42 protein-coding genes, 1 tRNA gene and 3 pseudogenes (1 of these 46 running past the window's edge) are annotated in these 48,214 nt (G+C 43.9%); 29 read left to right on the top strand and 17 right to left on the bottom strand.

Going from position 1 to position 48,214, the window contains the following annotated elements:
* The first annotated feature begins 12 nt into the window (after nt 1-12).
* From HMPREF0650_RS02755 to imm40, 3 genes are read left to right on the top strand one after another with little or no spacing between them, the layout of a single operon-like run.
* On the top strand, nt 13-444 hold the full coding sequence (locus tag HMPREF0650_RS02755; protein ID WP_040562201.1) for a T9SS type A sorting domain-containing protein: 432 nt from the start codon (nt 13-15) through the stop codon (nt 442-444).
* Nucleotides 441-6,782: an FG-GAP-like repeat-containing protein gene (locus tag HMPREF0650_RS12625; RefSeq protein WP_004348202.1), complete on the top strand. Its 6,342-nt coding sequence runs from the start codon at nt 441-443 to the stop codon at nt 6,780-6,782. Before HMPREF0650_RS02755 ends, HMPREF0650_RS12625 begins: the two co-directional genes overlap by 4 nt.
* Entirely contained in the window at nt 6,779-7,132 is a 354-nt protein-coding gene (gene imm40, locus HMPREF0650_RS02745; RefSeq protein ID WP_040562200.1) for an Imm40 family immunity protein, read from the top strand. Before HMPREF0650_RS12625 ends, imm40 begins: the two co-directional genes overlap by 4 nt.
* Nucleotides 7,133-7,454: 322 nt before the next feature.
* On the opposite strand, the pseudogene HMPREF0650_RS13675 reads toward imm40, so the two are convergent.
* Both HMPREF0650_RS13675 and HMPREF0650_RS13780 read right to left on the bottom strand, forming a co-directional pair.
* Nucleotides 7,455-8,234 (bottom strand): annotated as a pseudogene (locus tag HMPREF0650_RS13675) (IS256 family transposase, variant Zn-binding type).
* A 6-nt stretch (nt 8,235-8,240) separates the two neighbouring features.
* Nucleotides 8,241-8,288 (bottom strand): annotated as a pseudogene (locus tag HMPREF0650_RS13780) (hypothetical protein); the annotation flags it as partial.
* Between the two features lie 141 nt (nt 8,289-8,429).
* Here HMPREF0650_RS13780 and HMPREF0650_RS12985 point away from each other — a divergent pair.
* Nucleotides 8,430-8,969 (top strand): hypothetical protein, encoded by a 540-nt coding sequence (locus HMPREF0650_RS12985; RefSeq protein WP_040562199.1) that lies wholly within the window; start codon nt 8,430-8,432, stop codon nt 8,967-8,969.
* Between the two features lie 16 nt (nt 8,970-8,985).
* Entirely contained in the window at nt 8,986-9,309 is a 324-nt protein-coding gene (locus tag HMPREF0650_RS02725; protein ID WP_040562217.1) for a hypothetical protein, read from the top strand.
* A gap of 598 nt (nt 9,310-9,907) precedes the next feature.
* On the opposite strand, the pseudogene mobC reads toward HMPREF0650_RS02725, so the two are convergent.
* The 3 genes and pseudogenes from mobC to HMPREF0650_RS02710 form a co-directional block, all read right to left on the bottom strand.
* Nucleotides 9,908-11,862 (bottom strand): annotated as a pseudogene (mobC, locus tag HMPREF0650_RS02720) (conjugal transfer protein MobC).
* A 132-nt stretch (nt 11,863-11,994) separates the two neighbouring features.
* A complete protein-coding gene (gene mobB / locus HMPREF0650_RS02715; protein WP_004348198.1) occupies nt 11,995-13,275 on the bottom strand; it encodes a conjugal transfer protein MobB in 1,281 nt (426 codons plus the stop codon).
* Nucleotides 13,272-13,685, bottom strand: coding sequence for a plasmid mobilization protein (locus HMPREF0650_RS02710; RefSeq protein WP_040562198.1), 414 nt, complete (start codon nt 13,683-13,685; stop codon nt 13,272-13,274). Before HMPREF0650_RS02710 ends, mobB begins: the two co-directional genes overlap by 4 nt.
* Before the next feature lie 592 nt (nt 13,686-14,277).
* On the opposite strand from HMPREF0650_RS02710, the gene HMPREF0650_RS02705 reads away from it, so the two are divergent.
* The 16 genes from HMPREF0650_RS02705 (at nt 14,278) to HMPREF0650_RS02630 (ending at nt 26,733) form a co-directional block, all read left to right on the top strand.
* Nucleotides 14,278-15,081, top strand: coding sequence for a division plane positioning ATPase MipZ (locus HMPREF0650_RS02705; protein ID WP_004348195.1), 804 nt, complete (start codon nt 14,278-14,280; stop codon nt 15,079-15,081).
* Entirely contained in the window at nt 15,068-15,586 is a 519-nt protein-coding gene (locus tag HMPREF0650_RS02700) for a DUF3408 domain-containing protein (protein WP_004348194.1), read from the top strand. The genes HMPREF0650_RS02705 and HMPREF0650_RS02700 overlap by 14 nt, the downstream gene beginning before the upstream one ends.
* Nucleotides 15,583-16,356 (top strand): hypothetical protein, encoded by a 774-nt coding sequence (locus HMPREF0650_RS02695; RefSeq protein ID WP_040562196.1) that lies wholly within the window; start codon nt 15,583-15,585, stop codon nt 16,354-16,356. Before HMPREF0650_RS02700 ends, HMPREF0650_RS02695 begins: the two co-directional genes overlap by 4 nt.
* A gap of 163 nt (nt 16,357-16,519) precedes the next feature.
* A complete protein-coding gene (locus HMPREF0650_RS02690; protein ID WP_004348190.1) occupies nt 16,520-16,822 on the top strand; it encodes a DUF4134 domain-containing protein in 303 nt (100 codons plus the stop codon).
* A 2-nt stretch (nt 16,823-16,824) separates the two neighbouring features.
* Nucleotides 16,825-17,160: a DUF4133 domain-containing protein gene (locus tag HMPREF0650_RS02685; RefSeq protein ID WP_004348189.1), complete on the top strand. Its 336-nt coding sequence runs from the start codon at nt 16,825-16,827 to the stop codon at nt 17,158-17,160.
* Nucleotides 17,157-19,670, top strand: coding sequence for a TraG family conjugative transposon ATPase (locus tag HMPREF0650_RS02680; RefSeq protein ID WP_004348188.1), 2,514 nt, complete (start codon nt 17,157-17,159; stop codon nt 19,668-19,670). Before HMPREF0650_RS02685 ends, HMPREF0650_RS02680 begins: the two co-directional genes overlap by 4 nt.
* Before the next feature lie 27 nt (nt 19,671-19,697).
* On the top strand, nt 19,698-20,327 hold the full coding sequence (locus HMPREF0650_RS02675; RefSeq protein WP_004348187.1) for a DUF4141 domain-containing protein: 630 nt from the start codon (nt 19,698-19,700) through the stop codon (nt 20,325-20,327).
* A gap of 36 nt (nt 20,328-20,363) precedes the next feature.
* On the top strand, nt 20,364-21,401 hold the full coding sequence (gene traJ / locus HMPREF0650_RS02670; RefSeq protein ID WP_004348184.1) for a conjugative transposon protein TraJ: 1,038 nt from the start codon (nt 20,364-20,366) through the stop codon (nt 21,399-21,401).
* A gap of 48 nt (nt 21,402-21,449) precedes the next feature.
* The gene (gene traK / locus HMPREF0650_RS02665) at nt 21,450-22,073 is read left to right on the top strand and encodes a conjugative transposon protein TraK (RefSeq protein WP_004348183.1); all 624 of its coding nucleotides are present in this window, start codon (nt 21,450-21,452) and stop codon (nt 22,071-22,073) included.
* 4 nt (nt 22,074-22,077) lie between these two features.
* Nucleotides 22,078-22,380, top strand: a complete 303-nt coding sequence (locus HMPREF0650_RS02660) for a hypothetical protein (RefSeq protein WP_004348182.1) — start codon at nt 22,078-22,080, stop codon at nt 22,378-22,380.
* The gene (gene traM, locus HMPREF0650_RS02655) at nt 22,373-23,641 is read left to right on the top strand and encodes a conjugative transposon protein TraM (RefSeq protein ID WP_004348181.1); all 1,269 of its coding nucleotides are present in this window, start codon (nt 22,373-22,375) and stop codon (nt 23,639-23,641) included. The genes HMPREF0650_RS02660 and traM overlap by 8 nt, the downstream gene beginning before the upstream one ends.
* A 48-nt stretch (nt 23,642-23,689) precedes the next feature.
* Complete coding sequence (traN, locus tag HMPREF0650_RS02650; protein ID WP_004348180.1) at nt 23,690-24,640, top strand: conjugative transposon protein TraN; 951 nt, start codon at nt 23,690-23,692, stop codon at nt 24,638-24,640.
* Nucleotides 24,634-25,227 carry a conjugal transfer protein TraO gene (locus HMPREF0650_RS02645; protein ID WP_040562193.1) on the top strand — a complete coding sequence of 198 codons (594 nt, stop codon included), beginning with the start codon at nt 24,634-24,636 and terminating at the stop codon, nt 25,225-25,227. Before traN ends, HMPREF0650_RS02645 begins: the two co-directional genes overlap by 7 nt.
* A gap of 12 nt (nt 25,228-25,239) precedes the next feature.
* Entirely contained in the window at nt 25,240-25,722 is a 483-nt protein-coding gene (locus HMPREF0650_RS02640) for a DUF3872 domain-containing protein (protein ID WP_040562191.1), read from the top strand.
* Nucleotides 25,709-26,215 (top strand): glycoside hydrolase family protein, encoded by a 507-nt coding sequence (locus HMPREF0650_RS02635; RefSeq protein WP_004348175.1) that lies wholly within the window; start codon nt 25,709-25,711, stop codon nt 26,213-26,215. The genes HMPREF0650_RS02640 and HMPREF0650_RS02635 overlap by 14 nt, the downstream gene beginning before the upstream one ends.
* Before the next feature lie 134 nt (nt 26,216-26,349).
* Nucleotides 26,350-26,733 carry a hypothetical protein gene (locus HMPREF0650_RS02630; RefSeq protein WP_040562189.1) on the top strand — a complete coding sequence of 128 codons (384 nt, stop codon included), beginning with the start codon at nt 26,350-26,352 and terminating at the stop codon, nt 26,731-26,733.
* 419 nt (nt 26,734-27,152) lie between these two features.
* Here HMPREF0650_RS02630 and HMPREF0650_RS12605 read toward each other — a convergent pair whose 3' ends face one another.
* The 10 genes from HMPREF0650_RS12605 to HMPREF0650_RS02580 all read right to left on the bottom strand — a co-directional run bounded on the left by HMPREF0650_RS12605 (nt 27,153) and on the right by HMPREF0650_RS02580 (nt 37,648).
* Complete coding sequence (locus HMPREF0650_RS12605) at nt 27,153-27,371, bottom strand: hypothetical protein (RefSeq protein ID WP_004348174.1); 219 nt, start codon at nt 27,369-27,371, stop codon at nt 27,153-27,155.
* Nucleotides 27,372-27,379: 8 nt separating this feature from the next.
* A complete protein-coding gene (locus HMPREF0650_RS02620) occupies nt 27,380-27,634 on the bottom strand; it encodes a DUF8466 domain-containing protein (protein WP_004348173.1) in 255 nt (84 codons plus the stop codon).
* A gap of 25 nt (nt 27,635-27,659) precedes the next feature.
* Entirely contained in the window at nt 27,660-28,934 is a 1,275-nt protein-coding gene (locus tag HMPREF0650_RS02615) for a PcfJ domain-containing protein (RefSeq protein WP_004348171.1), read from the bottom strand.
* A 4-nt stretch (nt 28,935-28,938) separates the two neighbouring features.
* Nucleotides 28,939-29,358 (bottom strand): PcfK-like family protein, encoded by a 420-nt coding sequence (locus tag HMPREF0650_RS02610; RefSeq protein ID WP_004348170.1) that lies wholly within the window; start codon nt 29,356-29,358, stop codon nt 28,939-28,941.
* A gap of 22 nt (nt 29,359-29,380) precedes the next feature.
* Entirely contained in the window at nt 29,381-29,812 is a 432-nt protein-coding gene (locus HMPREF0650_RS02605; RefSeq protein ID WP_004348168.1) for a hypothetical protein, read from the bottom strand.
* A gap of 360 nt (nt 29,813-30,172) precedes the next feature.
* Nucleotides 30,173-30,592 (bottom strand): hypothetical protein, encoded by a 420-nt coding sequence (locus tag HMPREF0650_RS02600; protein ID WP_004348165.1) that lies wholly within the window; start codon nt 30,590-30,592, stop codon nt 30,173-30,175.
* 140 nt (nt 30,593-30,732) lie between these two features.
* Nucleotides 30,733-31,197, bottom strand: a complete 465-nt coding sequence (locus tag HMPREF0650_RS02595) for a DUF1896 domain-containing protein (protein ID WP_004348163.1) — start codon at nt 31,195-31,197, stop codon at nt 30,733-30,735.
* 38 nt (nt 31,198-31,235) lie between these two features.
* Entirely contained in the window at nt 31,236-32,459 is a 1,224-nt protein-coding gene (locus tag HMPREF0650_RS02590; protein ID WP_004348162.1) for a site-specific integrase, read from the bottom strand.
* A 312-nt stretch (nt 32,460-32,771) separates the two neighbouring features.
* Nucleotides 32,772-32,859: transfer RNA gene (locus HMPREF0650_RS02585), tRNA-Ser, on the bottom strand.
* Between the two features lie 433 nt (nt 32,860-33,292).
* Nucleotides 33,293-37,648 carry a translocation/assembly module TamB domain-containing protein gene (locus tag HMPREF0650_RS02580; protein WP_004348161.1) on the bottom strand — a complete coding sequence of 1,452 codons (4,356 nt, stop codon included), beginning with the start codon at nt 37,646-37,648 and terminating at the stop codon, nt 33,293-33,295.
* 245 nt (nt 37,649-37,893) lie between these two features.
* On the opposite strand from HMPREF0650_RS02580, the gene HMPREF0650_RS02575 reads away from it, so the two are divergent.
* The 7 genes from HMPREF0650_RS02575 to HMPREF0650_RS02545 all read left to right on the top strand — a co-directional run bounded on the left by HMPREF0650_RS02575 (nt 37,894) and on the right by HMPREF0650_RS02545 (nt 44,552).
* Entirely contained in the window at nt 37,894-39,255 is a 1,362-nt protein-coding gene (locus tag HMPREF0650_RS02575) for a Na(+)-translocating NADH-quinone reductase subunit A (RefSeq protein ID WP_040562212.1), read from the top strand.
* Between the two features lie 4 nt (nt 39,256-39,259).
* Nucleotides 39,260-40,423, top strand: a complete 1,164-nt coding sequence (locus HMPREF0650_RS02570) for an NADH:ubiquinone reductase (Na(+)-transporting) subunit B (protein ID WP_004348159.1) — start codon at nt 39,260-39,262, stop codon at nt 40,421-40,423.
* A gap of 4 nt (nt 40,424-40,427) precedes the next feature.
* Nucleotides 40,428-41,150 carry an NADH:ubiquinone reductase (Na(+)-transporting) subunit C gene (nqrC, locus tag HMPREF0650_RS02565; protein WP_004348158.1) on the top strand — a complete coding sequence of 241 codons (723 nt, stop codon included), beginning with the start codon at nt 40,428-40,430 and terminating at the stop codon, nt 41,148-41,150.
* A 14-nt stretch (nt 41,151-41,164) separates the two neighbouring features.
* Entirely contained in the window at nt 41,165-41,791 is a 627-nt protein-coding gene (locus HMPREF0650_RS02560) for an NADH:ubiquinone reductase (Na(+)-transporting) subunit D (protein WP_004348157.1), read from the top strand.
* A gap of 30 nt (nt 41,792-41,821) precedes the next feature.
* On the top strand, nt 41,822-42,430 hold the full coding sequence (gene nqrE, locus HMPREF0650_RS02555) for an NADH:ubiquinone reductase (Na(+)-transporting) subunit E (protein WP_004348156.1): 609 nt from the start codon (nt 41,822-41,824) through the stop codon (nt 42,428-42,430).
* Between the two features lie 9 nt (nt 42,431-42,439).
* Nucleotides 42,440-43,711, top strand: a complete 1,272-nt coding sequence (gene nqrF / locus HMPREF0650_RS02550) for an NADH:ubiquinone reductase (Na(+)-transporting) subunit F (protein ID WP_004348154.1) — start codon at nt 42,440-42,442, stop codon at nt 43,709-43,711.
* A 232-nt stretch (nt 43,712-43,943) separates the two neighbouring features.
* On the top strand, nt 43,944-44,552 hold the full coding sequence (locus tag HMPREF0650_RS02545) for a porin family protein (protein ID WP_040562183.1): 609 nt from the start codon (nt 43,944-43,946) through the stop codon (nt 44,550-44,552).
* Between the two features lie 313 nt (nt 44,553-44,865).
* Here the strand turns inward: HMPREF0650_RS02545 and aroC are convergent, their stop codons facing one another.
* Both aroC and HMPREF0650_RS02535 read right to left on the bottom strand, forming a co-directional pair.
* A complete protein-coding gene (gene aroC / locus HMPREF0650_RS02540; RefSeq protein ID WP_040562211.1) occupies nt 44,866-45,951 on the bottom strand; it encodes a chorismate synthase in 1,086 nt (361 codons plus the stop codon).
* A 63-nt stretch (nt 45,952-46,014) separates the two neighbouring features.
* Nucleotides 46,015-46,599 carry an FKBP-type peptidyl-prolyl cis-trans isomerase gene (locus tag HMPREF0650_RS02535; RefSeq protein ID WP_004348148.1) on the bottom strand — a complete coding sequence of 195 codons (585 nt, stop codon included), beginning with the start codon at nt 46,597-46,599 and terminating at the stop codon, nt 46,015-46,017.
* Between the two features lie 274 nt (nt 46,600-46,873).
* Between HMPREF0650_RS02535 and HMPREF0650_RS02530 the strand changes: the two genes are divergently transcribed.
* On the top strand, nt 46,874-48,214 hold the 5' portion of the coding sequence (locus HMPREF0650_RS02530; RefSeq protein WP_004348145.1) for a S8 family serine peptidase. Its footprint extends 882 nt past the window's final position; only the first 1,341 of its 2,223 coding nucleotides appear in the window; it begins with the start codon at nt 46,874-46,876; its stop codon lies off the right edge, out of view.

Here is a 48,214-nt window from a genome sequence, read left to right as displayed (position 1 = left end):
TAAAATAAAATTATGAGGAAAATCTTTCTTTATTTTTGCTTAATGTTATTCCCGGCTTTTACATTTGCCCAATCCAAGATTGGGTATGCCTACGATATGGCAGGGAATCGTATAAAACGAGAAATTGTCATGTCAGCTTCACAAGCAATGGCGAAGAAGCAGTCTTTTGAAAGCCAGGACTTCTATTCCGAAAGGTTGAGAGAACATTCGGTTAAAATCTACCCGAATCCAACTCAGGGCAATCTAAAAGTTAGTATCTCAGACTTAGAGACTAGTGACAAATGTCACTTGGGTGTTTATTCTATACAAGGCACACAGATTTTTGCATTCGATGTAAGCTCCGACAATGCCGATGTGGATATAAGCAATCAGCCTAATGGAGTCTATTTACTTCAAATCACAATTAACGGACAATCAACTACCTGGAAAATTGTAAAGCAATGAAAAAGAATTTACTTCAAGCACTACTTTTTACTGTAGTAACAGGTTTGGCGAGTACAATTTCTGCGAATGCTAGCAATGATTCAATCAGAACAATAACTAAGCAAAAAGCAATTACTGCTACGGCTAATAAATTTGATAGACTCTATCCAAATCCAGATAAGCCATGGTGGGAGCCGTTAGATCCTATCGGTCCTATTCATCCTATTGATCCTATTGATCCAGGAGACCCTATACTACCAATTGACCCAGGAGATCCTATCTTACCTTTTCATCCTGACAAGCCATTGGTACCAACTCCACCAACATCTATGTCCAGTACCTATGATGTTGGTAGTCCTAAGGGAGCACTTAGTGTAAATAATTCAGGAGCTGCAGTTTATAGTATTGATATATCTGCACCTAATGGTGGTAGCCTTACCCCTTCTATCGGTGTAAGTTATAATAGTCAGTCGGGTAACGGTTTGGCCGGTTTTGGTTTTAACATTACTGGTTTATCATGCATTACACGTGGCTGCAAGGATTTGTATCATGATAAGCAAATTGCTGGAACTTCGTATGGTATAGGTGATGCCCTATTTCTCAATGGACAACGCTTGATATTGAAAACAGGAACTTATGGTTATAATGGCTCTACGTATACTCCTGAAGGTGATCCTTACACAATAGTAACCCTCCATAATAATATCAATACGAGTGCATGTTGGTTTTCTGTTGTTTGTGCTGATGGCAAGACTTATCAGTTAGGTAACACAAGCGATTCACGTTTGTCTTTTGTAAATAGAAAGAGTGTAACATGTATTGCTGCATGGTATATCAATCAAACTACTGATGTACATAGTAATTTGGTAAAATATCATTATACGACAACGAATTACAACCTTCGACCTGTTAGTATTGAGTATGGTCTTAATACAGCTAAGAGTCGTGGTATTACCAATTTAATTCTCTTTACGTACAGTTCTTTGACAGGTTCATACGCTCGTCCGTTTGCTATTGGTGATAGACAAGGTAAAATGGATGTTTATTTGTCTAAGATAACAACGCAGACGAATGGTTCAGTTTTTCGCACTTATACATTTACCTATAATAGTACGTCTGACGAAACCAAAGATAAGTACTATCGCCTTACTCAAGTAGATTTGGCTAATGGGGCAGGACGTGAGGTAGCTCCAATTAAAATTGATTGGGATCATTTGTCTTCATTGTATATTTCTAATACGAATCTAAACGTACAGACAAGTTCTCCTTCTAGCATGATCGAAGAGAGTGCCAAGACGTTTATTGCTGTAGATGTTAACAATGATGGTATAAGTGATATTATCCGTTTATCTCCAGGTGCTTATGTATGGCGTTATAATGGTGGTGAGAGCAGACAGGGGAAAACCTTCCTTTTTGTCAGTTTAAGCAAGAAAGATGCTAATGGTAATGTGACTTATCAGACACCAAAACAATTTGATTTGAATCCGTCATTCTCGATGGATGATTTGAATAATGTTATTGGCGGTATTCAAGCTATGGACTTCGATGGTGACGGTTATAATGACCTGATTATTCCATATTATTGTGGTTATAAGAGTAATTATGGTGAAAGGTATACCATCGTATGGGGCAAGAGTATTGTGAATGGTGGTGGTTTCAGTGAGATTACCGGTAGGTTGGTTAATTGTGACCATACTCCACTGTTTACCACTTATGACTCAAATGGTGATGGTCGCGATGATTTATTCTATTTGGAGGATCGTGCTAAGGATGGCTATTACAATGGTGCCATTCTTCGTTATAAAGATAGTAACAGTTTAGATGCTACAAAATTTCAATTCAAATTAGTTCGTGAACCAAAGAAGCTTTTTGTAGGTGATTACAACCATGATGGTCTTACTGATATCATTGTCTTCTACGATGGAGGTTATAAGATTTACTATAATAATGGTGGTGAATTATCTTCTACGAAATATACGGAATATAATTCAAAGGAGGGAACCAATCTTGGTGATAAGCATCGTATTGTACAGGGTGACTTCGATGGTGATGGCATGATTGATTTTGCCTTCCTTCAGGGCGACTGGAAATATGGTCTGGCCATCAATAATGGGGATGGTACGTTTACGGTCAACAATGAGGCTGTTACTCTAAGTGAAACCGATCAGAAGACGAATAAAGACAATGATCGTTTCAACATGGTGGCCTACGATTTTGATCATGATGGCAAATGTGACTTTGTGATAACCAAGGCTCATTACGTATTCCATGGTGGATTCCGTTCTAAGTATTATTATGACTTTACCAAAACTCTTTTTGTTAGATCTACAGGTACTGGATTTGAATTACACAAGGAATATGTTACACATCAGGAAAAAGATGCTGAACCTAATAATATATTCTTAGGCGACTTTACTGGTGATGGTGACGTACAATATGCTTCATTCGGCAAAAACCTTCTTGTAGATAATGACAAGTCTGATGATAAGATTCATACTTATCGTAGTGGCTATAATTTAGTTAGCAAGGGCAAAATTTCTTCTATTACAGATGGTTTTGGTCTGCAGACCTATATTTATTATAAGAGTGCAACAGATCCATCTGTCTATACTCAGACTTATTCTTCTGCTTATCCTGTAAATAGCTATACTATTCCTGTACCTTTGGTTTCTAAAGTCATTAAGGATAATGGTGCTGCCGGTTCACAAACCATACAATATCAATATGGCGATTTGAAGCTACATGTTGCTGGTAAAGGTACAGTAGGTTTTTCTTCTATGACCACAGAGAACCTTACCTTAGGCACTAGGGAAACAACAACTGTAGATAAGTGGGATACTGACAAGTGGATACCTATTCAGACAACTACCATGTCAACCGTTGGTAGCAATTCTTCAAAGATTGTTTCATATACAACTATTGCTAACAACATAAGTGGTCAAAATTATTATGCATATACTTCCCGAAAATCATTGACCGATTTGGATGGAAATACATCAGAAACATATACTACTTATGATACTGCAAAGGGAGTACCTACGGTTGAAATCGTCAAAAATGATGGCGATAATATGTATAAGAAAGTAGTTTATAATAGCTATATACAGAAGATGAACCAGTGGATGCCTCTGAATGTTGTTAAATCACAAAAACATGAAGATGATTCTGAAGTAAACTCTTCTACAACTACATATACTTATAATGATAAGGGTGAGGTAATTAAAGTAGTTGCTAATGATGGGTCAACATTACCTCTCACAGTTAATACTACGTATGACGTTTATGGTAATGTCTTGACATCAACTCAGACTGGTAAGGGTATTGTTGCCAATACCGAGACGAATGTATACGATGCTTCCGGTCGATTTGTCGTTAAGGCATATGATAGTGTCAGTCCTCGAGTAACTACCTATACCTATGACTTGTTTGGTAATGTTCTTACAGAGAATGATGAGACGAATAAGTCTCATATCCTGACATCTAAGCATGTTTATGATGGATGGGGAACAGAAATTAGTGAGACGAATTCTTTTGGCATTACTACTACCAAAGAAATGGGATGGGGTTCTAACTATGACAAGAAGTACTTCATCACAACTTCTTCTACCGGAAAGCCATGGGTTGCTGTATGGTTTGATAATGCAGGGCATGAAGTGCTCCGGGAGTCTGTTATGCAGAATGCTAATGCTTACTCTCTGGCTACTACCTACAATTCTAAGGGACAGAAGACTAAGATTGAAGAAAAGACGGGTAAACTTACGCTTTCAGAAACATTTAACTATGATGAAAGAGGCCGTGTTACCAGTGATGTTAAAAGCTCTGGAAAATCCTCTACGTTTAGCTATGGCAATCGTAGTGTAACTGAAACAACCGCTGGTAGAAGTTATACTAAAATTACCGATGCATGGGGTAATCTTGTCAAATCAGTAGATCCTGTTACACAAGTTGACTATGTCTACTCTTCAATAGGCAAGCCTGCTGAGATTACAACCAATGGTGCCACAACCTATATCCAATATGATGAAGTAGGAAATAAGATTGCAGTTCAATCGCCAGATGCCGGCAATATCAACTATGAGTATGCTGCCGATGGTAAGGTGATGAAATTTACAGATGCTCGTAATATCACAACCATCTATACGTATGATGCTGAAGGACGACTTGCGTCAACTATGGCTGGTAATACATTAATTACGAATACCTATGGTACATCGGGTAATTCTATCAACCATCTAGTAAAAACTAGTGTAAACGGTAATAGCGTAGAATATACCCATGACGAATTGGGCCGGATAATTACCGAAACACGAACAGTCAGTGGTGATGGAACGTATCAGTTTAAGTATGCATATAATGCAAACAATCAATTGGTACAGACTACTTATCCTGGTAACCTTATTGTAAAATATACATACGACAAGTACGGAAACAAGACTCAGACTACAGCAAATGATAAGATTGTATATCAAGTTGATGGTTATGATGGATTAGAGACCAGAACATCATTCTTAAACAAATATACGACAACGTTTACACTCGATTCTCGAGGCTTCAAGAACGATATTGTTCTGAAGAATGGCAGTATTGTTCTTGATCAGTTTAAAATGAATTATGATGGAGCAACAGGTAACTTGCTTTCACGTACTCGTAATTCACTTTCTGAGGAGACATTTGGCTATGATAATCTTGATCGATTGGTGTCTGTTAAAGTTGGCACCAAAGAGACGATGCAAATCAAATATGCCGAGAATGGCAATATCACTTCTAAGACAGGTATAGGTCAGTACTATTATGATGCAGAGCGTCCTCATGCGGTATCATCAGTAGACAATACAGATAATCTCATCTCAACACAGGATTGTACAACCCAGTTTAATGACCTCAACAAGATTTCGTCACTTCAGGAAAATGATAAGGTTATGACCATTGATTATGGTCCAGATCTTGAACGTTGCTTTAGTATTTTGAAGCAAGGTAATACGATTCTGCGTAAAGTTACCTATATGGACGATTACGAGAAGGTCGTTGCTAATGGTGTCACTCGCGAATTCTATTATCTGGATGGTGATATCATTGTTATCCGACAGAATGGAACTTTCCATGCCTATCAGTCGTTTAAGGACAACTTAGGTAGTATTTTGTCTGTTGTTGATGAAAATGGCAGCAAGGTGTTCTCAGCAGAGTATGATGCATGGGGCAAGCAAACTGTGTCTGTCAATACTATCGGCCTTATCAGAGGTTATGGTGGGCATGAGATGCTGAATGAGTTCAACCTCATCAATATGAACGGCCGTGTCTATGATCCTGTACTCGGCCGATTCCTAAGCCCTGATAAATACATACAGGAAGGAGACAATAGTCAGAACTATAACAGCTATAGTTATTGTCTGAATAATCCTCTCAAATATGCAGATCCTAGTGGTGATGTATTTGTCCTTGACGATTTTATCGCAATAACTGCAATGGGCGCAATGATGGGTGTCATGAATGCAGCTATGTCAGACAAACCAATATGGAAAGGAGCTTTATTAGGTGCAGCTAGTGCTGCCGCTACTTATGGAATAGGACAGCTATTTGGTGTCGCTGGTTCTTTTGGACATGAACTGTTGAGAGCTGGTACACATGGCTTGTCTAGTGGGGTATTCAATGCTTTAAATGGAGATAATTTCTGGAATGGATTGATTTCAGGAGCAGCTTCTTCAGGTATGGGATCGTTTGCGCAGTCATCTAATTGGAATCCATATTTATTAATGGCATCTACAACTGCTGCCGGTGGAGCAATCGCTTGGGCAACAGGAGGTGACTTCTTGCAAGGTGCCTTAAATGGTTTACAAATTGGTGCTTTCAATTTTGTGGAACATGATGGATACGATGGTAATGGAGGTCCTGGATATGTAAAGAGGTTGCCTGATGGAACACTAGAAGCTCAAGAGCCTTTGCAAGAAGTTGTTTGTAAAAGCATAAAAATAAGGTTTATTTCAAATGTTCCACATGAAAAGCCGTTAGTTGCAGTTTATCCAGAATTTGATATCTTATTTTTTGTAAGAGCAGCCATAAGTGAGGGCTTTTCTTCATTATTATCAAGTATTGTCAAGCACCCTGAAAAATCTTTTTTTGAAAATACTAGATATACGGGGAAAGTCGAAAGGCAGATGCTTAATAATGACTACCATTCATTTCCTGAGTCAGTTACAGCATTTGAAAAAAATGGTCAAGTCATACAAATCATAGGTGGCGATGGTATTAAGCGAAGTAAGTTAACTATCCCAGGATGGTATAGAGGAAAAAACGGTGTATTTGAATTTATCAAAGAGCCAAACGGAGATATTAATCATAGATTATTTAGTCCTTTTAAATGAAAAAGAATGATATAATTTCAATTATTCAAGATAATGATATTTCTGAATATTATTCCTTGAAGAATTTAGGTATTGAGGGCTATGCTTTTCCATACCAAGAAGCACTTAAAATAGTGCAAATATGCAAACTTTTAGTGATTCCAATCTTAGGTGGTGATGTATATAGTATGAATAATTCTACTATAGAGAACTCTGATGATAATTGGTATTATGATAGGACTCCAAATGAGTCATATTACAATTATGTGCAAAACAGTTGTAATAAATCCGAATCTTACATAAGGACTTTTAAAAATCATTCTTGTGATAGGCCTTTATTTTCCTTTGTCATAGAAGATCAATTAGAATAATCGAATACTGGGCGAATAGGCAGTGCAGCTCTTGGCTGATTAGTTAGTTCAGGCTCAGATCCTGTTCCTCTTGGAATTGCTGATGGTATGGCTGGTGATCCCTATGGAGGAGAATTTGGAGGATGGCTCTCTGATACTATTTTTGACTTTTTTGCACACTAGTTCTTTACATAAACCCTTGCTTGACTTTTAAAAAGGCAAGCAAGGGTCTATGTTGGTATTAGTAAAAAAAGGCGTAATGGACATTTGGTAGGCTGGTTCTTCCAGCCTACTTTTTTGTATTTATGAATCCATCTATAAACTTCTTCATGTTAGCTTCATTCTATCCATTATGATTATGCAGTGCTCTTTTAAGTTGTGAGTTAAATCCTTCCAACAGGTTTGTTGTATTAGGTATTTGTATATCCGAATACTCCTCACACGTATATAGCCATAGCAGATGTGTCTTAATAGAACGTCTTGCCGTTCTCAGTCTTCTGTGTGTATAAGTTGTCTTACCCGAGATTAGGAGAGTTCGTTCATTTAGGAACTCTTTCCATTTATCAAAAGCGGTTATAAACTCTTCTTTTCTCATAGAGAACATCCTTCTCATTAATGCCAATAGTTCAACGCCTGCAGGCAAATGTGGGTTGTTAGTAAGGAGTCTTCTAACTATCTGAAATTGGTGAAATTGGCACATTTATGCGGGACAGAAACTTATAGCTTGTAAAAGTCCTATATGCCCATCACACACCACTGCTTTTATCATAGTTCCACGTTCCGCAATATACCAAAGTCCATCAAGATAATCTCTGTTAGTTTCGTTTTTGACAAACTTGCGATAGAGTATTTTGCCTGATGAAGCATCCTGAAAAAGCATCACACCAAATGTCCTGGAAAAGTATGTTGTATCTAATATTATTACTGCAGATTTGGGGTAAGTAGCAGTAAAGCTATCTACCACTAAGCTCAACCTACGTCGTATGGTTCGCTCTGAACATTTATAAAGAGTGGATAGATCAGATATCGTTCGATTTGCCGTCAGATAGTCATTACATAGAGAAATATTATTTATACGCAGACCACCTTGAAATTGTCTACCACAATCCTTGCAGGAATACATCTGAACAGAACGTCGATGCCCATTCTTTTTAACATTTGAGCTATTACAGAAGATACAGTTTTTTTATTCATAGGTTTTCAAATGCTGCAAAAGTAGTAAATAAAAGCGTACCGAGAGGTTTCAGCCTACCAAATGTCCATTACGCCCAAAAAAAGCAAATATCAAATAATATTTATAAGATTACGTTTATTAGATATGAAACTATTTGTAATAAGACTATTATATTCTCTATATTGTGCAGAAAGATGGAGTTATCGTATTCCGATACGAATACTTGGACCTTTTATCAATCGTGTATGCAAACGGCTATATTTTTGGAATCCATTTGGCTATATTCAGAAAAATAATCCAACGTTAGAGTACTATATAAGAAATGTGTATAAAACGATGGAAGCCGTTTTTTATGATATAAATATAGGAATAGGTATTGCGCGTGCAGAAGGAACATTAGCTTTTATGTTTGTTCCTTATGAAATGCTTATTCTATCAGTTTTCAAGAAATTTAGAATACTTCCTATTCAGAATTCCCATTTCCTTATATTTCTTATAATCACTTGTGGTCTTTCCTTACTGTTTACCCACTTCTTGGGTCAAAAAAATGAGGAATATATAGGCTATTTCCATAAATTTGAAAGTCATAAGAATAATGCAGTTTGGCATGTCATTTCTTCTATATTTTTCATTGGCGCAGTTTGTGCAGGTATAATCTGCATTATATGGTGGAATGAAAACTAAAGCAGAATCTGAAAATATGAAAAAATTATGTTTTATCTCAATAGCAGCTTTTATTATGCTGTCTTGCATGGCCTTTTCGCCTCAACAGAGTCTGCAGTCCCGATTATTTGGTACTTGGGCGGCAAGTGGTGATGAGGTTACTGTGTTAAATATCGATAAGGATAGTTTGTATTATGTAGATGAATATCCTATTGTGGCAATACCTTATCAGTTTGCAGGCGATAGTATGACGATAGGCACTGATGGAACAACTATCGTACAACATATTTTATTTCGCAAGGATACGCTCGTTATGAAAAATCAGTGGGGCGACGTTAGTTGTTTTGTACCCGTTAAATGAGCTATGATTGATTTTATACAAGAGACTCATATATGCAATTATTATGCCTTAGAGGAATTTGGAATACATGATATTGTTTCCCCTATCAAGTAGTGCTGACTTGTAGAATTTTAGGTATATCTATTTTGAGAGATGATGTCTATCATAAAAAAGACTCTGCTATCGGACTCTCTTATGACAACTGATATTACGATAAAAATCCTGTGGTACCTGATATAAAAATATACAACAGTGTTGTAACCGAGCCGATAGCTATACCAAGAATTGTCACGAGCATTCAAGTCAAGTAGTTCTTTCTGCTTTTGTATTCGATATCCCATGGAAATCAGTGCGTATTCAAGGGATTTTCAATTATAGATTCTTCTGAATTCATTTCCTACTGAAAGAGGGACACATCTAATTGATATGAACCCCGAAAGTTAGAAAAAAGCTATCGGGGTTTTATTAGGTTCAAATAATTTTTCTCATATGCTGTTGGTTCATGATAGTTTTTGATGGACACTAAAGATAAGAACTACAAGAAATCCTATTTACAATACCAATAAATTATGGAACTTATAAGATTATTAGTGCTATATTTTATAGCTATTACTGAATATTATCCTTTAATAAGATTACTAAGTATGGGATCGTTTTTAATCCGCTCAATTTCAGAATCAACAAGTGATAATATCTCTTGTTTTACCTTACGATAGTTGGCTTCGATAGTCTCTTTGAGATTATCAGAGCCATCTTTATTTTTGAAGTCCACTATCATAGGTATAGACTGGTATGTTTTCATTTCAGCGGAAATTTTGGTTGAGTCCACGACTATCTCCGCATGAAAAATCTTCTGGTCGATGCGTTCATCGAAGTTATCGGACACTGCTCCTACAAACATTCCTTGCGTGAGGTTTGAAATTTTACTTGCAGGAATAAGACTATCCATTTGTGTGGAGATAGAGGTAGACTTGTCGTTTCGATTGATGGTCATAGACTGCCGTTGCTGGAGAACCTTTCCAAACCGTTCGGAAAGTGTCTTGGCTGTTTCTCCTACCACTTGCCCGGAGAATACGTTACCTACAGTGTTCTGTATTACTTTGCTCTCCTTATCGCCATAGTCACGGGTGAGCTGTGAAAAGTCCTGAAAGCCCAAACATACAGCAACTTTATTGCTTCGTGCAGTAGCTATGAGGTTGTCAAGCCCACGAAAGTAGATAGTCGGCAACTCATCGATAATCACCGATGATTTGAGTTGCTTCTTCTTGTTAATGAGCTTCACAATACGACTGTTGTAAAGTCCAAGTGCAGCCGAATAGATATTCTGGCGGTCGGGATTATTACCTACCACAAGCACTTTCGGCTCATTAGGATTGTTAATATCAAGTGAAAAATCATCACCCGTCATCACCCAATAGAGAGCAGGGCTTATCATACGAGACAGCGGTATTTTGGCACTGGCAATCTGTCCCTGCAACTGGTCCTGTGCTCCGCCTTCCCAAGCATCCATAAAGGGTGAAAGGTAGTTGGCAAGTTCATCGTAGGAAGTGAGTATCGGGAATATCTGTGCGTAGGGACGGTTGAGAAATTCGATGGCATGGGGAAAGGTGCAATACTTCCCGTCCTCATAGATTTTCAGAAACCAAATGATGGCAGCCAGCAAGATAATCGGCGACTCCACAAAGAAATCTCCCTGTTTTTGTATCCACGAGCGGTTCAAGTTGAGCATGATGGTATAGGCACTTTCGTAAGCATCGGATATGTCCGTCATAAAGGCTGGATTGATGGGATTGCAGCGATGCGACTTTCTCGGATCATCGAAGTTGATGACATAAAACTGCGGTTTTACCTTATAAGCATCCAAATGCTGAAGCAGATGATTGTAAGCAATCTCGGAAAGGTCGGGAAACTTGTAGTCGTAGATATACATGGCAAAGCCTTTCTCAATCTGCTGCTTGATATAATTGTTCACAATAGCGTAGGACTTACCAGAACCCGGTGTGCCGAGTACCATCGAAGCACGAAACGGATTGACCACGTTAATCCAACCCTTGTTCCATTTCTTCTTATAGTAGAAGCGTGTAGGAAGATTGACGGAGTATTCATTTTCCATCAACCGTGTTTCCTGCATGAAACTCTCATTCTCAGTGTTAAACACATCGTCCATCAGGTTGTTTTTGAGTAGTCGGCTCATCCATACGCCACCCATCAACAGGCAGATATAGCCAACGGACAGCGTAAATATATAGAGAGAAGCTGCCCCGATCTTGCCGATGGGCAATACCAGTAGCCACCAATTAAGAAAAAAAAGACAAAGCCTAAGAAAAGCACCGTCCAAATCTTCGGCCACGTAATTTTCTCTTCCTTCACACCCTTTGTTCCCAAACATGAGAGAGCAAGAAAAACCACGCAAAAGAGTTTTGTCCAAAGGATAGACGAAAATAATCCCGTCGTTCGCTGGAAATTTATCAGTATCTTATTGATGATACCAAGTGTGAAGTGCCACTGCTGAAATGCCTCGTAGCAGAACCAATAACAGTTAACGAGGAGGAATATCACAGATATGCCCCTCATAAAGTCCATAACCTTACCCAATGCCCTTAAATCATCTTCCTGTGCCATAATCGTATTGCTTTTATATTTGTTGTATTATCGTTATTTGAATTGCATTTGAATGTTGCTCAAACAAAGTTTGACATACCTTACCTATCTTTTCCTCCGTCTGAGATTGACTTTGCTTTGCCTGCGAAGTTTACGCTGCCAAGCCGCTTCTTTCCAATCATCGTTGCCCATAGATACGAAAGAGTCCCCCACCATATCCTCTATGAGTTCATCGACAAGGTTATCACCCTCCTCTGCATTGGATTGTAAAGGCTGGACTGTTGCCGATTGTTCCAAACAGACAGAAGGACAGCCATACAGCGTCTTGTCCAAGAATGGGTTATGCGTTGGATTAGAGAAATAGGTGTTGAATACATTGGCGGCATATCCTTTGCCCAATCGTGAGCCATTGAGTACAACGCCCACTTTATCGTCAATGAATGTGATGCCATAGATGCGCCCGCTTTCGTTCTTTCGGATTACTGCACGCAAGCCTTGTTCTTCCAATCTTTGCCGAAGTTCTTCCTCTGTCTTTGGAGAGGTACGCATTGTTTTTAACACTTTGTTCCTGACGGTTGGTATCAGAGGTTTGACGTTTTGTTTCGACTTCTGCATCCTGTTCTGTACGGCAGTATAGCCCACACCACGACCGATGTCCGAGGCGTGGATGGGTGTGCCTACCTTGTCGCCCTTATCATCAGTTGGAACATAAACCAGTCCGTCATACTTCTTTCCCCGAAACTCCGTCTTGACTTCTTCCACAGTAAGGTTATATTTGTTCAGAATGGCATTGAACTCGCCCAATGAACAGAAGCGGTAATGCTTCAGCACCATGCGAAGAACGCTTGCCACCTGCTCCCTGATGTTTCCTTTACCAATATCCACCTTGGGCGTTTCTTTCATCGCCTTGTCAGTAACCTTTGAACTTGGAATGAGATTATACTTTCTCTCCAAAGCATCTGTAATCTGTTTACTCCTTCGTTTCTCGAAGCGGTCGTTGAGCTTTCGCCCCTCACTGTCCACCCGAAGCGACACGATGTGTATATGTTCACGGGCGATGTCGTTGTGCTTGAAGACGATATAGGGTTGGTTGCCATAGCCAAGTGCCTCCATATACTCTCTTGCAATCTGCATGAGTGTTTCATCGGAGAGCTTCTCGTCCGGGTGCGGATTGAGGGAACAATGGAACACCGTTTTCTTTGTCCGGCATTTCTTTGGTATCAGAGCCTCCATGTCGACAAGCACGTCTTCCATCGTATAACGTCCCTCCTTGTTCTGATACAACTCTGCTGCATGGAGAATGCTCGCTTCCCCTTTTTCTACCTTTTTGAAGTTATAACCGAGTGCCCCTCCAAGGTTCTCCGTACTTGAAATCTTCGCTATCATTTCTTGCGGTAATCTATGGTAAGACTGATAGCCTGCTCCTGCAAGGCAATGATTTGAGCCGACAGTTTCGCCAATTTTTCAAGCAGGATTTGTGCGGTCTTGACCGAATGATAACTGTTGATAGCACGTACAGTCTGATTATACAGCACACCAATCTTATGGATTTGTGCCGTCAATTCAGAGAGTTTCCGGTAGTATTCTACAGCGGATTTATCCACCGTGATGACCTTAAAACTCTCTCCAAGAATACGCCCACGCACAAAATCCGACTTCGTTTCTGCTCCTGAACGCTGAAATAAATCAATCGCTTTTTGCTGGTCTTTGAGATTGGGAAGACGTACATGCCAGTTATCCCAGCGTGGCTTTTCCACCTTTTTTCGTTCTGAACGATGTTCTGTGTCTTTATTCATATTCATTTGGTCTTCTAATTACGACTTTGGAGTGATTATCTCCCTCGCACCGAGGCAAGGGTCTTTGTGGTACAAACTGCGGTTTGTGTTACAAAGACACACCTTGCCAATATCAAGAGATGATGCAATAGAAGCATCCACCTTTCAGAGTGTCCGCTTCGGGGAGATTAGCTCCATGTTCTCTATCTGCCTGCAAAGTTACGGCAGATTTTCAAATATCTCATTATCAGAGACATTCACTCTTTTTCCTCGTATTTCCCTGCACTTCATCGCTGTAATAAAATCAGCAGAAATATCATTTATTTTGCAATCAGAACGAGCGAACAATGGTATGATAACACAAGCAAAAGATATATCATATTACCGCCTGCTTGCACCAAAGATGACAAGAAGGAACAATACATATTCATAACAATTTATTGTCATGACAAACTATTGTCAATACAACAAATTGTAAGAACTTGAAATCGTCCTTTTGGACTATCGCCCGAACCATACGCAGTCAGAGCAAACTGTCTGCTGATGACTCTTAATAATGAGAGAATATCCAAACATCAAATAGACAAATAATATGAACTAAGAAATTATCATTATGGAGAACAAAGAACAACGCCCCCTTTTTCTGGGCTTCTCTTCCCAAAAGGGAGGAGTGGGAAAAAGTACTCTTGCCGAAATCGTAAGCAGCATATTGTACTACGAACAAGGCATCAACCTCTTCGTGATGGACTGCGACCTGTCGCAAGACTCTTTCTACAAACTGAGGGAACGTGAGAAAAGTATCGTTCAGGAGAGCGAAGAGCTTTCCAAATCCATGCAGGAGTACTTTCATCACCTTGGCAAAAAAGCATACAGAATTTACAAGTCTGCACCCAAGGAAGCCGTCAGGACTGCACGAAGTAAAATCGACGGTATCAGCAACGAGAAGTACCAGTTGGTTATATTTGATTTCCCGGGACATGCTGGAACAACCGAACTGATGGAACTGTCCCTTCAGATGGACTATATCCTTTCTCCGATTGAAGCCGACATTCAGTCGCTGGTTTCATGTCTGGCATACGCCAAGACTATCACGGAGATTGGAGTTTCTATGTCCGACTCTCGGATAAAGGACATTATCCTGTTCTGGAACAAGGTGGACAGAAGAGTAAGGAACATCATCATCGATGAATATACAAAGCTCATCGACGAATACGAACTCACACTCCTGCCCAGCTATGTATATGCCACGCACCGCTTCTCTCACGAACTTTCCACATACGGGCTGCGTGGTGTGTTCCGTTCCACCTATCAGCCTCCTGCAAAGGGACTGCGAACGGGTACGGGGCTGGATGAACTCGTCTCCGAGATAATTCAACGTCTCAAACTAAAAACGAAAACAGAAAATGGCAACGATTGAGGAAAGAAAGCAGCAACTGGAAAAGAAGCTGAAGAAAATGGCAGAGGACAATGTAGTGGTGAAACCTGTCACGGTCCCCAACCCCTTCGACCCTTCTGAGGACACAGAACCTTCCCCTGCAACATTACAAGAGGAAGACGAAAGTCCGGAAGAAACGAAACCAACAAACGAAAAACCGACAGATGAAACAGAAGGTGGGACAACCGGAAACACTGAGCCGAAAAGAGAAAGGAAGCCAAGAATGGAAAAGTCTGGCAGGTCGTCCCTTTCCATAGAGGAATACCGTTCCCTATACTTTCATCCCGTGCGTTCGCAAATGCGGACGGCTTTCTCCATCAATTTGGAGACATTACAGAACCTGCGCAATGTGCTACAAGACTTAGGAGAAAGGGTATCTATTGCTTCCTATATTGATAATATCCTCCGGGAGCATCTGCGGGAACATCAGGAACTTCTCAATAATGCAGCAGCAAAGCAAAGACGTAAGACCACAATAACACTATGATGGAAACAATACTTTTCAGTTTTATACTGATACTCATCATCATTTGGATAATGCTGGGTATCCTGTACTTCTATACGCGGTATGTATCTCCTTATGGCGTCCTTATCAAAAGAAATAAAAAGTGCAATGAGCAGACTAAGGAGAATGAAGCGACGAAGGAAAAAGACGGACAAAAAGGAGAAGGAACAGAAGAGCAAGCCGAGTTTGTACTGATTGGCAAAAGCCGTTCCATTTCCCCTATTATCCCACAAGCTCCCTCTGCTTCATCATCTAAAAATTCAAAGCAGAATAGTAATAATTTTGCACCTCAGAACTCCGAAAATAAAGATGACATGAAGGAAGAGGATAACGAGATGGAGGTTAGCTACGAGATGGAAAGAGAGGACGAAAACGAGGTTGCTCGCGAGGAGCTGAGTCTGCCCATTGAGTCCGCATCTGAAGATGGCGAGGTATCCAGTCAATCTATCCTCGCACGTGACTTAGGTCGCATGAGAAAGTGGCGTAAGAACAGTGATGAGGTAGATGATGCCGAAGTCAAGGAAATTGTCGGTCAACTTAAAGACACTGACTTTATGGAGAAATACAAGGAGTATGTCGCCAAAATGCAAGGTGAACAGTCTATCCTGCTGGATAAAATCCGAAGAGCAGAGGAAGGACAAGAGCAGACAGATGAATTGTCCACTTTCGATGCCTCCAGAAAGAACTCTTCTGACAATATGATGACGGAAACTGACGATATGGGCGAGCGTCCACTGTCATATTATCTGTAAACTAATGTTCTTACTCATATTATAAAATTGTAAAGTGATTCGGGGGTGGCTCAAAAGTAAAACAATCTGCCAATATCTGTCATACGATAAAACCGAGCTACCCCTTGCCACTTTCACCCTAAAAAGAAAATAATTTGTTTAACAACTTAAAATAAAAACAGCAATGAACAACAAAAAGAAAATCACAATGCTGCTCCTGATGGCTGCTGCCACCGCAGGAGCGTACGCACAAGGAAACGGCATGGCGGGTATTAACGAAGCCACCAAAATGGTAACCTCCTACTTTGACCCGGGTACAAAACTTATCTATGCCATCGGTGCCGTGGTGGGCTTGATTGGAGGAATCAAGGTCTATAATAAGTTCAGTTCGGGTGACCCCGATACGAGCAAGACCGCAGCCTCTTGGTTCGGTGCGTGTATCTTCCTCATCGTGGCTGCCACCATCCTACGTTCTTTCTTCTTGTAACAATGGCTGAGTGGGAAATCAACAAAGGTGTAGGCCGGACGGTAGAGTTCAAGGGCTTGAAGGCACAGTATCTTTTCCTCTTTGCGGGAGGGCTGCTGGCTGTCTTCATTCTCGTGGTCATTCTCTATCTCTGCGGAGTGAGCCAGATAGCCTGTCTGGTTATAGGCATAGTGGGTGCCACCCTCGTGGTGTGGCAAACGTTTGCCATGAACCGAAAGTATGGGCAATACGGACTCATGAAAAAGGGAGCCGTGAGAATGCACCCACGCTACCTTGTGAACCGCCGGACGGTCTATCACCTTATCCGTAACCTTCAACCCAAAAGAAAGAAGCAATGAGAAACAACAGTAAAATCACGACCTTGGAATCGAAGTTCCCGCTGCTCTCCGTCGAGCAGGGGTGTATGGTGAGCAAGGACGCAGATATTACGGTCGCTTTCCGTTTGGAACTACCCGAACTCTTCATCGTCACCTCTGCCGAATACGAGGCAATGCACTCTGCCTGGCATAAGGCAATCAAGGTGCTACCCAATTACAGCATCGTACACAAGCAAGACTGGTTCATCAAGGAGGACTATCAAGGTAAGCTCTCCGATGGCAGCCTGAGTTTCCTTGCCCGTTCTTCTGAACGGCACTTCAACGAGCGTCCGTATCTCCACCACTCGGTCTATCTCTTCCTTACCAAGACCAACAAGCTGCGTATGGCACAGCAGAGCAACTTCTCTTCACTCTGTCGTGGTCATCTGCTGCCTAAGGAAATCACCAACAAAGATGAGGTGATGAAGTTCATGGAAGCAGTAGACCAGTTCGAGCGTATCATCAACGATACCGAACAGATAAGGATTGTCCGCATGACAGAAGATGAGCTGGTTGGCACAAATGAAAAGGGCGGACTACTCGACAGGTATTTCTCTTTATCTGAAGAAGGGCATGCGTCTTTGGAGGACATCCGTCTGGGCGCAGACCTTGTGCGTGTGGGCGACAATATGCTTTGTCTGCATACACTTTCCGATACGGATGACCTACCGACAACGGTCAGCACGGACAGCCGATATGAACGGCTATCCACCGACAGAAGTGACTGTCGTCTTTCCTTTGCCTCTCCCGTGGGCTTGATGCTGCCGTGTAACCACATCTATAACCAGTATCTCTTCATCGAGGATAGCGATGCCAACTTGGAACGTTTTGAGAAGCAGGCAAGAAATATGCACTCGCTGGCACGCTACAGCCGTAGCAACCAAATCAACGAGGAGTGGATACAGGAGTATCTCAATATTGCTCACTCACAGGGGCTGACATCTATCCGTGCCCACTTCAACGTGCTGGCTTGGAGCAGCGACAAGGAGGAACTTCGCCAGATTAAGAATGACGTGGGTTCTGCACTTGCTCTTATGGAATGCCACCCACGCCACAATACCATTGATGCGGCAACGCTCTACTGGGCAGGTATTCCCGGCAATGCGGCAGACTTTCCAGCTGAAGAGTCGTTTTATACTTTCATTGAGCCTGCCCTCTGTTTCTTTACGGCAGAGACGAACTATAAGGACTCGCTCTCTCCCTTCGGTATCAAGATGGCAGACCGCCTTTCAGGGAAACCTGTCCACTTGGATATATCGGATTTACCTATGAAAAAGGGAGTCATCACCAACCGTAACAAATTTATCTTGGGTCCTTCGGGTAGTGGCAAGTCTTTCTTCACCAACCATATGGTACGCCAGTATTACGAGCAGGGGGCGCACGTCCTCTTGGTTGATACAGGAAACTCGTATCAGGGACTGTGCGAACTTATCCACCGCAAGACCAAGGGCGATGACGGCGTGTATTTCACCTATACCAATGAAAGTCCTATATCCTTCAACCCTTTTTATACGGATGATTATTTCTTCGATGTAGAGAAAAGGGAGAGTATCTGTACGCTACTGCTCACGCTCTGGAAGAGTGCCGATGAGCATATCACCAAGACCGAGGCAGGTGAACTTGGTTCAGCCGTAAACTCCTATATCGAGCTGATATGTGCTGACCACAGCGTTACACCCTGTTTTAATACTTTCTATGAGTATCTGCGGGATGTATACCGAAAGGATATGGAAAAGCGTGACATCAAGGTAACGCTCTCGGACTTCAATATCAATAACCTCTTAACGACATTGAAGCAATACTATCGTGGTGGTCGATATGATTTCCTGCTGAACTCGGACAAGAACATCGATCTGCTCTCGAAACGCTTTATTGTCTTTGAAATCGACCAAGTGAAGGACAACAAAGACCTTTTCCCTGTGGTAACGATTATCATCATGGAAGCCTTCATCAACAAGATGCGCCGATTAAAGGGTATCCGCAAGATGATACTCATTGAGGAAGCATGGAAAGCCATAGCTTCGGCAAACATGGCAGATTACATCAAGTATCTCTATAAGACGGTGAGAAAGTATTTCGGGGAAGCCATTGTCGTAACGCAGGAGGTGGACGATATCATTCAGTCGCCCATAGTCAAGGAAAGTATTATTAATAACTCCGACTGCAAGATACTGCTTGACCAGCGCAAGTACATGACCAAGTTTGATGGCATACAGGCGATGCTCGGCTTGTCGGAAAAGGAAAAGAGCCAGATACTATCCATCAATCAGAACAACGACCCCAACCGACTCTACAAGGAAGTGTGGATAGGGCTGGGCGGTATGCAGAGTGCCGTCTATGCCACGGAAGTGAGCATGGAGGAATACCTGACCTACACCACGGAGGAAACCGAGAAGGTGGAGGTGATGAACAGGGCAGCACAGCTCGGTGGAGATATCGAAACGGCTATCCGTCAGCTTGCCAATGAGAAAAGAAACAATAAAAAGAAATAAGTACAAACAATCAAAACTATAGCAACAATGAAAAAGTACATTTTCATGGCTCTCTTAGGATTGAGCCTTTCTGTTCCCAAAGCCCACGCACAGTGGGTAGTAACCGACCCTGGCAATTTCGCCGGCAACATCGTCAATTCTGTCAAGGAGATAGCCACCGCCTCCAAGACGGTGAAGAACACCCTTGATGGATTCAAGGAGGTGGAGAAACTTTACAACGACACCAAGAAGTATTACGATGCCCTGAAGAAGGTAAGCAATCTTATCGGCGATGCCTACAAGGTCAAGGAGTGCATTCTGATGGTGGGCGATATCTCGGAGATTTATGTTACCTCATATAAGAAGATGCTTTCGGACAAGAATTTCCGCCCTTCAGAACTTGCTGCAATGGCTTCGGGCTATGCCAAACTCTTGGAGCAGAGCGGTGAGAGTCTCAAGGAACTAAAGTCCATTGTTAAGAGTAATGTCTTCTCGATGAACGACCACGAGCGAATGCAGCAGATAGACCGTATCTATACCACACTACGTGAATACCGCTCCTTGGTGTCGTACTATACAAGGAAGAATATCTCCGTGAGTTATGTCCGTGCTCGTGAGAAGAACGACCTTGCCTCTGTTAAGGCGCTCTACGGCAATACGACAAGCAGATATTGGTAATCTGTGGTTTATTCATAGATCTAAACAAATTCGCTTATGGATTTTGCCAGTTTACACGAGCTGCTACGCTCCACCTATGACGAGATGATGCCGCTCTGTGCCCAGATGACGGGCATTGCCAAGGGCATTGCAGGCTTGGGTGCACTCTTTTATATTGCCCTTCGGGTATGGGCTTCCATAGCCCGTGCCGAGACGATAGACGTTTTCCCTTTGCTCCGTCCCTTTGTCTTGGGCTTCTGCATCATGTTCTTCCCGACAGTCGTACTGGGTACGATGAATGCCGTCCTCTCGCCCGTAGTGCAGGGAACGGAGATGATGGTACACCAGCAGGAGGGGAACCTTGCCGAGCTTACTACCAAGCGAGACAAGCTGCAGGAGGAAGCCTACCTCAGGAATCCCGAGACGGCTTATTTGGTTTCCAACGAAAAGTTCGACCAGAAGATAGAGGAAATGGGCATTATCGGACCTGAAGATGCCGTGACAATTGCGGGGATGTATGCCGAGCGTGCCGCCTATCAGACCAAGCAATGGGTCATGAAATTGGTACACGACTTTTTGGAATTGCTGTTCCACGCTTCGGGGCTTATCATTGACACGCTTCGCACCTTTATTCTGATTGTCCTTTCGATACTCGGACCTATCGTGTTCGGCATAGCCGTATGGGATGGTCTTGCAGGCTCACTTACGGCATGGTTCTCACGCTATATATCGGTCTACCTGTGGCTGCCTGTCAGCTCTATTCTTACGGCACTGCTTACCAAGATACAGGTGCTGATGATGCAGAAAGACATCGATGCACTCAGTGACCCCAACTACCTGCCAGATTCGGGGACGTGGTACTACATCGTCTTCTTCCTTATCGGCATTGTAGGCTACTTCTGTGTACCTACCGTGGCAGGGTGGATTATTGAAGCTGGTGGCGGTATCGGCTCCTACGGACGCAATGTCAACCAGACTGCACAGCGTGGCGCGCAAGGTGCATATACAGGTGGTAAGGCTGCTATGGCAGGCGCAGGTGCCGCTGTGGGAAATGTCGGTGGACGTATCAAGGGAGCACTGCTTAAAGGAAAATAGAAATCGAGCAACTATGCTTAATTAATCAACAGGTATAAAAGAGAAAAAATGGAATTCAAATCACTCAACAACATCGAGACCTCATTCAGACAGATAAGACTCTACGCCTTTGTCTTTGCCATCGTCTGCGTGGCAGTAAGCGGTTATACTGTCTATGCCTCATACAGCTTCGCTAAGGAGCAGAGGGAGAAAATCTATGTGCTTGACCAGGGAAAGTCGCTCATGCTTGCCCTCAGTCAGGATGCAAGCCGTAATCGTCCCGTAGAGGCAAGAGAACATGTGCGTCGTTTCCATGAACTGTTCTTTACCATTGCACCTGACAAGGATGCCATTGAGAAGAATATGGAGCGTGCCTTCGTGCTGTGTGACAAGTCGGCTTTCAACTATTACAAAGACTTGGCAGAGAAAGGCTATTATAACCGTGCCATATCGGGTAATGTCAATCAGCGTATAGAGGTGGACTCTATCCACTGCAACTTTAATACTTACCCTTATGCGGTAACGACTTATGCACGGGAGTTTATCGTCCGTCAGAGTAACGTTACAGAGCGTAGTCTTGTTACAACCTGCACGCTGCAGAACTCTGTCCGTTCGGACAACAACCCACAAGGCTTCCTGATGGAGAACTTCCTCGTCAAGGAGAACAGGGATATACAGACTTATAAACGATAAGGCTATGGCAAGGAAAAGAAACTTTTTACTCTCACGTCACTATCTGCGCTTTCACCTGTGGCTCCGCCATCGTTGTGAAAGGCTCACGATAAGGCAGAGAAAGGAAATCGTCTATGGGCTGAGCTTCATCTATTTGCTCTGCTCGCTCTGGATGATAACGCAGTTTTTCCTTCCTCCAAAGAAGGAAAAACTACCCATCCCCATGGGAAAGCTGACGGACAGTCCGATACAGACGGACAGTACTTTACAAGAATTACACGGCAATTTTTACCTACAACATCATCAAACAATCAAAGAAAATGGATAATAAACAGAAAGAACAAATGAAGAAAGGCTTGGTCTTCGGAGGATTAGGACTGCTGTTTGCCCTTTCAATGTGGTTCATCTTCGCACCTTCGGGTAAGGATAAGACCGCAGCGGAGCAGGGACTCAATGACAGCATCCCGCAGGCTACAACAGAAAAACTGACGGAGAACAAGCTCAAAGCCTACGAATTAGGCGACAAAGCACACGAGGAGGAACAAACCCGTGAGGAGATGGGCAGACTATCGGACTATTTCGCACAGAACACTGCTCCATCAGAGGAGCAGCGTGCAGAGACAGCTGCTTCTACGGCAAAGATAGAAAACTCCATGCATCGTTATGAGGAGAACAATCGCCTCTTGAACTCCTTTTACGCTCCCGACCCACACGAACAGGAGCGTGAAGCCTTACGTTCGGAGATAGATAATCTAAAGAAAGAACTATCTCAAAAGGATAGTAAGGAGGACAATGAAGAGAAACGGCAGCTTGCCTTGATGGAAAAGAGCTATCAGATGGCAGCGAAGTATCTCCCTAAAGCATCAACTCCACCTACCTTCAATAATGGTCTGACGGCAGGAAAGGAGAAGACGGAAGACACTACAGGCGGCTCTGAAGCCGCTAAGGGCAAGACCATGCAGAATGAAAAGCCTGCAATGGAAGTTCTGCCAGAGCGTAGGCAGATAGTTTCTTCACTTGATCAGCCTATGAGCGATGTGTACTTTATGGAGGAATACGGCAAGAAGGCTCGGAACATGGGCTTTCATTCGATTACCAATAATTCTCCATCTTTGATGCGCAATACACTGAAAGTAGTTGTGGACAGAACTACTGTTCTTAAGGAGGGTGACAATGTTGTGCTTCGTCTGCTGGAAACTGCCAAGGTGCAGGGACTGCGTATTCCAAGGCAGAGCCGGCTGATAGCATCTGCCAAGATTGAGGGCAACCGTATGCACCTGCTTGTCAAAAGCATTGAGGTGGACGGCCATATCATAGCCGTCAAGCTCTCGGCATACGATATGGACGGACAGGAGGGGGTGTATATACCAGGTTCGGAGGACATCAATGCGCTTAAAGAAGTCGGGGCGAACATTGGTGGTTCAATGGGAACATCCTTTACCTTCGCTTCCTCTGCCAAGGACCAGATTATCTCCGAGGCTGCCCGTGGGGTGATGCAAGGCGCAAGTCAGCTGCTTCAGAAGAAACTTCGCACCATCAAGGTAACGCTCAAGGGTGGCTACCGCCTTTTCTTGGTTCAGTCCAAATGAAACAATAGAAAATGATAAGTAAAAATAACATCAAATAAAAAAGGAACAATGAAGAAAATTATTTTATCAATGGCTATGCTTGCCATGGTGGGAGCAACAGCCACAGCACAGGAAAACTATGATGGTCTGACACCGAGCCGTCCGTTTACCTCGGGAGAGCTTTTTCAAGGTATGAGCCGTGCCATACCTACGGGGCGTGTCGTACTGCCGTATGGTCTGGACGTTACTTTTGACAAGACCGTGCATCTTATCTTCCCTTCTGCCATTCGCTATGTAGACTTAGGTTCACAGAACATCATCGCAGGGAAAGCGGAGGATGCAGAGAACGTACTACGTGTAAAGGCTTCGGTGAAGGACTTTGAAACGGAGACAAATATGAGTGTCATCTGTGAGGACGGCTCATTTTACGCTTTTAATGTAAAATATGCCGATGAGCCGGAAAAGTTAAGTATCGAGATGAAAGACTTTCTCTCTACAACAGAAGGCAGGCTGCCAAGCAATCGCTCTGATATTTACTTTAAGGAACTCGGCAATGAGTCGCCCGTATTAGTAAAACTGATGATGCAGACCATCTATCAGAATGACAGGCGCCGCATTAAGCACATCGGTGCTCAGCAGTTTGGTATGAAGTTCCTGCTTCGTGGCTTGTATGCCCATAACGGCTTGCTGTATTTCCACACTCGAATGGAAAACGACACAAATATGCCGTACTCGGTGGATTTTATCACCTTTAAGGTTGTGGATAAGAAGATGGCAAAGCGCACCGCCATACAAGAGCAGGTGTTGCAGCCGCTTCGTGCCTATCATCAGGTGATGCAGGTGCGTGGCATGGGCATTGAACACACTGTGTTTGTACTCGAGCAGTTTTCTCTTGCAGAAGACAAGCAGCTTGAAGTGACGCTCTATGAAAGAAATGGCGGTCGTACGCTGACTTTTTATGTAACGGCAGAAGATTTGCAGTTGGCAAAGAAGATTGATAACCTCAAACTGAAATGGTAGACATTATGAAGAAGAAAATCATTTTATCGGTTTGTGTAGCGGTGGCAATGGCTTTTAGTCTGCCGTCGCACGCCCAACGGCTGATACCCAAACAGAAAGGGATAGAAGTCATGGGCAGCGTTCCCCTTATCAAAGGAGAAAAGTTCTTTGGCAAGGATAACTTCGGTCTTGGCATATCGCTTACCCGTTACTTGAAACGAGAGAACTACTCCTTTGTAGGAGTTGAGTATGAACAGCAAAATATGCCGTATCGGGATTATAGTGTAAAACTCAAAGATGTACTCTTACAGGTGGGCTATATGTACCCTGTTCTCTCCGACAGGGGTAAGAACGTGCTTCTCTATGGTGGCATATCCGCCTTGGGTGGCTATGAGCAGCTGAACGAAGACAAAAAGCTGCTGCCCGATGGGGCGACACTGCTCGACCGCTCACGCTTCGTCTATGGCGGTGCCGTGCATGGCTCGGTGGAAGTATTCCTTACGGACAGGCTTCTGTTTCTTGTCAAGGCACAAGGGCGGTTGCTCTTCGGCTCTGACGTGCATCGTTTCCGTCCTGCGCTATCAGCAGGACTAAGGTTTAACTTTTAAGTAGAAGAAAAGATGAAGAAGATATTGAATACGATTTGGGTAATGGGTATGCTGTCCCTTGCCGTGTTTTGCCTATCTGCTTGTGATAGGGATTTGGATGTTCAGCAGTCTTATCCGTTCACTGTCGAGACGATGCCCGTTCAGAAGGACATTGTCAAGGGACAGACAGCGGAGATACGCTGCACGCTCAAACGAGGGGGCGATTTTGCTGACACACGCTACACCATCCGATACTTCCAGCCCGACGGCAAGGGAACACTGAAAATGGACGATAGAATAGTGTTCAAGCCCAACGACCGCTATCCGCTCACAAAGGACGTTTTCCGTCTGTACTACACCTCGCTCTCCACCGACCGCCAGACGATTGACGTGTACGTGGAGGACAGTTTCGGGAAGGTGCAGCAACTGACTTTCAGTTTCAACAACGAAAAGGCGGAGGAAAAGGGAAAGACCACCGCAGTAGTAACCAGAGCCTTGAACGATGCGAACAGCTAAACGCTTTGCTTTATTCTGTATAATGTGCTTGCTCTGCCAGCCGATCCTTGCCCAGCGCAGGGTACGGTTGACAGACTTGCCTCCTTTTGAGCGCGCCGTGGTGATCGTGAAATACTTCGAGGGGCTACACGGAAACGGTTGCTATCCGTATGTGGGATATGGTCATCAGTTGCAACCGGGTGAGCATTTCTCTTCCAATATGACAGAACGGCAGGCGGACTCGCTCCTCCGTGCCGACCTTTGGAAATGCTTTGAACACTTCAAGGGCTATGGCAAGGATGCGCTGCTATTGACCTTGCTTGCCTACAATGTTGGTGTAGGGCGATTGCTCGGTTATGGTAAGCATCCCAAAAGTAAGTTGCTGCGAAAGATAGAGTCTGGAGACAGAAACTTCTATCGGGAGTATTTTTCGTTCTGCCGATATAAGGGAAAAGTTTTGCGTGGGTTAGTGAAACGGAGAAAGATGGAATTAATTTTGTTTTACATCCATTAATTACTTCAAGTTCTATAGGATATTCTTATCTCTTCATGACCTGTCATCTTGTCAGTTGCAATATATTTAGATTCAACTTAGGAGACTCTTGGCATATTATATGCTTTATTAAATAAAAACCAAAGTTATAGAATATGAATATAGGAGAATTAATTTCTGCATGGGAAAAAGATTATAGCTGGGTCGGGAAAACTCCAAACCCTTTTATAAAAAAAGATGTTCGTATATTACCTAATCCATGTATACCTAATGAAGTTGTGATTTATTTATCAATAACTGATAATACTCTGTTTGTTGATGGGAAACTTGAACCTTTTATGAGAAGTATGCAATTTATTATCTTCGGGCAAGGAAATGCGGAACGGAATAAAAATGGAGATGCTGTCAGATTAAAATCTGAGCTTGAACAATTCACAAACTCGACAATACAGGAGCGGGAAGAACAGATCAAAGAATGGGAGGATAAAGGAATGAAAATAGAAACATCCAATCCATTAATGTGGAAGGACTTTAAGTAAATAGCAGCCCTTAGTGAGTTCTGTCCAAAAATGGCTATGGGGACATTAAACATTTAGCCTACAACTTCAAAGCCTATTAAATATGAAAATATCATTTTCTTTAAATTGGTAGCTTGAGGTTTCTAAAAAGAAGAAACCTCAACAAAAGAATCCCTTAACAACATTAGACAAGATATAGTTGACTATAGGAGTTTTATCCTTGGTTATCTGTATCTTAGGGTTATTCTAAAAAGAGAATATTCTTCAGGAAGTGGGCAAGCACGCTTCCTGTTTCTTTTTTTTAGTTTCAAAATAAGAGTTTTTCTTTGCGACTTTTCTTTTGCTTCTTTTCTTTGGTCGCCTACTCGTTCAAAGAGAAAGAAAAGAAGCCACGCAAATTTCAGTTTGCGTGGCTCTTGTTCTTATTCAAGATGCTGTTTCTACACTTTTGTTATTCTGTCTATTCGCTTGTTGGGGTGTCTGTCAAATGCCCAGTTTATTTCATCATCGGGCAGGGTGCTGTGAATACTTCCACCCATGACCAACCCACAATCTTGCAGGACTTTATACCGTGCTTCCTCCTTGCTCTCTGCAACAACATCGAATACGCCGTCAAAAACATATTCGGTATAGACTAAAAATCTTTGTTTCTTCATCATCTCTAATCTTAAAATTCAACTTTTAATAATCTGTATTCATTTGGCTTTCCATTGGATATTCTGCGGTGTGTGAGCCAAAAGTGATGTGCGCCATATCCGTATGCAAAGAATTTGTCAAGTTCCGTTTCTTCGGCTATTTTATTGATTGCCGACCTTAACTCGTCCTTGTTTTCGGACAGGGTTATCGCATTGATAACCCTGATGAGTATGTGCGGTATCTCGTCCGCATAGTTGTAGATAATGTTTTCAATCTCTGTCTTCATATCTCTGATAATTTAATGGTTCATACTATGCTGTTGTCTTTATCCGCTGTCTGATAAGCCTTCGGTTGGCATTGACAAGGTTCACGATTTGGTCGTGGTACTCCGTATTCTTATTGCACACTCCACGACTTTGCACCACCTCAAATGATTTCAGTGATACCTCTATTGTTTCTATCCGCTTGCCCTCAATGGTTGCCGATAGGATTAGTGAGTCCTCTTTAAGATAGTATTCGTTGGAGAATACGCAATGGTGCATGGTCGCTCCCTCCTCCAAATGTTCCTGCACGCTCTCCAATACGTGGACTTGGATTGTGCCGTCCGTGAAATGGATACCGAAGAATTTGGATTTGAGTTCCTTGAAACGTTTTTCGGCTTCCATTGCCTTCTTTTGCTTCTGTTCTATCTCCTCCCTTTCCCTTTGTCTATTGAGTTCCTCCTGTCTGCGGTCGTGTTCGGCTTTGAGGTTGGTGGGACAAAGAAACTTCGGGCTGTGTATGTCCTTGTTCAATCTGCGGAGCATATCCACATAGTCGCACCAAAGGGAAATATCCGTTATATCGTAGCCGTTACGGACTGCAATCTTATAGGACTGCCAATACTCGTCAAACGCTCTTCTTTTGCCAAGGAAATAGCGTAGGTGGTCTGTACGTCCCGACTTCATCAATGTTTCGGCACGGCTGTCAGAAAGCAATGCAGGAATGAGTGTTGTCGGGGGTATTTCGTGAAAATCATCCTTGAAACCATTTCTGCGGAGTGTGTCTGATACCTTGAACTTCGGATATATCTGCGAATAGGCTGCATATCGGTAGGCTTCGTTGTCGTTGCGGATTGCCATAGGTGCGCAATAGGAGAATGTATCAACGTATCTACCCAATACTCTCTGAACGGCAACAATCGTCTTTCGTCCTTGTGCGTTCCACCAATACTGACCGATTTCAAGCACATAGTGTCCTGCCTTGCAACCTTTCTCCATTTCAGCCACGAGGAGGAACATCCGCAACACTTGGTATTCTCCGCAAGCGGTAAGTGTTGTGAAATAGTGCTTCTGCTGCAATTTCCTTTGGAATGTTTCCTTGACCTGCAACTTTGCCCTGCAATGAGGGCAAGTGCAAGTTTCTCTATGTTTGTTCATTATCCAACTATGCCCACAATCCATACAAGTGGTGCGACCTTTTGGCAAGCGGTAGGCTAAGTGGTCTATGCACTCACGGAATGCCCACTTACTTTGTGTCTTGGTTATCGGGCATAGGTGCTTGCTTTGTTCAAAAACTGCCTTTTCAAATTTGTTTCTTGGTTTCATAGACTTAAAAATCGAATAGTGATGGTTGTACTTGGGTTGCTATGTTCTCGGTCTTTTTAACTCGTGCGTTACGGCTCTGTATCTTGGCAAGTTCCTCACGCTGATATTGCTTAATGGCTTCCTGCCTTGCTTCGGCTTTTTCTTCCTCTGTGAGTTCTACAATGTGATTAACGGCTACTTGGCAGGAAACAGCCTTGCCGACTTCTATATCGTCCTCATCATAGTAGTGAACAGCCATAGAGAAGATTTCATCATCATCAAAGCCGTTGCAACCGCTTTTCTGCACTTCATTAAGAATGTAGGTGATGCACTCCTCGATATTCTTGTTCGGTTTCATCAAGTTAGGGGCAAACAAGGGGTCTGTCATAGCACGCTGATTAAGATACTCGGCTATTGTCCGTGTGAAATGTTCTGTTCCTTTCATTGTCGTATATGTTTTGATGTTGTTAATACTTGGAAATTTCTACTATTTGATTGATACGCCCATATAGGTAGGCTCTTAGGCTTGTTCTGTCGGGTGCGTAATACTCTGTCCATTGTCCGTACTGATTGACAAGGTATTTCTTCAGTACATCAAAGAAGTTAAAGCGATAGCCTTGTAGGGGAACGGCTGTACGGAAATAGGTGTTTGAGTTTACCGCCTCACATAGCCAATTCTTTTCCTCACGGCTCATACACTCGCCACTATTGAGTTTCACACGCAGGAGATATACTTTGCTGTTACAAAGGCTCTCCAAAGGGGGAATGTCCCATTGTACAAACTTAATTGCCAACACTTGCTCACTTTTTTCAGCCACAGGGTTAATGCGGTAATGAGAGGAGGAGCTATATCCTTTTCTGTTCATCGAAGATGTTGTATTTACTTTTTGCTTATCCATAGCGACATTTTTTTTTATGCGTCCAAAGATCGGAGTATGCTGATTCCTTTTTGTAGCAAAATCAAGGTAGCGGGGCGGGCTTGCACAAGGTTTTGTCGGAAAATACTACCCGTAGGTGTGGAGATTTTCCAGACAAACCAAGCGGCACAGACCTTTTGAAAGCCACAAGCCCCATACTACCTTTGCGGATAAAAAGGGAACAGCATCCGTCTTCTTCATTTCGCATATTGTGGAGCATTGGAAAGGAAGCGAAAGTGCAACGCCCATAGTGGGAAATAGAAAAGGTGGCTATCTCGAAATGTGAGATAACCACCTGATGAACGATAAATGAAAGTGTTTACAGATTCATCGTCGTGCTTCTCAAAGCACGCAAAGCAGGATGGCACAGACAATCGCCAGCCAGAAGAGAATGCTCAGCAACGTAAATGCCACTTTCAGAATTACCCTGACTATAAAGCGTAGTATCAGAAAACCTGCAATAACTGACACGACAGTTACGACCTGTGGCGTTACTATCTTCGAGATAAGCCAAATGGCACCGATAACGATGGAAAGCAGGAAGCCTAGTTCGATGAAGCGTGTCCAACCGAAGCGGCGGACTTGCTTGGGAGAAGTCGGCTGCTGCTTGTTCTTATCGGTTTTGTTCGATGCGTCTGCCTTGATGAAGGCAGGTGTGTGAACGATTTCGTTAAGCCGTGAGGACAATGGAAGCTCGCTTCTATTGTCTCGGCGAGAAATCGCACTTTTAAGAACGTCTTGATTCATGATGATTGTATTCATAATCGGAGCTTTTAATAGTTTCAAGAGCACCGGCAAGATGCTCTAACGACCCAAAGACAAGTGTTTGTAAAACTCTTGGCGTGTGGAGTGGAGCGTTTATCTTGGCTCTTGACACTACAAAAGCTCCAGATGGTGCTACATCAAGTCATGTTCTCACCGCCTATCGTTGGCAGACCATTGACCTCAATGAGCAGAACGATTGTTCCTGTCAATTCGGTGTAGAGTTTCTCATACTCTGGTGTTGCGCCAAAGTCGTCTGTCAGTTCATACTTGTCGAAAACGCTTTGCACAGCCTTATTCTTCAGAAGCATTGGTGTTAGTCTTTCGGGGAGCGGAGAGGGCAGTTCCTTCTCAAACTCATTCTCCAAGACAGATACAAGTGTGTCATACTTGGAAAAATGAAGTCCTCGATGCAAGACTTCACTTGCCATACTCTCCGCTTCGGGATGCGAGAAGCCTTGTGCCACTGCATCGCAGTAGGTGGAAAGTGCTTCATCGGATCTTGCCGTTATGAATGGTTTGTCACCCAGCAGTTCTGGAAAATGCTCACTCAAATAGTTCTCCAACTTCAGACGGAAGTAAGATAGTTCTTTCTTTGTTTCCATAAATCTTTTATTTTAGGGTTATACATTTCATTATATTATCAGATGCCCATCGCCTTATTGAACTTGCCGAGTTTGTCAGCGAGCTGTTCCATGTCATGCTCCACTTTCTTGTTGGTTATGCGGGCATAAAGTTGTGTAGTTTTAATGTTGGTATGCCCCAACATCTTCGATACACTTTCCATAGGAACACCCTTGCTTAGCGACATGGTTGCAAACGTATGTCGGGCAAGATGGAAGGTCAGATTCTTCTTGATGCCACAAATGTCGGCAATTTCTTTCAAATATGCGTTGGTTTTCTGATTCGTTAGGATGGGAAATAGTTTGCCGTCCCGATAGGTCTTATGACTGTACTTGGCAATGATACTCTTGGGTATGTCAAGAAGTAACACATTTGTTTCCACGCTTGTTTTCTGCCTTTTGGTCATAATCCACTGCTTGTCATCGAGCGTTACGATGTTGTCTGGTGTAAGGTTGGATACGTCGATATATGCCAGACCTGTGAAGCATGAAAATATGAAAACATCCCTTACTAACTCCAAGCGTTGAATAGCAATTTCCTTGTTGGCTATCTTCATAATCTCCTCATCCGTGAGAAAACCTCGATTGACAGGCTCCAAGTGAAAACGATGATTGAGGAATGGGTCGTGAAGAAGATAGCCACGCTTTTGCGCATAGATGGTCACGGTTTTCAGTGCCTTCAATTTCTTGACTGATGTGTTATAGGCACACCCAGCCGCCGTACTCAGGTACAGTTCAAAGTCCTGTACTATAGATGGCGTGAACTCTGCCAGTCCAATATCTTTCTTCCCATACTTATAGATAAGGAATTCTGCGAAATGCCTTCTTAAAACGCTGTACTTTTGCAGGCTGTCCTTGCTGATGGTATGTCCGACACGCTGTCTGACATCTTCGTTGAACTTGTCGAATATCGGGAGAAAGGTCGTGTACTCCCTGTCTTTCCCGACAAAGAATGAGCGGATTTTATCCAATGACAAGGATTCATCATCCTCGAATTTGTGGTAAATGTTATTCAGCATTGTGGAAATGGAGTCCAATGCGGCATTAGCGGATAAGGCTTCTGCCGTCCGACCTTTGAGCCTGCTGGTAGTGTTATTCCACAGTGACTTGTCCACGAATATTTTCGTAGATCCGAAATTAGCCATCTCTCCGTTAAGGAATACTCGGAGCATTACAGGCGACTTTCCTTCTTTGTTCTCATAGTTTGAGCGTAGGTAGAAGGATACCTTGAAATTTGTTCTCATAATGCATCATTCTTTTGTGTAGCACTCGGCTGCAAAGTTAATACTTAATACGTTGAAAAAGAAAGAGTTGATGCCGTCAATATGGTATTCAGAATACCGTCACTGCTACATTTTTTGCTACTGCAATTTTTGTGTAGCAGTTTATGTAGCAGAAATTGACCGAATGATGATTGTCATAACATAGGGTTATGCCGTCAGGCGATAGAGGTATATACAAAGAAAAATCGTTGTAAAACCTTGATTTTACAACGATTAGCAAATTTTTGAAGGCTAAATTGACAACCCTTGTGAAGTCCTTTTGAAGCCTATTAGCGGAGAGAGGGGGATTCGAACCCCCGAACCGCTTTAGGCGGTTACACGCTTTCCAGGCGTGCCTCTTCAGCCACTCGAGCACCTTTCCTTATTGTTAGGTGGTGCAAAAGTAAGACTTTTATCTTGAATTCGGATGGAAATCAGCAAAAAGTTTCACTTTTCCACTCTGCCCTTCCATCTAAATAGCTTTATTCTTTCAATAACGCTGTGCTTTTAAATTGGAAGTGTTTGCTTTTTACGATTGAATCGCCACTACCCCATTTGTTAAGGGCGGTTCTATAAATTACCACCGTAATTTTTATTTATGTTGGACAGTTTACGTTTTGTCATCTTGCGGTCTTTTTTGGGTTCAATTTGCTTGTTCGTTCAGTCGTATAGCTCGCTATACTCCTTCACTCACAAACAAATTGACCACCAAAAACAGCCTCGCAATCTGACAAAGCTAATTTATAGAAACGCCCTTAATTGTTTGGCAGACAACTACGTGCACAACGGCTCTTTTCAAATGAGGAGGTGGAAACTTATTTTGACGGTTTTGCCTTCTTCGCTCGTCTACGTCCAAACAAGTCTTTAAGATTGGTGAAGTCTTTCTTCAAAATCAAGCCTACTCCTTGCGTGGTAAGACTGTTGCGCGTAAAGTATCTGTCATTGGTTTGATTGTACACCTTGATGGCCAGATTGCCACTTGGCAAGAGCAGATATCGGATGTCGAAATCACCAATAAAGGTGGTCGTGGCATTGGGGTTGTCCCTGTAACCAAACTGCCCGTTGATGAGCAGACGGTTGTTCAGCAGTCGTCCACTAAGCAGTCCTTCATACTCAGCGTTATTGAATCCTTCGGTGCCGGTGGAGATGTTGGCACCAAAATTCCAGTTGGCGTTATCGATGACGGTATTCAGCACGTTGTTGATTTGCTGGCTCAATGTTCCACTAAGGATGCTCTGCATGGCGAGGCTCGCCTGACTTTGTTGCGCCGTGCCATCAGTGCCGGCGTTGTTGTTGGTGCCTTGTGAATAGAACCGGCCTACCGCCAGCAGGTAAAGCACTTGCTGATTCATCTCTTCTTCGCTGTTGATGAGGCTGTATACCATCTGCTTGGCATCGTTGCTCAAGGTAGGCATGTCGAGGTTGAAATCCACTCGCGGCGCCTGCGGCGTGCCTGTGATGTTCATTAGACAATTGATGCGAACGTTGTTGTTGGTGAACGACCGCCCGATGTTCAAGTCGGCCAAGCTCACGCCATTGACAGTGTGAGTGGCGTTGAGGTTGAGTGTCGCATGATAAGGGTCGCCTCCAAAGGTGATGGTGCTACCCTGTTGAAATTGGAAGTCCTTCTTGATGACGTTTTGAATGGTCAGCCCATAGATACCATGATCGACCACATAGTTGCCGAACATTTCGAAAGCACCCTTATCGTAATAGTTGGCGCGCAGCACACCGTTGCCATTCAAAGCGATGTAGTCGCCCGTCTTGTTATCCATGAGTAGTTTGAGCGTGAGGTTTGGCGTGCAGTTGATGAGCAGGTTTAGATGTAAGTCGCCAGATACCTCGGGCAACTTTTGTGCGGCCAAATCGATGGTATGTTGGCGTGGTGCGATGCTATCTGGTTGCAGCGAATCGGTTCTTGTGGACCATCTGATGAAGTTCTGGGTGCTGACTGCATCCAGGCCGGCCACGTTGTACACGATTTGTGAGCCTTTTTGTGGTATGGCGTTAACGTCGATGTTTAAATCGTCACCATTACCAGTGATGGCGCAGGTGCCGTTGATGTAGGCCGTTCCATAGAAGGTGTTTCCACCAAAAGTGTGCGTGTCGTAAGCCAAGAGGTTCTCTGCAGCGATGTGTAAGTCGTATCGCAAGTTGCGCAGGTTGTCGTGACGCAACCTGCCATTGACAATGCCAATGTTCTCATTGCGGTCGTAGATGGTGTCGTTCTTGAAAACAATCTCATCGGGTGTCAGGGTAATCATGCCCCGCCTGAGCGTATAATGGGTGTTGAGGGGCGTGATGCCCAGAGAGCCGTCGGCGACAACCTGTCCGGTGAGGTTGAGATATGACAAGTCGCCATAAAGCCGCAGCTGTCCTGTTCCGCTTGCATCGACGTCTTGCATGAACGAGCCACAGAAGCCTTCGAGGAATTGCAAGCGTGTCTGCCGAGCTTGGATGGCCAAGTCGATGTAATGCTTGCTTGGCGAAACAAAGCCGTTGATTAAGGTTTGCCGGCCTTGGTCGTTGGCTTGGGCTTGGATGTCGATTTGCTTCAAGGGAGCGTTCCAGCTGACGTTGGCATCCAGGACGCCCATCTGACCTGTCTCGAATTCAAATGAACTGACCTGTACGTTCGCATGTCCCTGGGGTTTTCCAAAGACTCCCGATGCGAATGCGCGTCCAGACAACCGCCCTCCGAATGTGACGGCATCGAATTGAAGCAGGTTCAGCACATAGTTTACGTCAATGCCCTTGAGGTCGAACACGAGGGTATCCATAGGATTTTTGGTAGCCAGACCTGCCACGATGATATGTTGGTCGTCGTGATGGATGGAGAAATGATCCACCGTGAGATGGTTCTTGCTGTACATGATGTCCGACGGCTCGATGTTCCAGATGCTGTCTTCAATCAATATCTCCGACGGATGGATGATTACATGGGCTGCCGGCTCACCATTCTTTTTCTTGAAGAACTGTGTCGTGGTGTTCAGAGTTCCTTGGAGCGGATGGGAGGCATGATTGTCAAACCACAGGGTGGTGAGCAAGTGGTCGTTGGCTGCGGAGGACTGCACCCGCCAGGTCCATCGCTTGTTCTCCGCATCCAGCTTGTTGGCCTCTGCGCTGAAATGCAGCGTATCGGTTGGTGTAGACAAGTGTAGATGATTGTCCTGGTATCGGCTTCCGTCGTAAGTGAAGTCGGGCGCGTTGACATTGATGTTTAGTTGGTTGTTGACGCTGTTGATGGTGCCACTGAGTTGCAGCGGTTGTTGCAGGGAGAGCGGGATATCAAAAAGATAGTTTGCCCAATCGGTCTTGCTGATGTCGGCATACAGGCGGACGTTTGTGCGTGGGGTGACGCGCCTTGTCATGGGCGTGAGCAGTTGGATGCCTGGAAGTTTGTCGATGATGACATTTTCGATGTTCTGTAGAATGGAATTGTAGTCGAATGTGCCAACTACCAATGCGTTGCCAAAATCGCCATCGAGAGAAATGAAATGTTCTTGGTGCTGGTCGTACCCTGTTTTCAATTCAAGTCTTGATAATGAATAGGTTTGGTTAGGGTCTCGCATCATGACACCCGAAAGGAGCATGCGGCCCGTGACATCTTTCAACGAGTGACCTGACAGCTGCGAGCTTGCCTGGAGGCTGACCATTCGGTTGGGCCACTTTTGTGTGAGACGCAAGGCCGAGAGGTTTACGTCTTTTGCTGTAAGGTCGAACAGGGCGGCATAACGTGCTTGGTTTCGGTCAACCTTTCCTTGGATGTTCAATACGCCATTAACATCATTGAGCGCCGCCGTTCCATCAAAGTGATCCAAGCGAGAATCTGTGTCCAATGTGCCGTGTCCGTTGATTGAAACGTTTTTGTATGGGTAACCTTTGTATTCTATTTTGGGGACATCACCTTTAATGTTGAACACGGCTTGGCTGCCTTGTTTGCGAAATTCGTTGAGCTGAATTTTAGCGGTTAGCAATCCCCAATCTTGGTCGGACAACAAGGGAGCCAGCTTAAAATCGTTGGTTTCTATCATGCCCTTGTAGCTGCCTTGAGCGACCATGGCATCAAACTTGATGTCGCCCAAATTGGATGAGAAGATTCCTTTGGAATAGATGTCTTTCCCCTCTCCATGGAAGTTGCCTGACAGGCGGATGTGGTCAAATTTCGTCAATGGCGTGTTCTGATATTCTTTGGGCAGATACTTTTTGACGGCTGCTTGTTGAAGGTTGAGCGTCTCCAGGTCAAGATTCCATTTTGGAGACTTGGCCCATTTCTGAATTGTTGCCTTGGCAGCAAGCTCCAGTTCGTTCTTGGCAAGCAAATGGATGTGGCGTATGGCCAAAGACGATGCCGTTCCGGAAAGCGATGCCTGGATGTTGACAGGCGTATGGTATGGTCTGAGCTTCGAAGAAATGAAAGCAAAGTCGGATGGGGTGACGTATGAGTTGTCTATGAGGCCGTGATAGGATAGCGAGGGCATGTATGGCACACCATTCCTCATCTGGTAATTGGCGCGGACATGGTTTAACGCTAATTTAGAGTTTGGCAGTTCCAATTTGAAATTCTCCAGGACGGCATGGTTGGTGTTTGCCCGCAATTTGGATGAGAATGATTTTACCTGAAGGCCGGATCGTTCCTTGAAGCTCAGATTTTTCAGTTTGACATTCAACGAGTCTTTTGACAGTGCACTGACAATGACATGCGCACTGATGTCTTTCAAATTGAGGTGCGCGGGCGAGAATTGTCTTGTCTGCGGTAAATCCAATTGGTCGTATTTAACAGCGCCGTGTCTTAACACGACAGAGGCGATGCGGATGGGCTTGGCCTGTGTTGTGGTATCTTTCGAAGCTAAAGAGTCGATGACGAATTGAAAGTTGGGCTTGGCGTTTTTACTACTTTTGTAAAGATTGGCCTGCATGCCAAAGAGCTGAGCCGAGGAAATAGAAATTTCTCCGCGCGTTAGCGGAATGAAATCCAGTTTCACAGAAAACCTGGATGCTTGCAGCATGGGCTTACCTTGTTGGTCAGTGACGTACAGCCCATCGATGATGATGCGATTGAGAAAGCCTATATCAATGCGTTCGACCTTCACCTCAGTGCCAAGCCGCTTGGATAATAAGGATGCAACTTGCTGACCGCAGGCGTCTTGTATGGACGGTATACGCAACAAAATGATGATTGTAAGATAAATTCCTACAATGCTCCAAATGATGATGTTGAGTATATTTTTAAACTTCTTCAGACAGCGTTCAGCTTTGTTTTATGCAAAAGTACATCATTTTTTGTCACGGCTGAAATAAATGATTGCTTTTTCTTTTATAAATCAGTAAAAGTTACTAAATTTGCCAAACATTTGGATATGAACAATATCTTATGCCCTCATTGGTTGGAAAAAAGTTTAATTTTATATATTCTATGGTAAATGTAATTAAGTTACGTAAGGGCTTGGACATTAATCTGAAGGGTAGAGCAAACGAACAAAAAACATCTTTAAAACAGAGTCATCAATATGCTCTTGTTCCTGACGATTTTGCCGGCGTAGTCCCTAAGCTATGTGTGCATGAAGGGGACGACGTGAAGGCTGGAGAGGCTCTTTTCGTTAACAAGAAGTTTCCAGAAGTCAAGTTCGCCTCACCGGTCAGTGGAAAAGTGAAGTCAATTGTCCGCGGTGATAGACGTAAAGTGATGGCTGTTATTGTGGAGGCGTCACAACAACAGGAGTTTGTTGATTTTGGCAAGAAAGACGTGAGGAGTCTTTCTGGTGACGAAGTCGTAGAGGCGCTGTTGCAAGCAGGTCTTTTTGGATATGTCAACCAACTGCCTTATGCCGTTTCGACCCAACCACAGAGCAAACCTAAGGGTATTTTTGTATCTGCTTTCAGAAACATGCCTTTGGCCGGCAAGTTTGAGTTCGAGCTGGAAGGCAACGAAGAAGCTTTCCAAGCAGGTTTGACTGCGTTGTCGAAGATTGCAAAGACATATTTGAACATCCATGTCAATCAAACCGACAAGGCCTTGACACAGTCTTCTGATGTTGAGATTACGGCTTTTGACGGTCCCTGTCCCTCCAGCAATGTAGGCGTGCAAATCAATCACCTGTCACCCGTCAACAAGGGTGAGGTGGTATGGACGGTCGAACCAACGGCTGTCATCTTCATGGGTCGTTTGTTCCTGACGGGTAAAGTGGACCTCACGCGGACGGTGGCCATTGCAGGCAGCAAAGTGAACAATCCTCAATATGTGGATGCTTTGGTTGGAACACCGATATCTGACTTGTTAGCAGGACAGATAGGCGGTGAGAGCGAAAACGAACATCTGCGCATCATCAATGGTAATCCGTTAACAGGGCGCAAGTGTGAGTTGACCGACTTTCTCGGTGCACACACTTCGGAAGTTTGCGTGATACCAGAAGGTGATCAGGCAGACGAATTGCTGGGATGGATTTTGCCGCGCACCAATCAGTTTTCTGTTTCACGCAGTTATTTCTCGTGGCTTTCAGGAAAGGAAAAGCAATACGACCTGGATGCGCGTGTCAAAGGTGGAGAGCGCCACATGATCATGAGCGGCGAGTACGATCGGGTGCTGCCCATGGATATTTATGGCGAATACCTCATCAAGTCTTTGATTGCAGGTGACATCGACAAGCAAGAACAGCTGGGGATATATGAAGTGTCTCCGGAAGATTTCGCCGTTGCCGAGTTCGTGGATTCTTCTAAGTTGGAACTTCAGAAGATTGTACGCAATGGTCTGGACATATTAAGAAAAGAAAACGCATAAGGACATGAGTTTAAAAAAATATTTAAATAAAATCAAGCCACACTTCGAAGAGGGCGGTAAGCTACATGCTTTCTGGAGTGTCTATGATGGTTTTGAGAGTTTCCTTTATGTTCCCAACACGACAGCCAAAACAGGAGCTCACATCCATGACGCCATCGACTCGAAGAGAATCATGAGTTTGGTGGTCATCGCTCTGCTACCTGCCTTGTTGTTTGGAATGTACAACATTGGATATCAGAATTTCGCAGCTGCCGGAGAGTTGGCCAACGCCTCTTTTTGGGAGATGTTCTTTTATGGCTTCTTGGCCGTGTTACCTAAAATCCTTGTTTCTTACATCGTAGGTCTGGGCATCGAATTCGCCTGGGCGCAGTGGAAGAAAGAAGAGATTCAGGAAGGCTATTTGGTAACGGGCATTTTAATGCCGCTCATCATCCCCATCACCTGTCCGTTGTGGATGCTTGCATTGTCAGTTGCATTCGCAGTGATTTTTTGCAAAGAGATATTTGGTGGAACGGGCATGAACATTTTTAATGTGGCATTGTCTGCCCGCGCGTTCCTTTTCTTCTCTTATCCTGGACAGATGACGGGTGATTCGATATGGGTAGCCAGCCATCAGATATTTGGTTTGGGCAATACCTTGCCAGATGCAACCACCATGGCTACTCCGCTTGGTGAACTGGCTCTCCATGTAGACATACCCTACTCTACCTGTGACATGTTGATTGGTTTGATACCAGGTTCCGTTGGAGAAACCAGTGTCATCGCCATCGCCATAGGTGCCTTGCTGCTGTTGGTTACAGGCATCGCTTCATGGAAAACGATGTTGAGCGTATTCGTTAGTGGTGGTCTCATGGCCGCACTCTTCAGTGCACTCGGTATGACGTCTATAGCATGGTACGAGCATCTTATATTAGGCGGGTTCTGTTTCGGTGCCGTATTCATGGCTACCGACCCAGTAACTTCCGCACGTACAGAAAAGGGTAAGTATATCTATGGCGCCCTCATCGGTGTGATGACAATCATCATCCGCGTGATGAATCCTGGTTATCCTGAAGGTATGATGTTGTCGATTTTGTTTGCGAATATGTTCGCCCCATTGATTGACTATTGCGTCGTTCAAGGCAACATCAACAAGAGAATGAAACGTTTAACTGCTCATAATAAATAAGACGATGGCTGAAGGAAATAAAAAAGGATTGAATACCAATTCAAACTCCTATACGATCATATATTCAATCATTATCGTTGTTCTTGTTGCATTCCTGTTGGCTTTTGTGTTTCAGGCTTTGAAACCCATGCAAGATGCCAACGTGGCATTGGATAAGAAGAAGCAGATATTAAATTCGTTGAATATTAGAGATTTGAATAATGAAGACGCTGCTGCAAAGTATCAAGAAATTGTACTCGCTGATGAAATCATCGATGAGCAGGGTAATGTTCTTGAAAAAGGAGAACAGGGCGGAGAAAACAACGGTTTTAAACTTAATTCTGCCGACTTTAAGAACGGAAAGTTAGCACTCTTCGTTTGTAAGGTTAATGGACAAACTAAGTATGTGATACCCGTTTATGGCATGGGACTCTGGGGAGCAATCAATGGTTATGTTGCCATTAATGCAGATAAGTCGACTGTCTTCGGAACTTACTTCGACCATGATAGCGAAACAGCTGGATTGGGAGCTGAAATTAAAGATAACCGTGCATGGCAAAACCAGTTTCAAGGTAAGAAACTATTTGCGCAAGATCCCCATCAAATCGCACTGGCTGTCAGCAAGAAGGTGGAAGACCCTTCCACGCAAGTTGACGGTATAACGGGTGCTACGCTCACTTCCAACGGTGTGACCGAGATGTTGCAGACTTGTTTAGGTGCATATATGAATTTCTTGAAAGCTCATTAAATTGATTTAGTATTATGGCATTATTTTCAACACAAAATAAGAAAGTCTTTACAAGCCCTCTCAATTTGGATCATCCTATCTTGGTTCAAGTCTTGGGAATCTGTTCGGCTTTGGCAGTAACTTCACAATTAAAGCCAGCTATTGTCATGGGATTGGCAGTGACGGTTATTACTGCATTTTCAAATGTAATTATTTCGATTATTCGCAATACCATTCCGATGCGAATCCGTATCATCGTACAATTGGTTGTTGTAGCCGCATTGGTAACCATCGTGAGCCAAATCTTAAAGGCATACGCGTATGACGTGAGTGTTCAACTCTCAGTATATGTGGCTTTGATTATCACCAACTGTATTCTGATGGGACGCTTGGAAGCATTTGCGATGATGAACAAACCTTGGCCATCCTTTCTTGATGGAGTGGGAAATGGTTTAGGTTACGCAATGATTTTAGTGATTGTGGGAGCTCTTCGTGAATTGTTTGGTAGAGGTACTTTATTAGGATTTACGATTATTCCATCGTCTTTCTACGACTTTGGTTATATGAATAATGGTATGATGGCCACGCCGGCAATGGCTTTAATTCTTGTTGGATGTGTCATTTGGATTCACCGTGCCTATTTCTATCAAGAAGAAAAGTAATTCATGCAATTTTAATCAATTAGAATTATTATGGAACATATCATATCATTATTTTTCAGATCGATATTTGTCGACAACATGATTTTCGCATTCTTCCTTGGAATGTGTTCATTTTTGGCCGTATCGAAGAATGTAAAGACCTCGTTTGGTTTAGGCATGGCAGTGACATTCGTGCTGTTTGTCACCGTTCCGGTAGACTACTTGCTTCAAACCAAAGTCTTGGATCCATTAGGATTAAGTTATTTGAGTTTCATTATCTTCATTGCCGTCATCGCCGGTATGACGCAATTGGTAGAAATGTTGGTCGAGAAATATAGTCCGTCACTCTATGCCTCATTGGGAATCTTCCTTCCGCTGATTGCCGTAAACTGCGCCATCATGGGTGGTTCCATGTTCATGCAGCAACGTATCAATCTGGATCCAAGTAACACACAGTATGTCGGTAACATTGCTGACGCAATTGCTTACGCTGTGGGAAGTGGATTGGGATGGACCCTTGCCATTGTCCTCATGGGGGCTATTCGTGAGAAATTACAATATAGTGATGTGCCAAAACCGCTTCAAGGTCTTGGTATCACCTTCATTACCGTAGGACTTATGGCCATTGCCATGATGTGCTTCTCTGGCTTAAAAATATAATCATCAATTATGGAATTTTCATTTATATTACAGAGCATTGCCGTATTCTTGACCGTCATTCTTTTGCTGGTCATCATACTGTTGGTCGCTAAAAAATATCTCTCGCCAAGCGGAAACGTCAATATCGTCATCAACGAAGATAAGACTCTCAGCGTTCCACAAGGTGCTTCTATCATGAACACCCTTACACAAAATGGAATTTACCTCCCCTCTGCATGTGGCGGAAAGGGCAGTTGTGGACAATGCAGATTACAAGTGATTGAAGGAGGAGGCGAAATCTTGGACTCAGAGCGTCCTCACTTTACAAGGAAAGAGATAAAGAATAATTGGCGTTTAGGATGCCAGTGCAAGGTGAAAGGTGACCTGAAAGTCAAAATACCTGAAACCGTTTTAGGTGTCAAAGAATGGGAATGCACCGTCATCAGCAATAAAAACGTGTCGAGCTTCATCAAGGAGTTCAAAGTACAGTTGCCTCCTGGCGAACACATGGACTTCATACCGGGCTCGTATGCTCAAATATCAATTCCCGCATACGATGTGATTGATTACGACAAAGATTTCGACAAAGATGACATTGGCGAAGAGTACATTGGCGCATGGAAGAAGTTCAACATTCTTTCTATCAAGGCTCACAACCCCGAGCCTACCGTACGCGCTTACTCCATGGCCAACTATCCTGATGAAGGCGACATCATCATGCTGACCGTGCGTATTGCCTCAACGCCATTCAAGCCACGTCCACAAGTGGGCTTCCAAGACGTTCCAACCGGTATTGCTTCCAGTTATATCTTCTCTTTGAAGCCCGGCGATAAGGTAAAGATGAGTGGACCTTACGGTGACTTCCATCCCATCCTCGATTCAAAGAAAGAGATGATATGGGTTGGCGGTGGAGCTGGTATGGCACCGTTGCGCAGTCAAATCATGTATATGTTGAAGACATTGCACACCCGCGATCGTGAAATGCATTATTTCTATGGTGCGCGTTCACTGAACGAAGCATTCTTCTTAGATGATTTCCACGCATTGGAGGAAGAATATCCTAACTTCCATTTCCATTTGGCATTGGACAGACCCGATCCTATAGCTGATGAAGCTGGTGTGAAATACACGGCTGGTTTTGTTCATCAAGTAATGTATGAGACCTACTTGAAGGATCATGAAGCGCCAGAAGACATCGAGTACTACATGTGTGGTCCTGGTCCGATGAGTGCAGCTGTACAAAAGATGTTGGATAGCCTTGGAGTAGATCCTGAATCTATCATGTTTGATAACTTTGGATAAGTTGAAACAAATCAACAACAACTTACATACAATTATAAAAAGTCGCTGAATATCGGCGACTTTTTTGTATTCGGAATTTCATTATTATAGCATGATTTCGTATGTGTTTCTATCGTATATTCTCAAGTAGAAATATTTCTCTCTTCCTAAAAAATCTATCGTTAACGTTTGGTGTGTCACGTTGTTTGTTTATCTTTGCATAAGTTTAATTTATTTTTAATAATTATCTTCTATGAAAAAAGTTATTTTAAGTGCATGCGTTATGTTTATAACAATTGCAGCGTACGGACAGCGTGAAAAAGGTACGGTTACTTTACAGCCTAAAGTAGGTTTAAACATGGCTACGCTTACAAACGATAATGATGCCGACTCAAGATTTGCGCCAGTTGTTGGTGCCGAAATAGAAGTGCAAGCTACTGACATGGTTAGTTTCTCGGGTGGATTACTTTACTCTATGCAGGGAGCTAAGGGAAAGATAGGCAATGTAGATGGAACAGTAAAGTTAGACTATATCAATGTTCCAATTCTTGCTAACGTCTATGTGGCTCATGGATTTGCCGTGAAGTTAGGTGTACAACCAGGCTTTTTGATCAACAATAAAGTCAAAGTTTCACAGAATGGTGTCAACGCAGAGGTTGATTTAGAGAAATCTCTTAAAGCTGCGGGAATTGATGCCAAACTGAATAAGGTTGATATTTCTATTCCCGTTGGTGTTTCCTACGAGTTCAGCAATATAAATATCGATGCACGATACAATTGGGGAGTAACCAAGATTATTGACGAAGACAGCAGTAAGAATAGTGTTTTCCAGATTACAGTTGGTTACAAATTTGCGCTGTAATGTGATATGAGCATGTCAAAAATATGCTCTATAATTCCGTATCTAACTATTATTTTAAGGAAAAAATGTGCCTCCTTTTGTATGGAGGTACATTTTTTGTTTGGCTAACATGTAATTGTCTAATGCGGACAAATCACTTATGAACCTCAATGGTGGAAATAGCCCACCCAGAAAGGAAAGAGCACCTGTAGAAATACGGAAAGGAAGGCCCTATAAGGTAGTGAGGCATGACAAATCACTTGATTCGCATGCGAGTAGAGTAGCGCAAGTTGTGTCTTACCTTTGCTTTTCTACCAAGGAACTGTGATGCTGGTTAGGATTTGAACTTTTTTACGGTCAAATCAAGAAGATAATTATCCAAGATTACCATCGCTGCCATCGCCTCTACAATGGGAACGGCGCGTGGCACGACACACGAATCATGCCGACCGCTGGCATTGAAGGCAACCGGATGGCCCTCAATGTCTACCGTTTGTTGCTCCAACAAGATGGTGGCCACAGGCTTGAACGCTATGCGAAAATAGATATCTTCGCCATTGCTGATGCCTGCCTGGATGCCACCATTGTGGTTGGTTGCGGTGTGAATGCGTCCCTGGTCGTTGACAAACGGGTCGTTCATCTCACTGCCTCGGTGGCTGACACACGCAAAACCTTCGCCATATTCAAAGCCCTTAGCAGCATTGATGGACAGCATGGCAGCCCCCAGTTGCGCATGCAGCTTGTCAAACTCGGGCTCGCCCAGTCCTACGGGACATCCCTTGATGACACACGTCACGATTCCTCCCACCGTGTCACCGTCCGCCTTGACCTGCCGGATGAGTTGTTCCATCTGCTTGGCTTTTTCCTCATCGGGACAGCGTACCCTGTTACTTTCGGTCTTGGACAAGTCGTATAAGCGATAATCTCGTTGCAAGGCGATGTCACCCACCTGTGACACATACGCCTGTATGGTGATTCCCAACCGTCGCAACACCAACTTCGCCAATGCACCAGCCACACATCTGCTCAAAGTGATGCGAGCTGATGAGCGTCCTCCACCACGATGATCGCGCAAACCATATTTCTGTTGATAGGTAAAGTCGGCATGCGATGGACGATAAAGATGCTGTAGGCTGTCGTAATCTTTTGAATGCTGATTGGTGTTTGTCACCATGAAAGCGATGGGTGCGCCAGTGGATTTTCCTTCAAAGATGCCACTCAAGAAGCTCACTTCATCAGCCTCCTTGCGATCGGTGGTGATGCTACTCTGCCCCGGCCGCCGCCGGTTAAGTTCGTTTTGCACAAACTGCACATCGATGTCTATGCCCGGCGGCATGCCATCAACGACCCCACCGACAGCCTCTCCATGGCTTTCACCAAAGGTTGTCAACGCGAAAATATGGCCAAATGTATTGCGCATCATCGTGAGTTAGGTTCGCTCTATGAAAGAAATGTTGAAAAATTTGGAGGCGTTGACCCTGGCTTAATGGCCGCAACCACATCCACCGTCATCTGAACTGCCACAGCCTCCGCAACAACAGCCGCCCTCACTGTGACCACCACAACCGCATCCACCAGCCATTTGGTTAACCATTGCAGCAATTTCTTCGTTGGTAGCTTCGCGGTTTTCGATGACCTTTCCCTTAAAGTTGAGCGTTTTTCCAGCCAGGGGGTGATTCAAATCCACCTTCACCTGCTTGTCGTTCACCTCGAGAATGCGTCCCATGAAGCGCGTACCCTCCTCGTTTTGCAAGGGTACCACCGCTCCTTCATAGATGTTCTCTGCATCAAACGTCCCATTAACGGTGAAGACTTCCCGCTCGAGATCCAACACATGCTCTGGCTGAAAATGCCCATAAGCCTGCTCTGGAGCCAGTTTCACCTCAAACTCTTGGCCTGCCTGTAAGTTAATGAGGGCATCTTCGAACAAATCGAGTGTCAGACCAAAGCCGCTGATAAACTGGTATGGCTGTGCTTCAGTAGCTTCTTCAACCAACGTCATTCCTTCGTTTTCATCAGCATGCAGTTGATAAGAAACGGCAATAAATTTATTAGTTTGTTTTTTCATAAATTGTTTTTTTTGACTAATAGATTCATGTAGGCAGACGCATCTCAAATCCTATCTTATCCGCTATTTATGCAAAGCTAACGGCATCAAGCATGGCAGATATATCAGAGGCGCTGCCTATTTTGCGCAAAGGTAGCTAAAAATAAACGAATAATGTTTTGATTGTTCAAAAGAAAATGTGAATAAATCGTAACGCACCCATCCGCAATCCATGACTGGAAAACAACGATTATTTACTTGTGGTTGTCGATTATTTTAGCTTATTTTGCAAACAATGAAGAAATACCTGTTCATCCTATCTATATATATATGGTGTGCGGCCTCCCTGTATGGCCAGCGTACCGATTATGCGAAGATGTCTTCGCTGGTCAGGCAACTGGCTATTGAGCAGACGCAGCAACGACATCAAGCCGTGAGGAAATTGCCATCACCCCTGAACAGGCCTCGTGTCAAGCAGCCAGAACTATGTGCCTTTGTTCGAGTGACAAGTGATGCCCCACGCATTTTTCAAGAGAATGACTGTCGACCCTTGGCTCAATTCGGTGACATCTACATCGTGAGCGTGCCGTTGCAGCGGTTGGGACACCTGTCATCACACAAGCAGGTGCAGCGCATCGAGGCTGGTCGAGGCAACGCCACACAGATGGATTCAGTGGCTTTTTGGCTCAACGCCACCCCAGTCTATCAGGGAGCAGACCCACTGCCCCATGCCTTTACGGGGAAAGATGTGGTGGTAGGCGTGCAAGATGTTGGCTTCGACCTGACCCACCCCAACTTCTACGATTCAACAGCGACCCACTATCGCATCAAGCGTTTTTGGGATCAGTTGTCTGCCGACACCCTGGGCAGCACGCTCTACGTGGGTGCTGCCTATGAAGGATGTGACGCTTTGCTGGCCTACCAGCACTCGCGTGACGGACGGATACAAACACACGGCACCCATACGCTGGGCATTGCGGCCGGAAGCGGTTACGACAGTCCGTATCGGGGCATGGCCTATGAAAGCGACATCTGCCTGGTGAGCAATGCCGTGTCAGACGATGAGCAGTTCATCGACTCGGCTGATTACTATAAATATACCTATGCCACCGACGCCCTTGGCTTTAAGTACATCATGGACTATGCCCGAGAACGCAACCTACCCTGCGTCATTTCGTTCAGCGAAGGTTCCAATCAAGACTTCCATGGCGATGACCAACTCTACTACGCCATTCTGGACAGTTTGTCAGGACCTGGCCGTATCATCGTAGCGTCTGCCGGAAACGAGGGAGCCAAGAAGTCGTTTTTCCGCAAACCAATAGGGAAAAAATCGGCCGGTACGTTCGTTTCCGACAGCAGAAACTCACTTTATTTCACGCTGAAATCAACCCAACCCTTCACACTCCGCCTGACCAGCTATGGCCAGAACACCGAAACGCTGACCATACCGACAAAGCAAGTGTTGGCCTGTGCTGACTCGCTCTTCACCGACACCGTCACACTGGGCGGCAAAACCTATCGCTTGCGCATCATGGGCTATGCGTCCAGCTACCATTCAACCGAAACCGCATACGATGTTTTGGTGAAGACGGATGACGAGGTGGGACTGTCCATTCCGCTTTCGTTCGAAGTAGTG

Source organism: Hoylesella buccalis ATCC 35310 (assembly GCF_000177075.1).
GTDB classification, from domain to species: Bacteria; Bacteroidota; Bacteroidia; order Bacteroidales; family Bacteroidaceae; genus Prevotella; species Prevotella buccalis.
Note: the sequence above shows the minus strand (reverse complement) of the source record. Positions and strands in the feature narration are given on the sequence as shown.

What these genes read in the sequence shown, in the direction of transcription:
- HMPREF0650_RS02545 (WP_040562183.1), top strand. Translation starts at nt 43,944, where the DNA reads ATGAAAAAAGTTATTTTAAGTGCATGCGTTATGTTTATAACAATTGCA.
- HMPREF0650_RS02695 (WP_040562196.1), top strand. Translation starts at nt 15,583, where the DNA reads ATGATGGAAACAATACTTTTCAGTTTTATACTGATACTCATCATCATT.
- HMPREF0650_RS02690 (WP_004348190.1), top strand. Translation starts at nt 16,520, where the DNA reads ATGAACAACAAAAAGAAAATCACAATGCTGCTCCTGATGGCTGCTGCC.
- HMPREF0650_RS02675 (WP_004348187.1), top strand. Translation starts at nt 19,698, where the DNA reads ATGAAAAAGTACATTTTCATGGCTCTCTTAGGATTGAGCCTTTCTGTT.
- HMPREF0650_RS02595 (WP_004348163.1), bottom strand. Translation starts at nt 31,197, where the DNA reads ATGGAAACAAAGAAAGAACTATCTTACTTCCGTCTGAAGTTGGAGAAC.
- HMPREF0650_RS02615 (WP_004348171.1), bottom strand. Translation starts at nt 28,934, where the DNA reads ATGAAACCAAGAAACAAATTTGAAAAGGCAGTTTTTGAACAAAGCAAG.
- HMPREF0650_RS02685 (WP_004348189.1), top strand. Translation starts at nt 16,825, where the DNA reads ATGGCTGAGTGGGAAATCAACAAAGGTGTAGGCCGGACGGTAGAGTTC.
- aroC (WP_040562211.1), bottom strand. Translation starts at nt 45,951, where the DNA reads ATGCGCAATACATTTGGCCATATTTTCGCGTTGACAACCTTTGGTGAA.
- traJ (WP_004348184.1), top strand. Translation starts at nt 20,364, where the DNA reads ATGGATTTTGCCAGTTTACACGAGCTGCTACGCTCCACCTATGACGAG.
- HMPREF0650_RS02535 (WP_004348148.1), bottom strand. Translation starts at nt 46,599, where the DNA reads ATGAAAAAACAAACTAATAAATTTATTGCCGTTTCTTATCAACTGCAT.
- HMPREF0650_RS02710 (WP_040562198.1), bottom strand. Translation starts at nt 13,685, where the DNA reads ATGAATAAAGACACAGAACATCGTTCAGAACGAAAAAAGGTGGAAAAG.
- HMPREF0650_RS02570 (WP_004348159.1), top strand. Translation starts at nt 39,260, where the DNA reads ATGAGTTTAAAAAAATATTTAAATAAAATCAAGCCACACTTCGAAGAG.
- HMPREF0650_RS02755 (WP_040562201.1), top strand. Translation starts at nt 13, where the DNA reads ATGAGGAAAATCTTTCTTTATTTTTGCTTAATGTTATTCCCGGCTTTT.
- imm40 (WP_040562200.1), top strand. Translation starts at nt 6,779, where the DNA reads ATGAAAAAGAATGATATAATTTCAATTATTCAAGATAATGATATTTCT.
- HMPREF0650_RS02575 (WP_040562212.1), top strand. Translation starts at nt 37,894, where the DNA reads ATGGTAAATGTAATTAAGTTACGTAAGGGCTTGGACATTAATCTGAAG.
- mobB (WP_004348198.1), bottom strand. Translation starts at nt 13,275, where the DNA reads ATGATAGCGAAGATTTCAAGTACGGAGAACCTTGGAGGGGCACTCGGT.
- HMPREF0650_RS02705 (WP_004348195.1), top strand. Translation starts at nt 14,278, where the DNA reads ATGGAGAACAAAGAACAACGCCCCCTTTTTCTGGGCTTCTCTTCCCAA.
- HMPREF0650_RS02605 (WP_004348168.1), bottom strand. Translation starts at nt 29,812, where the DNA reads ATGGATAAGCAAAAAGTAAATACAACATCTTCGATGAACAGAAAAGGA.
- nqrF (WP_004348154.1), top strand. Translation starts at nt 42,440, where the DNA reads ATGGAATTTTCATTTATATTACAGAGCATTGCCGTATTCTTGACCGTC.
- HMPREF0650_RS02600 (WP_004348165.1), bottom strand. Translation starts at nt 30,592, where the DNA reads ATGAATACAATCATCATGAATCAAGACGTTCTTAAAAGTGCGATTTCT.
- HMPREF0650_RS02635 (WP_004348175.1), top strand. Translation starts at nt 25,709, where the DNA reads ATGCGAACAGCTAAACGCTTTGCTTTATTCTGTATAATGTGCTTGCTC.
- traM (WP_004348181.1), top strand. Translation starts at nt 22,373, where the DNA reads ATGGATAATAAACAGAAAGAACAAATGAAGAAAGGCTTGGTCTTCGGA.
- HMPREF0650_RS02660 (WP_004348182.1), top strand. Translation starts at nt 22,078, where the DNA reads ATGGCAAGGAAAAGAAACTTTTTACTCTCACGTCACTATCTGCGCTTT.
- HMPREF0650_RS02700 (WP_004348194.1), top strand. Translation starts at nt 15,068, where the DNA reads ATGGCAACGATTGAGGAAAGAAAGCAGCAACTGGAAAAGAAGCTGAAG.
- HMPREF0650_RS02590 (WP_004348162.1), bottom strand. Translation starts at nt 32,459, where the DNA reads ATGAGAACAAATTTCAAGGTATCCTTCTACCTACGCTCAAACTATGAG.
- HMPREF0650_RS02610 (WP_004348170.1), bottom strand. Translation starts at nt 29,358, where the DNA reads ATGAAAGGAACAGAACATTTCACACGGACAATAGCCGAGTATCTTAAT.
- HMPREF0650_RS02640 (WP_040562191.1), top strand. Translation starts at nt 25,240, where the DNA reads ATGAAGAAGATATTGAATACGATTTGGGTAATGGGTATGCTGTCCCTT.
- nqrE (WP_004348156.1), top strand. Translation starts at nt 41,822, where the DNA reads ATGGAACATATCATATCATTATTTTTCAGATCGATATTTGTCGACAAC.
- HMPREF0650_RS12625 (WP_004348202.1), top strand. Translation starts at nt 441, where the DNA reads ATGAAAAAGAATTTACTTCAAGCACTACTTTTTACTGTAGTAACAGGT.
- HMPREF0650_RS02630 (WP_040562189.1), top strand. Translation starts at nt 26,350, where the DNA reads ATGAATATAGGAGAATTAATTTCTGCATGGGAAAAAGATTATAGCTGG.
- HMPREF0650_RS02725 (WP_040562217.1), top strand. Translation starts at nt 8,986, where the DNA reads ATGAAAAAATTATGTTTTATCTCAATAGCAGCTTTTATTATGCTGTCT.
- HMPREF0650_RS12985 (WP_040562199.1), top strand. Translation starts at nt 8,430, where the DNA reads ATGAAACTATTTGTAATAAGACTATTATATTCTCTATATTGTGCAGAA.
- HMPREF0650_RS02560 (WP_004348157.1), top strand. Translation starts at nt 41,165, where the DNA reads ATGGCATTATTTTCAACACAAAATAAGAAAGTCTTTACAAGCCCTCTC.
- HMPREF0650_RS02620 (WP_004348173.1), bottom strand. Translation starts at nt 27,634, where the DNA reads ATGAAGACAGAGATTGAAAACATTATCTACAACTATGCGGACGAGATA.
- traN (WP_004348180.1), top strand. Translation starts at nt 23,690, where the DNA reads ATGAAGAAAATTATTTTATCAATGGCTATGCTTGCCATGGTGGGAGCA.
- nqrC (WP_004348158.1), top strand. Translation starts at nt 40,428, where the DNA reads ATGGCTGAAGGAAATAAAAAAGGATTGAATACCAATTCAAACTCCTAT.
- HMPREF0650_RS02680 (WP_004348188.1), top strand. Translation starts at nt 17,157, where the DNA reads ATGAGAAACAACAGTAAAATCACGACCTTGGAATCGAAGTTCCCGCTG.
- HMPREF0650_RS12605 (WP_004348174.1), bottom strand. Translation starts at nt 27,371, where the DNA reads ATGATGAAGAAACAAAGATTTTTAGTCTATACCGAATATGTTTTTGAC.
- HMPREF0650_RS02645 (WP_040562193.1), top strand. Translation starts at nt 24,634, where the DNA reads ATGGTAGACATTATGAAGAAGAAAATCATTTTATCGGTTTGTGTAGCG.
- traK (WP_004348183.1), top strand. Translation starts at nt 21,450, where the DNA reads ATGGAATTCAAATCACTCAACAACATCGAGACCTCATTCAGACAGATA.